Here is a 57,671-nt window from a genome sequence, read left to right as displayed (position 1 = left end):
TTGATGAACTCGGGTTTGAATGCCGAGCGCACCGCGGCCATCACCTGCTCTTCGGTCCCGCCTGAACCCAGGTTGGACGTCAGGATCAGGATCGTGTTGCGGAAGTCGACCGTGCGGCCCTGGCCGTCGGTCAGCCTGCCCTCGTCGAGTACCTGCAACAGCACGTCGAACACGTCGGGATGGGCCTTTTCGATCTCGTCGAACAGGATCACCGTGTACGGCCGCCGTCGCACCGCTTCGGTCAGCTGACCGCCCTGGTCGTAGCCGATGTAGCCGGGAGGCGCACCGACGAGTCGGGCGACGGAGTGCTTTTCGCCGTACTCGCTCATGTCGATGCGGACCATGGCGCGTTCGTCGTCGAACAGGAACTCCGCCAGCGCCTTGGCCAGCTCGGTCTTACCGACGCCTGTCGGGCCGAGGAACATGAACGAGCCCGTCGGCCGGTTCGGATCGGCCACCCCGGCACGGCTGCGCCGCACCGCATCGGACACGGCCTGCACGGCCTTGCGCTGCCCGACGACGCGCTTGCCCAGCTCGTCTTCCATCCGCAGCAGCTTGGCGGTTTCGCCCTCGAGCATCCGGCCGGCCGGAATGCCGGTCCACGCCGACACCACGTCCGCGATGTCGTCGGGCCCGACCTCTTCCTTGAGCATGACGTCCTCGCGGGCCTCGGCGTGCGGCAGCGCCGCGTCGAGCTTCTTCTCGACCTCGGGGATGCGGCCATACCGCAGTTCCGACGCCTTGGCCAGATCGCCGTCGCGTTCTGCCCTGTCGGCCTCGCCGCGCAACGTCTCCAGCTGTTCCTTGAGCTCGCGGACCACGTCGATGGCGCTCTTCTCGTTCTGCCAGCGGGTGGTCAGCTCGGCCAGCTTCTCCTTCTGGTCGGCCAGTTCGGCGCGCAGCTTCTCGAGCCGTTCCTTCGATGCCGCGTCCTCCTCCTTGGCCAGCGCCATCTCCTCGATCTCGAGGCGACGGACCAGCCGCTCGACCTCGTCGATCTCGACGGGCCGGGAGTCGATCTCCATGCGGAGCCGGGAGGCGGCCTCGTCGACCAGGTCGATCGCCTTGTCCGGCAGGAACCGCGCGGTGATGTAGCGATCGGACAGCGTGGCCGCCGCGACCAGCGCCGAGTCGGTGATGCGCACGCCGTGGTGCACCTCGTAGCGGTCCTTGAGCCCGCGCAGGATGCCGACGGTGTCTTCCACCGACGGCTCGCCGACGAACACCTGCTGGAAGCGGCGTTCGAGCGCTGCGTCCTTTTCGATGTACTTGCGGTACTCGTCGAGCGTGGTCGCACCGACCAGGCGCAGCTCACCGCGGGCCAGCATCGGCTTGATCATGTTGCCCGCGTCCATCGCGCCCTCGCCGGTCGCTCCCGCGCCGACGATGGTGTGCAGCTCGTCGATGAACGTGATGATCTGCCCCGCGGAGTTCTTGATGTCGTCGAGCACGGCCTTGAGCCGTTCCTCGAACTCACCGCGGTACTTCGCGCCTGCGACCATCGAGCCGAGGTCCAGTGAGACGACGGACTTGTCGCGCAGGCTCTCCGGGACGTCGCCCGCGACGATGCGCTGGGCCAGGCCCTCGACGATCGCGGTCTTGCCGACGCCGGGCTCGCCGATCAGCACCGGGTTGTTCTTGGTGCGCCTCGAGAGCACCTGCACGACGCGACGAATCTCGTTGTCGCGCCCGATAACCGGGTCGAGCTTGCCTTCCCTGGCGCGCTCAGTCAGGTTCGTGGAGTACTTCTCCAACGCCTGGTAGCTGCCCTCGGGGTCGGGGCTGGTGACGCGGGCGCTGCCGCGGACCTTGACGAACGCCTCACGCAGCGCTTGCGGTGAGGCGCCGTGGCCGGTCAGCAGCTTGGCGACGTCGGATTCGCCAGCGGCGGCCGAGCCGCCCAAGCCTCCGGCCAGGCCGACCATCAAGTGCTCGGTCGAGACGTACTCGTCGTCCATCTCGGTGGCGAGATGCTGGGCCGCGGTGATCGCGGCCAGCGACTGCGGGCTCAGCTGCGGCTGCGAGGCAGCGCCGCTGGCGCTGGGCAGCCGGTCGAGGAGCCGTTGCGTCTCGGCACGGATAGTCGCGGGTTCGACGCCGACGGCCTCCAACAGCGGCGCGGCAATGCCATCGTTCTGGGTGAGCAGTGCCATCAATAAGTGGGCGGGCGTGATCTGCGGGTTGCCTGCGGCGGTGGCCGCCTGCAACGCCGCGGTCAGCGCCGCCTGGGTCTTGGTCGTCGGGTTGAACGAGTCCACGACACCTCCATTCGTCTAGAAAATGCTTCTCGCGAAGTTCAACGTCGTCAAGGTTGAGTCTGTTCCGCTCAAGTCTGACTTTTTTCGGCGTGCCGCCCCAGTGCTCCGCAAGTAATGGGTCAGGCTTGGTCGGTGCGTCGCGTAGTTCTGCCAGCGGTCGTCGCCGGCTTGGCCCTGCTCTCGCCCGCGCCTGCCCAAGCAAACACCGACGAGGACCAGGTCCGCGCGGTCCTCGACGGCATGAATGGCTCTTACAACCGGACCGACTTCACCGGGTTCGCCGCACATCTGTGTGACGACATGCGCAAGGCCGCAGGCTTCGAGTCGGGTTGGTATGCGAGTCGCAAATCCGACGGGCCCACGCAGATCACCATCAATTCGGTTCGGGTGACCGGTGTGGACGCGGTGGCCAACGTTCGCTTCCAGGCCGCCAACCGTGCGGACGCCAAGACCTTCGACGTGGAATTCCGTCGCGACGGCGCCGATTGGAAGGCCTGCCGCTACCAGGCCGGTCAATACATATAGTGCTCACCGAACTCATCCCGCTGGCGTTGGTCGTCGCACTCTCGCCGCTATCGATCATTCCCGCGGTGTTGGTGTTGCACACCCCGCGGCCGCGACCGACGGCGCTGTCCTTCTTGGCCGGCTGGCTCATCGGCCTGGCCGCGCTTACCGTGGTGTTCCTCGAGATCTCAAGTCTGCTAACCGATCTCAACAAGCCACCCGCATGGGCGTCGTGGGTGCGCGTGGTGGTCGGCGCCGCGCTGATCGTGTTCGGCGGCTACCGCTGGCTGACCCGCAAACAGGCCGCGCATACGCCGGGCTGGATGCAGAGCCTAGGCAAGCTGAACCCGCTGCGGGCAGGACTCGCCGCGGCAGCACTGACCGTCGTCAACCCCAAGGTGTTATTCATGTGCGCCGCAGCGGGTTTCGCGATCGGCACGGCGGGGCTCGGTAGCACGCACGTGTGGGCCGGCGTCGTGTGGTACGTGGTGATAGCCGGGTCGACGGTGGCGATTCCGATCCTTGCCTACGCGGTGTCCGGTGACCGGCTCGACGAGCCGCTGCGCCGCCTCAAGGACTGGATGGAACAGCAGCATGCCGCACTCGTCGCCGCCATCTTGGTCGTGATCGGTCTTCTGGTGCTGTACAAGGGAATTCACGGGTTATAGCTCGGGGAGCTTGAGCTCGGCGGCGTCGGCCGTCAAGTACCGCGTCACCGTCGGCGCGATCAGCGCCACCACCTCGTCGGCCGACAGCGTCGACAGCGGCGGCACCTCGATGATGTAGCGCAGCATGGCCGTTCCGACCAGTTGACTGGCCGCCAGCATTGCCCGCAGCTTGGCATGCTCGTCGCCGCCCAATACCCCCGACACCGACGTCAGCACGTAGTCCTGCACGAAGCCCCGGAACGCGTCGTGTGCGTCGGAGTTCGACGTCGCCGACTGCAACATCGCCCGCATGCTTGCCGCGCTGTCCGGCGTCTCCCAGATCCGCAGATATGTGCGCACCATCCGGGTGCCGATATCGGGGTCGTCGTCTCCGGTGAGTGCGGCCACCAGCGCGTCGGGGTCGAGGATCAAGCGCAGCGACTCGCGAAACAGCGCCTCCTTCGACCCGAACAGATACAGCACCATCGACGGGTCGACCTTGGCGTCCTGGGCGATGGCGCGCAGGGTGGTTCTTTCGAAACCTTCGCTGGCGAAACGCTGCTTCGCCGCCGCCAGCACCGCGTCGCGGGACACCGGTTCGCCCTGGCGCCGGCCCCTGCGCTTCGTCGTCTTCGCTGGTAGCGGCATGTCTCGACAGTAGCATTTCAATGGCTGTTGAAATTCATCCACTACAGAGCTACCCTCACACACAGCGATTAATTCAACGTCGGATGAAAAGGACTCACCATGACTGGGACACCGCTGGGCACGCCCGTACAGCACACCCACCACGCGTCACCCGTTCACGAGCCGCCGGCCGCGATTCGTGCCACCGGGATCCTCGCCGCGCTCATCGTCGCGCTGGCGATCCTCGCGATCGCGTTCGCGTTGCCTGCCGCCCGCTCCAAGCCGCACCACATCCCGATCGGTGCGGCGGGCCCTCAAGCCGCCAGCGGCCAAGTGGCCGACATGCTCGAGCAACACGCTCCCGGTGCATTCGCCATCACCTACTACCCCGGTGAGGCGGCGCTGCGCGACGCAATCCGCAATCGCGATGTGTACGGCGGCATTTCGTTCGGCCCGGACGGTCGGAGTCTGTTGATCGCCACGGGCGGCAGCCCGGTGGTCGCGCAGCTGCTGACGCAGATGGGCAACGGCATCGCGCAACAAGCGCGCGTGCCACTGCGCACCGAGGACCTCGCGCCGCCGACCGCGAATGACCCGCGCGGCGCAGGCCTGGCCGCCTCGGCGCTGCCGATCACATTGGGCGGCCTGCTACCCGCCGTCGCGCTGGTGCTGTTCCTCAAGCGTGAGGTGTGGACCCGCTTCGTCGCCGCCGTGGTGTTCGCCGCAGGGGCAGGTGTCACGATCGCGGCGCTGCTGCGGTATGTATTCGGCTCGATCAACCAGAGCATCTGGGGTGTCGCGGCCGGCCTCACGCTGGGCCTGCTGGCTGCGGGGCTGTCGATGCTGGGCCTGGGCTCGGTGTTCGGCCGCGTCGGCCTTGCCGTCGGCGCACTGTTGGCGCTGCTGTTGGGCAACCCGCTGTCGGGGCTGACCAGTGCGCCCGAAATGCTGCCGAGCGGGTGGGGCACCCTCGGCCAGTGGTTACCGCAGGGTGCGACGGCTACGTTGCTGCGGTCGACCGCCTTCTTCGACGGCGCAGGCGCGACCACCGCGATCGCGGTGCTGACCTGCTGGACCGTTGCCGGTATCGGGCTGATCGTGCTCGCCGCCGTTCGCCAGCGCTCCTCGGAGCGCGCCTAAACTCGGGCGGCGTGGGACTCGAGGACCGTGACGCGCTGCTGCTGCTGCGCAACGCCGTCGATCCTGCGCTGGGGTCCGATCCACTGATCCGGCGGTTCTACACCCGCTGGTTCGCGATCGACACCTCGGCGCGCGACCTCTTCCCACCCGATATGGCCGCACAGCGCGCAGCGTTCGCCACGGCGATCACGTGGTTGTTCTCCGAGTTGATCGCCCAGCGCGCCGAGGAGCCGGTGGCCTTCCTCGCGCAGCTGGGCCGCGACCACCGCAAATACGGTGTCTCGCAACGGCATTACGACAGCATGCAGGACGCGCTGTTGACGACGTTGCGCAGTCACTTGATCGAGAGTTGGGACGACAGGCTCGCAGGCGCCGCCCAAGACGCCGTCACGCTGATCACCGGGGTGATGCGCGGCGCGGCCGACGCCGAGAAGGGACCACCCTTCCGCGACGGCACCGTCATCGAGCACCTGCGGATCACCCGTGACGTGTCGGTGGTCCGGTTGCAGCTGGATCAGCCGCTGTACTACCACCCCGGCCAGTACGTCACGGTCCAAGTGCCGCAGTGGCCGCGACGCTGGCGCTACCTCAGCCCGGCGATCCCGGCAGACCGCGGCGGCGCCATCGAGTTCCACATCCGCTCGGTCACCGGTGGCATGGTGAGCACCGCGATCGTCGGCGAGACCAAACCGGGCGACCGCTGGCGGTTGTCCAACCCGCACGGGGGCATGCACATCGACAGGGACGGCGGTGATGTGCTGATGGTCGCGGGCAGCACGGGCCTTGCGCCGTTGCGCGCGCTGATCATGGACCTGACCCGCTACGGCGAGAACCCGCGGGTGCACCTGTTCTTCGGCGCCCGCTATCCCAGCGAGCTCTACGACCTGCGCACGCTGTGGCAGATCGCGTCGACGAACCCGTGGCTGTCGGTGACGCCGGTGTCGGAGTTCAACACCGATCCGCCGTGGGCCGCCGACTATCCCGACGTCGAGCCGCCGCGGGGTCTGCATGTGCGACAGGCCGGTCTGCTGCCGGATGTGGTGACGCGCTACGGCGGCTGGGGCGACCGGCAGATCCTGATCTGCGGTGGGCCCGCGATGGTGGAGGCCACCAAGGCTGCACTGGTCGCCAAGGGCGCACCGGTTGAGCGCATACAACACGATCCACTCGCCAGCTAGGCGTGGCAGGATCGGCAACCATGCCGGAGTTCGAGACCGTCACACTGCGTGACCCGTCGTCGTCGTTGTCTGCGACCTACGTGCCCGGCGCAGGCATGATCGGCACGTCGCTGAAGGACGACGGCGTCGAACTGCTCGGCCAGCGCCGCGGACTGGACGCCTATGTGTCGGCGGGCAAGACGATGGGCATTCCGCTGTTGTATCCGTGGGCAAACCGGTTGAGCGCCAGGGCATACGACGTCAACGGCGAGACGGTGACGCTCGCGCCGGACGCCTACGGTGTGCGCGTCGACAACAATGGCTTACCGATTCACGGTCTGCTTGCGGCGTATCCCGGATGGCGGACACAAGAGGTCTCCGAGCAGAAGCTCACGGCTGTATTGGATTTCGGTGCGCACGACGAACTGCTTGCCAGCTTCCCGTTCCCGCATCTGCTCGAGGTGGCCGTTGAGCTGTCTGCACGGACGCTGACGGTCAGCACGACGGTGACGCCTACCGCGGACAAGGCCGTGCCGCTGGCCTACGGGTATCACCCATACCTGCAACTGGCCGATGTGCCGAGAGCCGAGTGGCAGGTCGAGATGCCCACGATGCGTCACCTGATACTCGACGACACCGGCATTCCCAACGGCGCGGTGTCCGAAAGCCCAGCTGTTGCAGAGCCGTTGGGCGACAAGCTGTTTGACGACGGTTTCGATCAGGTGTCCGAGGGCGCAGTGTTCGCGGTCTCCGGCGGCGCGCGTCGGCTCGAGGTGTGCTTTGAGCGGGGTTACCCGGCGGCACAGGTGTTCGCGCCGGCGGGCGAGACGGTCATCTGCTTCGAGCCGATGACCGCGCCGACGGATGCTTTGCGAAGCGGCGGCTACCGCAGCGCGCAGCCGAATGAGCCGGACACCACGGTGTTCTCGATCAAAGTGGACTGAAGGCCCGGCCGGGATGCGAGTTGCCCGGCTCGTAGCGACAATGGCGTTTGCGCAGTTCAGCGTGTTATCGGCGTGAGTCGAATCAGCGACAAATTCCGAGCGAACCGCAGGTCAGCGGGTTGTCGCTACGAGGCGGGCACATCGGTAGTCACCGAGAACCGTGTGCCGCCCTAGCGTTTGTTGCGCGGCTGCCAGACGACGACCGCTGTGCTCTTCGGCACCACCGCGACATCGCGACGCTGGCGCGCCCGCAATTCCTCTAGCTCCTGGGACATTTCGCGAATCCGCGACTGCAGCGCCTCGACCTGGTTCGTCAGCTCGATGATGCGCTTGATACCGGCCAGGTTCACGCCCTCGTCCTGCGACAGCCGCTGCACCTCGCGCAGTAAATCGACGTCGTGCTGGGAGTAGCGGCGCCCGCCTCCCGAACTGCGTTGCGGGCTGACCAGGCCGAGCCGGTCGTACGTGCGCAGCGTTTGCGCATGCATGCCGGCCAGCTCGGCGGCCACCGAAATCAGAAACGTACGGGCTTCGTCGCTGCGTTTGGATGCCATCACGCACCTGCCCATCCGGCGCGCGGATCAAATCCACTGGCGCGCTCGGCTTTCGCGTAGGCCTCCAGCGCCTCGGCCGCTTCCCCTTCGAGGTTCGGCGGCACCGCGACCTTGACTGTGACGAGCAAGTCGCCGTGCCCACCGGAGCGCTTCGGCACCCCACGTCCACGCACCCGAAGGATGCGCCCGTCGGATGTGCCCTTGGGCACCCGAACACCGACTTTGCCTTCCAGTGTCGGCACCGAAAGCGTTGTACCAAGCGCCAACTCATGGAATGCGACGGGAACGGAAACCGTCAGGTCATCACCGTCACGACCAAACACCTTGTCCGGCCTGACATGAACGGTCACATACAGGTCGCCCGATGGCGCTCCGCGCAGACCAGCCTCGCCCTGCCCCGCCAACCGGATCCGTTGGCCGTCCTCGACGCCCGGCGGAATCCGCACGTTGATGGTGCGGGTACGGGTGGTCACCCCGGTGCCTTGGCACTCCGAGCAGGGGTGCTCGATGATCGACCCACTGCCCCGGCATTCGGTGCACGGTTCGGAGAAGCCGAACGCGCCCTGGTTGCGGCTGACGACGCCGGACCCGTTGCAGTTCGGGCACACCTTCGGGCTGGTGCCCGGACGCGCCCCGCTGCCATGGCAATTCGTGCACGGCGCCGGGCTGGTGAGCCGCAGCGGCATCGCCACACCCTTGGTGGCCTCCATGAACGACAGCTCGGTCTCGGTCTCCAGATCGTTGCCGCGCCGCGGCCGACTGGGCCGAGGCTGAGCGCCGCGACCGAACAGTCCGCCGAACAGGTCACCGATGTTCGCGCCGCCGGTCTGCCCGGCCGCGTCGAACAAGTCGTTCAGGTTGAACTCGGCGCCGTCGCCGCCGAATCCGCCGAAGTTCCCGCCGGAGAAGCGGCCCCGGCCGAATCCGCCGCCTGCGAACAGCCGTCGGGTTTCGTCGTACTCCTTGCGCTTGGCCGGATCCGACAGCACGCTGTGGGCCTCGGACACCGCCTTGAATCTCTCTGCGGCGCTCGGATCGGAGTTGGTGTCGGGATGTAGATCGCGGGCCAACTTCCGGTACGCCCGCTTGATCTCGTCGGCGCTGGCCTCAGAGGAGACGCCGAGCTCCTTGTAGAAGTCCTTCTCGACCCATTCTCGTTGGGCCATACCGCGTCACCTCCTTACCTGTTCTCAGTAGTAATTGTTCTTACGATTCTGCGGCCTGATCGGTCGGCTCGTCGCCGTTATCGGGCGTGTCTTGGCCGCCGCCGGCTTCCTCGACGTCCGGAACCGTGTCGACCACACCGACGAGGGCATGGCGGACCACCTGGTCGCCGACCTTGTAACCGCGGCGCATCACCGAGCCGACGATGGGATGGGTCCCCTCGCCCTCGTGCTGAACGGCCTCATGCAGTGCCGGGTCGAATTCGTCGCCCTTGTCGCCGAAGCCGGAAAGCCCAAGCCCCTCAAGCGCGGTCGCGAGCTTGTCGGCGACCGACTTCAACGGGCCGGACTCGAGGTCCCCGTGGCTGCGGGCGCGATCGAGGTCGTCGAGCACCGGGAGCAGTTGGGTGACGACGGCGACCTTGGTCCGCTCGGCGGCCAACTGCTGATCACGCAACGCGCGCTTGCGGTAGTTGTCGTACTCCGCCTTCACCCGCTGCAGGGTGGATTTCAGCTCGGTGACTTCTTCGGACGTCGATCCCTCCGCCGCCGGCGCCGGCCCACTGGGGGCCGGGCCGGTAGCGGCTTCACGAATTTCGCCAGTCTCGGGATCGATACGCCGTTTGTCGGTGACAGTCACCGGCTCGTGCGAATCGTTCTGGCTCACTTGTTCTCCCGGTCATCTTCGACAACCTCGGCGTCCACGACGTCGTCCTGCGAAGGCCCGGCCGAACCGGCGTCAGACCCTGCGCCACCGGCGCCCTGGTCGGCTTGGGTGGCCTCGTAGATGGCCTGTCCCAGTGCCTGCGACTCGACACCCAACTTCTCCATCGCGGACTTGATCGCCGAGATGTCGGTGCCTTCGAGCGCTGACTTCGCTTCTGCGATGGCACTGTCCACCTTGGTCAAGGTGTCCTCGGGAACCTTGCTTCCGCCTTCGGCTTCGCGCTGCTCCTTGACGAACTTCTCCGTCTGGTAGACCAGCGACTCCGCCTGGTTGCGGACGTCGGCCTCCTCGCGACGCTTCCGATCCTCGTCGGCGTGCGCCTCGGCATCCTTGATCATCCGGTCGATCTCCTCCTTGGAAAGGCCGGAGCCCTCCTGGATTCGAATCGTGTTCTCCTTGCCGGTGCCCTTGTCCTTGGCCGTGACATGCACGATGCCATTGGCGTCGATGTCGAAGGTGACCTCGATCTGCGGCACACCGCGCGGAGCCGGCGGGATACCGGTCAGCTCGAAGCTGCCGAGCAGCTTGTTGTGCGAAGCGATTTCACGCTCACCCTGATAGACCTGGATCTGCACCGACGGCTGATTGTCGTCGGCCGTGGTGAAGGTCTCCGACCGCTTGGTCGGGATCGTGGTGTTGCGCTCGATCAGCTTGGTCATCACGCCGCCCTTGGTTTCGATACCGAGGGACAGCGGCGTGACGTCAAGCAGCAGAACGTCTTTCACCTCACCCTTGAGCACGCCGGCCTGCAGGGCGGCGCCCACCGCGACAACCTCATCCGGGTTGACGCCCTTGTTGGGCTCCTTGCCGCCGGTCATCTCCTTGACAAGGTCGGAGACAGCGGGCATACGCGTCGAACCGCCGACGAGCACGACATGGTCGATGTCGGCCACCGAGATTCCGGTGTCGGCGATCACCGACTGGAACGGCTTGCGCGTGCGGTCCAGCAGATCCTGTGTGATGCGCTGGAATTCGGCGCGCGTCAGCTGCTCGTCGAGGAACAACGGGTTCTTGTCCGCATCGACGGTGATGTAGGGCAGGTTGATCGACGTGCTCTGCGAGCTCGACAGTTCGATCTTCGCCTTCTCGGCGGCCTCACGCAGCCGCTGCATGGCCATCTTGTCCTTGGTCAGGTCAATGCCGCTGGTGCCCTTGAACTTTTCGACGAGCCAGTCGACGATGCGCTGATCCCAGTCGTCGCCGCCGAGGTGGTTGTCACCCGAGGTCGCGCGGACCTCGACGACACCCTCACCGATTTCGAGCAGCGAGACGTCGAAGGTACCGCCACCGAGGTCGAAGACCAGGATGGTCTGTTCCTTCTCGCCCTTGTCCAGCCCGTAGGCCAGCGCCGCGGCGGTCGGTTCGTTGACGATGCGCAGCACGTTGAGCCCGGCGATCTGCCCGGCCTCCTTGGTGGCCTGACGCTGGGCGTCGTTGAAGTACGCGGGGACGGTGATCACCGCGTCGGTGATGTCCTCACCGAGGTAACTCTCGGCGTCGCGCTTCAGCTTCATCAGCACGCGCGCGCTGATCTCCTGCGCGGTGTACTTCTTGCCGTCGATCTCAATGGACCAGTCGGTGCCCATTTCACGCTTGACCGACCGGATGGTGCGGTCGACGTTGGTCACCGCCTGGTTCTTGGCGGGTTGTCCGACCAGCACCTCGCCGTTGCGCGCGAACGCGACAACCGACGGAGTGGTGCGGGAGCCCTCCGAGTTGGCGATCACAACCGGGTCGCCGCCTTCAAGTACCGCGACGACGGAGTTGGTGGTCCCGAGGTCGATTCCGACCGCACGAGCCATGGTTTTGCCTCCTGAATAGTCCTGCTAGGGGTCTGAGTGCACCGCACTCAAGACTGCTCCGATCGACCCTACCGTGTCAACCCAGACTTGAGTCGAGTTCACTCAACTGTCGAAGTGGTCAACGGCAGGTCGGCAGCTTTTGTTCCCGGGGCCTTGGGTGCAGGAAGTCGCAGGCAGCACGTGTGCGATGGCCAAGCTGGTTTTGCCGACTGTCACGCCAGGATCGCTGTGGCAGGCGTCGGCCTGCACGGTACAAGTGCCTTCAGTGCAATAAGCGAGATTGGCGACGCATTTCGTCGCCCGCGGATCGATGTGATGTAGATCACGCTTTGAACAAGCTGTGAACCACACGGATCGCGTAGCCGTGACCGGAGGTAGTTCACTCGGGAAGGAAACCCTGCAATGGCGCATGCGGCGATGAAGATGACGACAGCCTTGGCGACCGGTTTACTCGCGGCAGCCGCCACCAGCCTGCCGAGCGACTCGCCACTTCGGGTGCACACACCGGAGGTGCATCCTCTCGCGCTGACGTCTGCGGCGGTCGACGCCACCACTGTCGCGACGCCGAACAACCTGATGGCCGCCTCGGCGGAACTGCCTGCGATCGGTGTCCGCACACTGTCGAACAGCTTCGTCGCCGCCGACGTCTCCGTGAAGCCGGAGGTGGCGCCTGCGCGAAATACGTTGTTCACCAGTCACTTTCACGCCACTATCAATGTCCCGGCCAGCAGCCGTGCGCTCCGGCCACTGATCGCGTCGGCGACGCCGGGAAGTCACGGCGGCATCGGCAAGTCGACAGCGGTGACGGCGTCCATTGCCGGCATTGATTCGATCGGCGCGCTGGTGGCCGTATTCGTCAGCAACGGCACCGCCGACCATCCGAACGCCGGCCTGTTGATCGGCAACGGTGCCGACGGCGCACCCGGACAGAACGGGGGCAACGGCGGGCTGTTGTTCGGCAATGGTGGCAGAGGCGGCGACGGCGTGAACGGCGGGCAAGGCGGCCGCGGCGGGAATGCCGGGCTGGTCGGCAATGGCGGCGACGGCGGCAACGGCAGCGACTTCACCACCAAGGACGGCGTGGCCGCCTTCGGTCGGGACGGCGGTGACGGTGGCAACGGTGGCCGGTTGTTGGGCAACGGCGGCAACGGTGGCACCGGCGGCAACGCGCAAAACCTCGATAAGGGCGGCACTGTCGGCGGAGTCGGTGGCAACGGCGGCAGGGCGGGCGCAATCGGCAACGGTGGCGACGGCGGCCACGGCGGAGTTGCGTTGAGCGGCTCGGGAACCGCGCGGGGCGGCCGGGGTGGTACCGGTGGCACTGCCGGTGTGGCAGGCAACGGCGGCAACGGTGGCGGCGGTGGCGGAACCAACAGCAACACCGGCAACGCCGTCGGCGGTAACGGCGGCACGGCCGGTGCAGGAGGGGCGACCTTCGGTCGCGGCGGCAACGGCGGCGACGCGGGCGGTGGTCGTGTCGGCGGCACCGGCACCGCCACCGGCGGCAACGGGGGCAACGGCGGTGACAGCCACGCCATCGGACAAGACGGCGGCGCAGGCGGTACCGGCGGCAACGCGTCGGCCCCCGCGGGCACCGGCGTCGGCGGCAACGGCGGCAACGCAGGGCATGGCGGAATCGGCGCCGGTGACGGGCCAGCCGGCATCGGTGGCACCGGAACGGGCAGCAACCCGGCCAACAGCCACAACGGTCAGAACGGCACTGGCGCGCCCTGACGAATCAGCGAATTAGCTGCGCGACAACCGGAGTCAGTCGTCCTTGGGGTCTTTGTCGTCCTTGTCGTCTTTGTCGCGCGGCAGCGGCCGGTTGGCGACAACGGGGAACTGGCCGGTGAAGCCTTGCCGTTCCCTCGCTACCTCCAGCACGCGCCCCCGAACCGCATACCACCCGACGATGAGCGCCGGAATGATGATGACCAGCGCGGCGACGGTCCAGGTGCCGATCGGCGGGTCGAATGCCATCAGCACGATGACGCCAACCAGGAACGCCAACGTGGCATAGCCGGTGTACGGGGTCCCCCACAACCGGAAGGACGGCCGCTCGAGGATGCCGCGTTTCGACCAGCGGTAGAGCTGGATCTGGCAGATGACGATGGTGCCCCAGGAGGCGATGATGCCGAGGGCCGCGATGTTGAGCACGATCTCGAATGCCTGGCCGGGCACCAGAAAGTTGAGAACTACGCCGAACAGCCCGACGGCCGCCGTCAAGAAGATTCCGCCGTACGGCACGCCGCGGCTGGACATCACCGCCGTGAATTTCGGTGCGCTGCCGTTCATTGCCATCGATCGCAAAATCCGGCCGGTCGAGTACAACCCGGCGTTGAGACTGGAGAATGCGGCGGTCAGCACGACGATGTTCATGACCGTGCCCGCGCCCTCGACGCCGATCTTGGAGAAGAACGTGACGAACGGGCTCTCGCCGGGCTTATAGGTGTTGTACGGGAGCAGCAGCGCGAGCAGGAACAGCGAGCCGACGTAGAAGACGGCGATACGTGCGATCACCGAGTTGATCGCACGCGGCATGATCTTGTGCGGGTGCGCGGTCTCACCGGCCGCGGTTCCGACGAGTTCGACTGCGGCGTAGGCAAATACGACGCCGGACATGACGATCACCAGCGGGAAGAGCCCGGCGGGGAAGAGCCCACCGTTGTTCGCGATCACGCTGAAACCGGTTGACTGCCCTTGGATGTGGTAGCGGCCCGCCAGGAAGATGGTGCCGGCGACCAGAAATGTCAGCAGCGCAAGCACTTTGATGGCGGCAGCCCAGAACTCGAGCTCGCCGAACAAGGTGACCGAGATGAGGTTGATGCTCACCACGGCCGCGAGCGCTAGCAATGCGAACAGCCACTGCGGGACAGCCTCCAGCGCCTTCCAGTAATGGAAGTAGGTGGCGATCGCCGTCGAGTCGACAATGGCCGTGAACGCCCAGTTCAACCAGTACATCCAACCGGCGACAAACGCTGCCTTCTCGCCGAGGAATTCGCGAGCATACGACACGAAGGATCCCGACGATGGCCTGTGCAGTACGAGTTCGCCCAGCGCGCGCAGGATCAGGAAGACGAAGATGCCACAGAAGGCGTAGCTCAGGAACAGACCGGGTCCGGCGTTGTGCAGTCGGCCGCCGGCACCGAGGAACAGACCCGTACCGATGGCACCGCCGATCGCAATCATCTGCAACTGCCGGGGTTTGAGGCCCTTGTGGTAACCCTCGTCCTCCGCCGTCAGCGCGGAGTTGTCGTACTCAGACTGCTTTGGTGCGGTTGTCATCGGCCGAGTCCTCGCTCTAGTCAGTTTTGGGGCGGCGCAGGATCAATCGGGTTACCACGGGGATCCCACTGCTCCGGGGGTCCCGGCGTATCGCTGACGTCACGAAACGTCATGACGAAACCGCACACGGCGACGACCGCGGCGATCGCGTAACCGATTATCGAATACCAACCGGCGTGCAGATATGCGGTCACCGCGACGATGAACATCGCCAAAAACACGAGGGTCATCCCGATCAACGGAATCTTTGCGAACAAATCAACGCGTGCCATCTGACCCACCTCGATAGACCGAACGACGGTGTACCAGTGATACACCTTCCAGTGGTGCGGCGCTCGCTAAATGGAATTACGTGCGTGCTCAGCCGGCATGAAGTCCGAGCGCGCGCTGCTCGAAGAGATCCGCTCCGCGGGCCAGACCGCCGGTAGCCGCAAAGCCCTCAGCAACGCGTTTTGCGCCCTCGGTCATCGTCATCGCCTCTCGCACCTTGGCGCGAAGGCGTTCCGCCGACAGCTTTTTCGCAGGCAACCGAGTCCCGCATCGGGCTACCTCGACGCGTCGCGCAACCTCGAACTGGTCACGGCCGAAGGGCACGACGCAGACGGGCACCCCGTGCAGCAAGGCTTTTTGAGTTGCGCCCATACCGCCGTGCGTCACCGCACACACCGAGCGGTCGAGCACAGGACCGTGTGGGACGAGCCGGCAGACTGTGGCATTAGGCGTCGCAGACAGCGCGTTTGGTTCTGCGGCGGGAAGGGTCGCAACCACGTGCACCGGTTCGTCGGCCAGGGCAGCCATCGCGGTCTGAACAAGGTTGTCGTCGCCCTGTTTTTCCGACGACGTCGTGACGAGGACGATCGGCCGGTCGATCGACGTCAGCCACGTCGGGGCAGTGTCTGCCGGATCAAGTGCGCACGGCCCGATCATCTGTACCGCGTCGCCATAGTCGGCATGCGGATATTCGAACGGTTTGCCGCTCGCGACCAGCATCAGCGGTGCGCGACGCCAGAACTCGTCCATCGAACGGACTCGCTGCAATCCGATACCTTCGCGAGCCGCGTTCAGAGCGGGCAACCCGCTGTTGACTGTGCCGCTCATCATGGTCCGCAGTAGGGTGTCGCGAACGCGCCCGACGACACTGGGCAACGGTTTCAGACCCGGGCCGAAGGGCGGCATCCCGTCTGCGCGCAGCAGGGGTGTGAAGGGTGAGAAGCAAGCCCATGGGATGGTGCCGGCTTCTGCGGCGGACAGCGCACCCCAGCACAACACGTCCACGAGCAGTGCATCCGGCTTGACGTGTTCGACTGCATCGGCGAGGTCGGCTATTTCGAGCGGAGCGCGCCTACCGAACACGGCGAACGCGCGTTTCAGCCCGTCGGGCGCCTTGTTGGCCTTCCAATCGTCGTGTTCAATCGCCGCGATCCGCGGGTCGATGGTGTCGGTGTTGAACCCGAGGTGTTGGCCGGTCTCTACAGCGGCGCGCAGCGTGCGTAGATGGATCTCATGGCCGCGGCGCGCCAACTCCGAGAGCAGCGCGCTGATCGGCAACGCGTGCCCCAATGCGGGCGATGTATACGCCAAGATCCGTGCCATCTATGTCTCCCTCCCTGTACCAGCCATTCGGCGTGCCTCGGCGAGCAGCCCACGGGCGTCAAGCTTTTCGCACAGCGCAAGGTAGTCCTTGCTCAGCTCGGCGCAGCTTTGGGAATCGCCCTCCGCCTCCGCCAACAAAGCGCTCGACTTGAGCCACCACAGATCTGCGACGGGAATGTCAGGCCGTCGGACCTGCCAGTCATCCAGCAGTGCGTGAACCTCTGCTAAGTCTTCGGCGCCCCCGCGATCGATCAACAACTTGACGAGTGCATCCCCGGCACAGCCGATTTCGGCGCGCAAGCCGCCATCCATGTGAAGCGCGACCACGTTGCGGAGCTCATCGATTGCTTCGTCTCGTCGCCCGTTGCGCGCGGCCTCCATACCCAGATCCGCGGCGATGGCCGGCATCAGATTCGTCGCCATCACGTCGTGCCTCGCTATATTGGCGCGCGCGCGTTCGAGCACCTCGATCGCCTCGTCGCGGGACGCCTCATCCGCGCGTAATAGGGCTGTACCGTAGGCGAATTGGGCGGTGATGATGCCGCAGATGTCACCGAACGATTCAGCGCGCCGCAAGGCGGCGCGCATCTCGTCGATCAGTTCTGCGGGTTCGTACATTCCGAGGACGACCGCGAGACTCAGAAACGACAACATGATCGCGTAGCTGACAGGAGCCAGATTGCTGGCGTATTCGATTCCGTTCCGGAGATTCCTTCTACCGTTTTCGTAATCGCCGCGGCACAATTCGATCACACCGCGAAATGCAAACGTTCCCGCAAAGTCGAGGGTGGGTTCGCCGTCGTGCGGGCGCGCCTCCATCGCATCGACCGTCGCCAGCGCCGCGTCGAATTCGCAGTTGGCATGATACGCACGAATGATCGCCACCAACATGATGTCGATCTCCGGCACCGCATCCCAATCCATCTGGCGCAACGTGCCTTCGAGTTCCCGGGCCAACGCGGCGGCTTCAGGAACGCGGGTTTCGTTGAACGTGAACGACATGATGCGTCCGGCCGTCGCGATGCCGAACGACCTCAGGTCGCCGACCTGTAATGCCAGTTCCCGTAGCTCGCGATATTGCTCATCGCCATCGGCGTCGATGCCGACGAAGGACTCCGTCGAGATCAACATGGTTCGTGGCGCGATCCGGATCTCGATGATGTCGTCGTAGTCATCGGGCAACTGGTCGGCAAGGCGACGTGCGCTCAACCACTGAGCACGCGCGGCTGGAAGGTCCCGCGACCGAAGCCACGCCGCCGCGCGCATGTGCCAGCGGTACGCGTCGACCAGTTCGCCTGCCGCTTCGAAATGTGTCGCGATCAACGCCGCATTCTCGTCGCCAGCAGTGGGATCGCGCGCCTCGATCGCCCTCGCCAGGCGCCGATGTGCCTGCGCACGGGTGGCGCTCAGCTGCGATTCGTAAGCCACCGTCCGCACCAGCGGGTGACGGAAGCAATACCGTTGCCGCGGAATGAATTCAGTCTGATCGATCATCTCGGCCGACACCAACTCAGCCATCGCAGAGGACATCGCATCCGGAAGCAGCGCGTGCAGAGTATCAACATCAAAACGGTTGCCGATCACCGCCGCGGCGTTCACTATCGCCTTGGCCTCTGCCGGCAGCCGGTCGATGCGCGCCGCCAGCACGGCTTGCACCGTCGCGGGCACGCCGATCTCATCCACCCCGCCGGCCAATCGATAGCCGCCACGGCTGCCCATGAGCACACCACGGTCGGCCAGATCTCGGACTATTTCTTCGACGAAGAACGGATTGCCAACTGCTGCAACGGCAATTCGGTCGACGAGAGGGGCGATCGAAGGGTCGCTGCCCAACAGCTGACAGACCAGCCGCATCGCCATCGCATCGGGTAGCGGCTGCAGAGTGACCGTCTCGGTCGCGTGCTGCTTCAGCCCACCTCGATACTCCGGACGATACGTCGTCACGAAAATCGACTGCGTCGCAGTGAGCGCAGCGGTGAAATCGGCGAGCACCTCGTCGCTGGGCGCGTCGATCCAATGCGCGTCCTCCAGCACGAACAGCAGGCGATCAGGTCTTGCCGACACCGCCTCCGACATCATCTCCACCAGCCGGCGACGACGACCGTCCACGCTCACCTGCAACGCCGGCGCGTCGGCATCGGCGATGCCCATCACGTCGAACAGAATCTGTGCGTCGGCCGAATCCGGTTCCAGAGATCCATTGCACTGGGCCAGTACGCGCGCTCGAGCGTCGGCATCACTGAAACCGTCCACCGTGAACAAAGCCCGCAGCAGGCGTGAGACGGCGCGGAACGCCACCGTGATGGTCGGCGCGTCGCAGCGGGCAAGGACGATCGCGGCGCCCGCACGTTCGGCCCACGCGCTGAATTCGGCGATCAGTCGGCTCTTACCCAGCCCGGCCGCGCCCTCCACACCCACCAGATGACTGCTGTTGGTTTCGAAGATGCGCTGCAGGCGATCCAAGTCGGCATCGCGCCCCACCATCGCACCTTCGTTGCGCCCCAACACCATTTGGCGCGAGCCGACTGCGAGAAGGCGACGGGCGGGCACCGGCGCGTCGGATCCTTTGATCACCACTTCCTCGACAGGCGCAAGGTGGGCGACGCCGTCGACCAGTCGCGCGGTCGACAACGAACACAACACCCCACTCGGAGGCGCGGCGGATTCCATCCGTTGCGCCATGCCGACCGGGTGGCCCACCGCCGTGTACTGACCGACACCAGAACCCATCGAACCGGTGATGACCTGACCGGAATTCAGGCCGGCGCGAACCTCCAACCGCACCCTGTCGAGGCGGAAAACCTCGACGGCGAACTGCTGAGTGACCGTCTGAATCTCCAACGCTGCGATACACGCCCGCAGCGCATGGTCTTCCAGCGCCACCGGAGCACCGAACAGCGCCATCAATCCGTCGCCGGTGAACTTGTCCAGCGTGCCCTGATAACGCTGCACCACCGCCGCGGCACGGTTGAACAACTCGTTCATGATTTCCCGCAGGCGCTCTGGGTGCAGCACCGCGGCCAGCTTCATCGATCCGACCACATCGACGAACAGCACCGTCACCTGTTTGTACTCGGTGACTACCGGCAAACCCACCGGCGAACCGCATACGTCGCAGAAGCGCGCCTTGACCCGCAGGTCGTTTCCGCACGACCCGCACCGACTCGTCGCCTCATCGACCGGACTGACCATCCCCCGCAACTCTCCGTCGCAACTGTCCCATGATCGCCTACCCCGACGCACCTCGATTAGCTTTCGCCGGGCGAACTCTCACGGAGAGCTTCATTACCGCGACAACATGGGCCTTCGGAGCGGACCATCGAACCATGCAAACGGAAGTTGTTGAGATCGCAACAGATATCTACCGGCTCTCCACCTATGTTGCGGACGTCCCGCCGAGGGGCTTCACCTTCAACCAGTTCCTGTTGACGGGCGACGAACCGTTCCTCTTTCACTGCGGGCACCGACACTTGTTCCCGGTGGTGTCCGACGCCATCAACCGGGTCGTCCCACTGGAGAAGCTGCGCTGGATCTCATTCGGTCACGTCGAAGCCGACGAATGCGGTGCGATCAATCTGCTGTTGGCCGCCGCGCCCAACGCCGAAGTCATCCATGGCGCGCTGGCCTGCGCGGTATCACTCAATGACCTGTGCGACCGCGTACCGGTGATCGCGCCCGACGGCGTACATGATGTCGGCGGTCACCGGCTGAGGTTCATCGCCACTCCGCACGTCCCGCACAACTGGGAGGCCGGCCTGTGGTTCGACGAGACGACGTCAACGCTGCTGGCCGGGGATATCTTCACGCAAGTCGGCCAGGGGCCGGCAGTCACCGAATCCGACTGTGTGGCACCGGCATTAGAGGCCGAAGAGGTGTTTCATGCGACAGGGCTGACGACGAATCTGGGTCCGACGCTTGAACAGCTCGCCCAGCTGAACCCGACTACGCTGGCCATCATGCACGGTTCGTCCTACACCGGTGACGGCGCCGCGCAACTGCGGGTGCTCGCCGGCGAATACGCCCGGATGGCGAGCACTGGATGACGCCACGGCAGACATTTGCTCTCGTCCTCGCCTTCGCCGTACTGACGGGCTGCCAGACCAGCACCTCCGGCACGCCCGTGATCAATCCAACGGAGCCCACCGAGCCGAGCTTTCCGACCAGTCGGCCCGCCAAGCCGACGGCCGCACCGCCGAAGACACTGACACCCGCGCCGAGCCGTACTCCGAATGCGCCAGGTGGGGAGGAGCTGACGCCGGAGAACGGCTATGTGTTCATCGAGACGAAGTCGGGCAAGACGCGCTGCCAGCTCAACAACGCCGAAGTCGGGTGCGAGGCGGAGTTCACCAACGCGCCCGTGCTCGACGGCACGAAGGCCAACGGGGTCCGCGTCAACTCGAACGGTGAACTCAGTTGGCTCGTGGGCAATCTGGGCGACATTCCCGTGGTCAGGCTCGACTACAAGACCTACTCGGCGGTCGGTTGGACCATCGAGGCCAGTGAAGAGGGCACCAGGTTCACCAAGGACGGCACCGGCCACGGCATGGTTATCGCTGTCGAAGGCGTGCAGGCGTTCTAGAGTTTCACCATGACTGCGGCTCAGCGCGAACGCGCCGCCCTCGTGGACACGATGCGCAACGTCGGCCCCAACGCACCGACGCTGTGCGGGGACTGGACCACCCGCGACCTGGCCGCACACCTTGTGGTTCGAGAAGGCAGGCTGGATGCGACGGCAGGAGTCGTCGTCCCGTTCCTCGCCGGTTACACCGGCAGGGTGCAGCGACAGGTCACGAAGACCACCGCATGGGACGACCTGCTTGCCAAGATCGCCTCCGGCCCGCCGCTGTATTCGCCGTTCAAGCTTCTCGATCCGGTTGCCAACCTCGGGGAGATGTTCATTCACCACGAGGACGTCCGCCGAGCCCAAACCGGTTGGGAGCCAAGGCGACTCGACGACGCACTGGTCAAGGCGCTGGGCCGCGGTCTTCCACTGATGGCCAGGCTGAGCCTGGGCAGGTCACCGGCGCGGGTGTCGCTTCGTACGCCGGACGGCAAGACGCTCGCCACCGTCGGGAACGGACCGGAGCTGATCGTCACAGGTGAACCCGAGGAACTGCTGCTGTTCCTGTCCGGACGTGACGAGGTACGGCTGACGTTCTCCGACGCGCAGGCGGCCCAGGCGGTCCGCACCGCCCGGCGCAGCCTGTAACTAGACCGAGGCGCCGAGCGCGTCGAGTCCGGCGTCGTAGCTGGGTTCGGAGGCGATCTCGGGAACCAGCTCGCTGTAGGCGACATTGCCGTCCGCGCCGATCACGACAACGGCGCGGGCGAGAAGACCGGCAAAGGGGCCGTCGGCGATCGTGATGCCGTAGTCCTCTCCGAAGCTTCCGCGGAACGCCGATGCCGTGGTGACGTTCTCGATGCCCTCTGCGCCGCAGAACCGCTTTTGAGCAAACGGCAGATCGTTCGACACACACAGCACGGTCATCCCGCTGGCCTGTGCCCGCTCATTGAATACCCGGACGCTGGTGGCGCAGACCGGCGTATCGATTGACGGAAAGATGTTGAGCAACAACGGCTTACCGCGGAACTGCTCGCTGCTCACCTCGCCGAGGTCGGTGCCGATCAGGGTGAATTGGGGAGCGGGAGATCCGACGGCGGGCAGTTCGCCGACGGTGTTGATCGCGTTTCCACGAAGCGTTATCTGTGCCATTCGTACAGTGTGCCAGCGGCGGGGCCGCGGCTCATGTCAGGGGTCGGCGATCAGGGCTGCGGTCGACGACCTCCATATGCCGCCCTAGGCTGGCGGTCGTGGATTTCCGCGTCTTCGTCGAGCCCCAGCAGGGCGCCACCTATTCCGACCAACTCGCCGTCGCCCGCGCCGCCGAGTCGCTGGGTTATTCGGCATTCTTCCGGTCCGACCACTACGTCGCGATGAGCGGCGACGGGCTGCCCGGCCCGACCGACTCCTGGGTGACGCTGGCCGGTATCGCGCGCGAAACGTCGACGATCCGGCTGGGCACGATGGTCACCTCGGCGACCTTCCGTCATCCGGGGCCGCTGGCGATCTCGGTAGCGCAGGTCGACGAAATGAGCGGTGGCCGTGTGGAATTGGGCATCGGCGCGGGTTGGTTCGAGGCCGAACACCAGGCCTATGCGATTCCGTTCCCGCCGCTCGGCGAGCGCTTCGACCGGCTGACCGAGCAGCTCGAGATCATCACCGGACTCTGGACGACGCCCGTCGGCGAGAAGTTCGACTACTCCGGCGGGCAGTACACGGTGGTGGAGTCGCCGGCGCTGCCCAAGCCGGCGCAGACCCCGCACCCGCCGATCATCATCGGTGGCGGTGGCGCCAAGCGCACCCCGGCACTGGCGGCCCGGTTCGCCGCCGAGTTCAACATCCCGTTCGCGCCGCTGGACACGGCCAAGACGCAATTCGAGCGGGTGGCCGCGGCGCTGGCCGAGGCGGGTCGGCCTGCGGACGCGCTGACGTACTCGGCGGCGTTCGTCGTGTGCGCAGGACGCGACGACGCCGAGATCGCCCGGCGCGCGGACGCCATCGGACGCGAGGTGGACGAACTGCGCAGCAACTCCCCGCTGGTGGGAACCCCTGCGGAGATCGCCGACAAGCTCGGGCCCTATGTAGATGCCGGCGTGCAGCGGTCTTACCTGCAGCTTCTCGATATGTCCGACCTCGACCACCTGGAGTTCTTCGCCTCCCAGGTCGTGCCGCAGTTCGCCTGACCCGGCCGCGGGGCCGAACCCGCGGCTACTATCACTGGCCATGGCAGGCGCGGACCCCGACGACTACGACGACGAGTCGTCGGAAACGCCGTGGTACAACCGCACGCCGAACGTCATCGGGGCGAGCGTTGCGGGCATCGCCGCGATCGGAATCATGATCGCGGCGGTGACTTTTGTGTCACGCCAATTCGACGAGCCCGAGCAGGCGCCGCTGAATTTCGTCGATCCGTCGTACTCGGCGACCGCCAGCCATTCGTCGACGACCACCACCACCGCGACGATCACCAGCACCAGTCCGCCCGTCACCACCGACATCGACGGGCCGTCATCCACCACGTCGTCGTCTGACACATCCAGCACGGACACGACGAGCACCACGCACACCGCATGGACGCAGCCGTACACGCCGCCGAGCGGCGAGGAGTCTTCGCCGTCGACGACGCGCCGCGGGCCGCGCACGAATGTGACGCGCACGCTCTATCCGCAGCCCTGACCGCCTACTATCAGAGCCCGTGGCGCGCTACGGACCTCCCGACGATCCGAACAATCCCGACAACCAGCCGACCGCATACCTCAACTACGGCGATGCCGGTGCCCCGTCGGCAGACGTTGAGCCCTGGTACCGCAAACCGGTAGCGCTGGTGGCGTTCGGTGCGGTCGGCGCTGTGGTGGTCGCGTTGATCATCTTTGGTCTGGTCAAGCTGCTCACCGGCGGCAGTTCGCCCGAGCCTGCGACCACGCTGACCCCGATCACCCGCACCACGACCTCGGCGACTGCACCAACGACGACCACGGCGACGACGACGGCGCCGACGACCACCGAGCAGACCACCACCACAACGACGACCGAGCCGACGACGACAACCACCACGACCACGACGACCACAACCACGACGACGACCGAACCGAGCGTCAGCACGAGCGTCAGCACCAGCACGAGCACCAGTACGGTCACTCAGACCGTTACTGTCCCACCCCCGCCGTGAGGTTTAGCGGGTTGATCACTCACGCCAGGCGTCAGTAATCAACCCGCTAAGCCCGAATCAGCGTCCGCGTGCGGCGTATTCGGCGACCAGCGCCTCGGCGCTACGCACCGCGGCGCGGCATGCGCGAGTGGTGAACGGATCGTTGAGTGGATGGTCGGCGCGGCGCCGCCACCGCTGGGCCGCCGCGAATGCCGCCCGCGGCCCGTCGTAGGGCGCATCGGGCTGCAGCCCCAGCCTGCTGGCCGCGTCGGTGCCGGAGCCGCCGATGATGCGCCGCAGTGAGGCGATCTCGTCCTCATTCAAAGTCGTTGCGCGCGAACGCAATGCACTCAACAGGCGAAGCTCTTCGAAGGCATGGGTGTCGGCGAGCAGCGGGTCGATGTCGGCGAGGATGTACGGCGTCGCATAGATCGGGTTGGTCTGGACGAACTGGCGCAGCGACAGCAGCGCGGTGTGTGCCTTGAGCAGATCCGACCGTTGCGCGAACTGTTGGTCGATGACGTCGCGCAGCGCCACCAGCCCGCTGCGTTCCAGTAGTTCGTCGGCAAGCGCCACCGAATCGCTGACTCCGGCGCGCAGCACCGCGATCGAAATCCTGATGCCGAACATGCCGAACCGGTCCAGCAAGGCTGCGCGGGTGGCGGCGTCGACAGGCAACGAACTGTCCTCGCGCACGAAGCGGTCCACCGAAAGCATGGCCTTGGTGAGCTCGACGGCATCCACCCCGGACAACTTCTCCAGCGCGACGAACTCGCTCTGCCGCAACGTGCGGGCGGTCAGCGCCAGCAGACCGGACACCGGCACCACGGCCTGACAGATGCCGGTCTTGTCCATCTCGGCGGTGAACCGCTTGGCGACGTCCTTGGCCGACAGCATCGCGTCGATCCGGCCCGCGCCGATCTCGTCGGCCCGCGACGCGACCCCGATCACGCCGAGCGCGCCTGCCGACCCGCCCACGAGTTCGCCGATCTGCTTGAGCAGCGCGATGTCCGCGGCGTTCAGTGTGCGCAGCAGGAAGACCACCGCGTCGACGCGCGGCACCCCGTCCTCGGGCACCAGCAACCGCAGCGTGCGTTGTGAGACATCCCGGTTCAGCGACGACGTGCCCGGGGTGTCGATGATCGTCGAGTCGATCAGCTCGGCCGCGGGCCACTCCACGTCCAGATCAGCGACATCCTCGGGATCAAGCCTTGCGAAGTCGAATGTCAGCCCACCGTCGCGGGCGATCGGGACGTTGGAGCGTCTGCCCCCGCGGTGGTTGGCGGTCACCTTCGGGATGGGACCGTGCCGGAACCAGGTGACGATGCGGGTGGCCTCGGTCGCGTCGGTCGGCGCGATGTCCTCGCCCACAAGCGCATTCACCAGCGTCGACTTACCCGCTTTCAGCGTGCCCGCCAGCGCGATTCGGATCGGCTGGTTGAGCCGGTAGCCGATGCGCTCCAACTCGTTGTGGACATCGGGCCGGTGCTGGTAGGCCGGATCGTTGCGGTAAGCCTGAATGGTCCCGCCCAGGATCGCGCGCACCTGATCGCTAGTGCTCATCTCGCGCTACTCACCAAAGTCCCCTGGCTGTCCTCCGCTCGGCAATGACCGGAGGTCCAGCTTAGAACGTGTCGAGGCTTACGACGTCCCCACCGGTTGACGGGGTGCTTCGGTGGCGCCCGGCGCCAAGCTGACTGCGTGCTCGGTCACCTGTTTGAGAATGTTGAGCTGACGCTCGAGTTCCCTGATGCGGGTATTGCGCTCGGCCTCCTCGAGCTGTGCCGAGGCGATGTTCGCCTGCAGCGACTCGTTCAGCGATCGGGTTGTCTGGTTGGCGATGCCGCGGTAATGGTCGCGAAGCTGACGCTGAATTCCCTTGAGCCGGTCGCGGGATTCCTTCGTCACCACGAACGAGACGTCGTCGATGAACTTTCGCATGTTCATCTTCGCCTCGCTACGCACCCGCATCATGCGGTTCTCCATGTCGTCCTTATAAGTCTTGCGGCCCAACAGAAGACCGGCGCCCAGCGACAGCGGGTTGAACATGCCCAGCCCGACGAACGAGCTCAGCATGCCGAACATCAGCACGCCGCCGTAGGAGCCGCGCATACCGGTGACGACCTTGTGGCCCGCCTTGATCGGCTTGGCCTCCAGCCTGGACAGCGATTTGATTTCCCCAAGGCTGGCGCCCATTTCGCGCGCATCGAGCTGCGGCATGTCGACTGCCTCCAGCCCTGCCTCGACGAACGTTCGCGCGACTTCCTGCGCGAGCACCTCGGCGCGCTGATAGGCCCAGACGAAGTTGTCGCCGACCGCGGTGGCGATGGCGTTCTCCAGCTCCGCGCCGATCTCGGCCCAGTGATGGGTCGGATCACACGTGTCGATGACGTGTTCGGTGTGCTGGGTGATGGCGCGGAACCTGCCACGCAGGTCATGGTCGACATCTGCTGTCAGATCGGCGATTCCGTCGTTGAGCACCTGCTGCCACAGCGCGGTCTGCTGCAACGCCTCCTGCGCTTCCTGCTTACGCCGCTCCAGCTCGGCCTTCTGCCGTTCACGCGTATCCGGATCGTTGAGTGCCGACAGTTCGGAATTGGCCGTGAGTGTCAAATGTTCAGCAGCAGAGCGGATCTCGGCGAGCACCTGGTCGCGGACCCTGTCGTTTTCCCTTGACAGCACCCTCTCGCTGAGGAACTTCACGATGGCGGGGAAGTTGGACTCCTCGTTGAGTTCCTTGTCGTTCAGCTGGATCGCATGGCTGCGAAGCAGCGACGACGCCGGGATCATCGGGATCGACAAGCCTGCGCGTTGCAGATGGCCCTTGTCAGCTTCGACGATCTGCCGCCAATGCGGGTACAGATCGATCTTCGTCGCGACAATCGTTGCGACGGGACAGATTTCGAACGCCTGCCGGATGAACGTCATCTCGGGTTCGGTGAACTCCTGGCTGGTGTCGCTGACCATCAGCATCGCGTCCGCGTCGGGCAGCAGTCCAAGGGTCGCCGACAGGTGTGGCTGGCCGTGGCCACCGACGCCGGGCGTGTCGACGAACACCAAACCGCCCTTGAGTAGCGGGCTGTTCGCAGTGACCGCGACGCGCAGCACCTGCCTGCCCCCTGCCGCGGGGTGGCGACGCAGATCGTTTTTGATATCGGCGATCGGAATCTCGATCGCCTCGGGTTCGCCATCATCGGAGGCCGCCACAATCAGCTTCGCGGTGGCCTGTTCGCCGTAGGACACCATCGTGGCGACCACCGTGGTTTCGTCATCACCGACGCGCGAAACCGGAACATTCAGCAGCGAATTGAGCAATTGACTCTTGCCCTGTTTGAGCTGGCCGGCGATCACGACGCGAATCTGCGGATCACTGATCCGATCTTTGGCCCTGACCATCCGCTGAGCCAGATCACCGCGACCCTGCGTCTCGGCGATCTTGGTCGTGTGGTCGATCAGTTCAACGATGACCTTGACCTTGCGGGGGTCATTCGGTTGCGTCATGGTGTCCCTTTTTGATTGCCGCCGTTTCGTCAACGGTAGGCGTGCCAACTGGCGGGGACCTGAGGTTGGTCCCCGCCAGTTGCGCTATTTGGTTGTCTCGATCAGAAGTGAATTCCGGTGTCCACGTGGGTGTCGATGTCCTGGTGCACGGAGTTGTCGGTGTGAACCGAGCTGTCGTTGTGGCTGTCGTGCGTGCTGTTGTCCGTGTGCACCGAGTTGTCGTCGTGGTGGCTGGCGTCGACGTTTCCGCCAACGTTGCCGCCGTGAGTGTCGACCGTGGTGACGTCGCCGCCTCCGGTGTTGGTGCTCGTGGTCTGCGTCGGCGAGATGATCACTGCGCCGCCGCCACCGGCGTTGGCGTTGCCACCATCGGCGCTGCCGCCACCGCTCAGGATGCCGCCGCCGCCGGCGTGGCCCCCGCTGCCGCCCGCGGCATTGCCACCGCTGGTGTCGATGTCGCCGGTCTTCACGACCGGGCCCTCGTTGCCGGAGATGACGTCGCCGCCACCGCTGTTGTGGATGCTGCCGGAGCTGTCGCTGGTGTTGCCGATGCCGCCGGACTGCACGGTCGAGCCCTCACCCGCGAGGATGTCGCCGGTGCTGTTGCCGACATTGCCGTCGCCGGTCACGTTGCCCTCACCGTGGACATTGGTGTTGTCGATGTCGCCTGCGGTGCCGGTGTTGATCACGCTGCCGTCGGACGCGGTGTTCGTGGTCTTGTCGCCGAAGGTGATGTCACCGAAGTCCAGGTTGACGCCGCCCTGCTGAACGTCGTGGCCGGCGTTCGGGCTCAGCACGTCGTTGTGGCTCAGCGTGTCGTTGTTGCTGAACGCCTGGTTGTGGCTGAGCGTGTCGTTGTTGCTCAGCGTCTCCGGGGCGAAGCTCGGCGCGTACTGCGGGGTGAAGGCGATGCCGTGAGTCTCGGCGACCGCCTGCTGCAGTCCGTGTACCGGGTTGCCACCGCCGTGGATGACCGCGGCGGGCGCCACCGTGGCGGCCACTGCGTTCACCTGTGCGGCGGTAACGCCCGAAACGCCGGCGTTGGCCATTGCGCGGTCGGGGTCGTTGACGAAGTTCTGGGCCGCAACCGGGTCGCGGAAGAGGTCGAGAATCCAGTCGATCACGTTGGTCATTTCTGTGGTCCTTTTCTGTGTGGGTTTTCTTGAAAGCTGGTCGCCGGGCTGTCCGGCGAACTGGTGACAACGTTATGGAGCCGACGGCGTTGAAGAAACGGGGTCGAATCCCCTCCCTGACCGTATTCACTCCGGGGTTGGGGTGGGGGCCCCGTTAGGGGATTAGGGGGTGGTTAGGGATCTAGTGGGGCGTTGTTTGAATCAGAAACATTTTCGCAGCTCAAACACACAAAATGCGCGGCCCGTGCGGACCGCGCATCGTGCGATGGAGCTGGTGTTTTACGTTTCGAAGATGTCGAACCCACCGTGGTCGGGCTCGACGTGGTGATCCTCGGGCGCGGAGTGGCTCCAGTCGTCCTCGGCATGCGCTTCGATGGCCGGCGCGTCGTCGATGACCGGGCCGTCGAAGTGCAGCGACGGATCGTCGGCACCAGCCAAGTCCGGCACCCCGGCGTCGGCGAGCATGTCGATGCCCGAATGCACGGCGGCATCGGGATCGGTGACCAGATTGTCGACCACGGTGTGAGCGTCGTCGACTGCGACCGTAGGCACATGATCGTCGAACGCATCGAACGCGGCCGTGGCAGCGCCACTTGCCCAAACATTGCTGGCATGATCGTCGATCACGGTGTCAGCACCCCCCGAGGGTGCTGACGGCACTGCCATCGACAGCGATTCCGAAACGACCGGAATCAAATTGTTGACGTCCACACTGGTCACATCGCTCAGATGCGCGTCGGCGATCGCCTGTCCCGGATCAGCAGCGTAGGCTGCGGCGGCGTCGGGGTCGCGCACCAACGACATCACGAAATCGAGTAGCGAGTTAGCCATGGAAACCCTCCTTCCCATTGCAGAGATATATGCGGCGTAGCCCAAAGGCTTGACTCGATGCTATCGACGGGGCCGCCCCCTTAGATCGGTGCGAAACCCAGCTCTGCCGCACGGGCATTAGGGGACTGACCGTTAGGGGTTCTCCCACCATTAGGGGGATTTGGCGGCTATCGTGTGGAACTGCCAAACACGAGGAGACCATGAACGACTCACTTGGGTTGTCCATTGGGATGACCAACTTGGTGGCAGCCCGAATCGGGCGCGCTCCGGTCATGCGCCGTTCCGTGCTCACCTTGTTCAACGACCGAGCACCCGAAGTCGGCGTGCCTTACGAATACGCGGCGAATCCGAACGACATATCCCCCGGTCTGGTGCTGACCGGTTTCGTCGAGCGGGTCGGCGATCCGGTTCCGCTGGTCGCTGCCGACGGCTCGCCGCACCTGGGTGAACGCGTGCTCGTGGAGGCTCTCGACGCGATGGCTCGCACGGTCGGTGGCGGCACACCCGTCGCGATCGCCGTGCCTGCGCACTGGGGTCCCGCGACCGTAGGCGCGCTGCGCGGCGCGCTGCGCGCCAAGCCGAGCCTCGCCCCCGATGGTGTGCCCGCTGCGCTCATCCCCGACTCGGCTGCGGCATTCGCCGCGTTGCAGGCCGCACCCGGATTACCGGCGAGCGGCGTCGTCGCGCTGGTGGACCTCGGCGGCAGCGGAACCAGTGTCACGCTGGCCGACGCGGGCACGAACTTCGGCCAGATCGGCCAGACCGTCCGCTACCCCGACTTCTCCGGCGACCAGATCGACCAGGTTCTGCTCAACCACGTCATGGCCGGCATCGCCGACGCCAACAATGCCGACCCGACCGGGACGCTGGGGCTCGGATCGTTGGCCCGGCTTCGCGAGGAGTCCCGGTTGGCCAAGGAGCGGCTTTCGGCCGAGACCGCGGCCGTGGTTCGCGCCGAGCTGCCGGGCTTCAACTCCGACGTGCGCGTCACCCGCAACGAACTCGAGAGCTTGATCGCCGCGCCGCTGGCCGGCCTGCTCGACACCATCGAAGAAACGTTGCAGCGCAACAACATTCCGCTGGCCAACGTGTCGGCAGTGGCGACCGTCGGTGGCGGAGCCAACATCCCGCGGGTCACTCAGCAGCTGTCCGAGCGCCTGCGCGCCCCCGTCATCACCACACCGCAGTCACAACTGAACGTCGCGGCGGGCGCCGCGTTGGTGGCCGACCGCGGGCTTGAGCCCGATGCGCCAACCGGCATGGCGCCGACGGGATTGGCTCCCGCAGCGGATGCGCCGACGGGCATGGCCGCAGCGGGCTGGGCCGCGGGTGCGGCAGGCCTGGCCGCCTCCGAATCGGCGTCCGACGGCGCCGCGTCTGCCACGTTCCGGGCGCTGGCGTGGTCGCAGGACGACGCACCAGGCGGGGAGCCGGTGCCGTATTCCGGTGAGGACTACACCTTCGATCAGGGCGGCACCGAAGCGCGCCCGCAGATGGCGTTCGCTCACGAGGAAGAGGGTTACGAGCCGGAGGCGGCCCCGCTGCCCTGGTACAAGCGTCCGCCCATTCTGTTCGGGGCCGCGGCCGCGGCCGTCCTGCTCGCCATTGGCGGGCTCGCGATCACCCTGACCAGCAGCAGCGAGAACAGCGGCCCGGTGACGCAGACGGCCACGCATGTCGAGACCGGCCCGTCGCCGACCGGACCCGCCACCGAGGGCGCCCCGGTGACGGTGACGGTGACCGGCCCCAACGGGGAGCCGAGCACGACGGTGGTGCCGTCGCCGACGACGACGAGCGAAACCACCACGTCGTCCACCACCACAACGACCACCACCACGACAACCACCACCACGACGACAACGACGACGACCACGACGCCGCCGACCACCACGACGACGAAGCCGACAACCACCCAACCGACGACCACGCAGCCGGTGACCACCACCACCGCCGCCGCGTTGTCACCGGCGACGTCCGTTACACCGTGACCCATGGCCACCCCGGCACCCGATCCGCTGTCCGACATCCCGCCGGCCGCGCGCGACGCGGTGGCCCAGGTCCTCGCCGCGCCGACCGACCCGGTCAAGATCCTGGTCTCCGGAGGTATCGGCACCGGTAAGAGTTCGGTTCTCGCCGCGATCCGGTCGGCGCTGCGCGCGGCCGACGTGCCGGTGCTGACCCGCCCACCCAAGAAGGGTGACGCGGCGGCGGTCGTCATCGACGATGCGCATCTGCTCGACGATGCGGAGCTCGCCCGACTCGGTGAGCTGGTCGCCGATCCCGCAACAATCGTCGTGGCGGCCGCGGAACCGCTCGCACACCACCCGGCGCTGCGTTCGCTCACCACCGCGATCGAGCGCGAGAACCCGATCGTCTCGCTCGGCGCGTTCAGTCCGGCCGAAGTGCACCGCCTGGTCACCGAAACACTAAGCACCCCACCGACTTCCGAGATCATCCGGTCACTGATGGTGGCAACGGCGGGCCTGCCGTTTCTGCTCGCGCCCGCAATCGCCGCTGCGGGCTCACCCGACGGCGAAACACCCGCTACAGCGATCATGCAGGCAGCCAAGTTCGCGTTGATCGAGCGGCTGCGCCGCCTTGACGAACCGGTGCTCGACACGCTGCTGGTGTCGTCGCTGAGCCCCGAACTCGGACCCGACGACGTCGCGGCGGCGTTGAAGGTCGGCGCAGACGGTGCGCAGGCCTTGGTCGACCGCGCCCGGGCAAGCGGCCTGATCGAGCCATCTCACAGCCACACCTTCCTGCGCTCGGTGCACCGTTGCATTGCCGGCATCATCGGCACCGCGCGCCACCACGACACTGAGATCTCCCTACTTGTTTCTCAGCTCGAATCATCCACGCTCTCAACGGATCTCGCGCTGCGGCTGGCTGAACACGGGCTGCGCGACGACCGACTGGCCACCGCGCTGGCCGACCTGGCCTCGCGTGCCCACGGCCAACCGACGCGCGCGGCGCGGCTGTACCGGGCGGCCGCCGAAGCGGGAGCGACCGCGCTGTCCACTCGACTGGCCGATGCGCTCGCACTGACCGGTGACTGCACCACCGCGGGCCGGTTGGCCGACGAACTGCTCGGCTCCGAGGACGCGGCCGAGCGCGCTGCCGCGGTCCGGATCGCCGCCAGCGTCGCCGTGCACGACGGCGGCGCCGCGCAGGCGGCCGACCTATTCCGTTGGCTGGGGCCCTATCCCGATGCATTCGTCAGCGCGGCAGGCGCGATCGTATTGGTCGGCGCCGGCGACGCAGACGCGGCGCGGTCCACCCTGACCGCCGAGAGCGCCGGACCCCCGACGTCGACCGCCCGCGCCGCGCGCAGTCTGGCCGAGGGCCTGCTGTTGTCACTTGATCAACCCTTCCCGATTGCCGTTGCGCGCCTTGGTCAATCGATCATCGCCGAACAACAGTCCGCTGGCGTCGCACCCGACACCCCGGCCGCACTCGTGACCCTGGCTGCCCTGCACGGCGGTGATCCGGTGCGCGCCCGCAGCGTGATCGGGCGTGCGGTGCGATCCGGTGGCCAGCTGGACACGACAGATGAATCCTTCAATTCGCACCGGCACCGGCTGTTATTCGGCTGGGTGCACATGCAGGACGGGCAGCTATCGGCGGCCGCCGCCGACGTCGCTGCGACGGCCGCGACCACCCTGCACCGCCGCGACGCGCTGTGGGCCGCCGCGCTGCAGACGGCGATCGCCAGGCGCAGCGGCGACAGCGGTGCGGTCCAAAAGCATTGGTACGCAGCGATGGAAGTGCTCGCCGAATACTCGGTCGATCTCTTTTCGCTCTTGCCGCTCGGCGAGCTGTGGGTGGCCGCGGCCAGGATGCGTCAAGTCGACCGTTTGCAACACACACTGACCGAGGCGTTCTCGTTGCTCGAGTCGCTCGGCGATCCGCCACTGTGGTCGGTGCCGTTGCACTGGGCCGGTGTGCACGCAGGCATCCTGGCCAACTCGCCGGCCGCGGTGGCGCCGCACGGTCAGGCGTTGACCGCCGCGGCAGCCGACAGCGCGTTGGCCAAGGCGCTGGCGACCGCGGGCCGGACGTGGCTGCGGGTGCTGGCCAATCACGTCGATATCGACGAGGTGACCGTGGCGGCGCGTGGCCTTTCTCAGTTCGGCCTGACCTGGGATGCCACCCGACTGGCGAGTCAGGCCGCCCTGCAGACGCCCGACGGCCGCGTCTCCGGCGCGATGCTGCAGTTGGCCCGTGACCTCAAGCAGACGGCCGCGGTCGATGAGGCTCCCGGCCTCGAGCCGGTGACCGCGACTGCCGACGCTGCCCGCTCCGGCCCGTCGAGGCCGACCTCGTCGCGACTGTCGGACCGCGAGCGCGAAGTCGCCGAACTGCTGCTGCTCGGCATGCCGTACAAGGACATCGGCAGCCAGCTGTTCATCTCCGCCAAGACCGTCGAGCACCACGTCGCGCGGATCCGCCGCAGGCTCGGCGCCGACTCGCGATCGGAGATGCTGTCGATGCTGCGCGCCATGCTGGCCCCTCAGGGCTGAGCCCCCAACGCCGCCGATTCCCCTAATCGAAATCCCCTATCGGGGTCATTTCGGCACGGGCGTGGCACCGGATTTGCTGTGGCAGCGATCACCCTACCGTCGTTCCCATGTTCAATTCCCCAGGCAACCAAGGCCGTTCGATCGGCCTGTCGGTCGGCGCGACGAACCTCGCCGGCACCCGCGACGGGCAGACGGCAGTCATCCGTCCCGCCGAGATGGTGCTGCGCGGCCAGCGCCTGACCGGGTTCGTCGACCGCGTCGGGGATCCGGTGCCGCTGATCGCGCCCGATGGTGCGACGTATCGGTCCGAAGAACTGCTCGCAGACGCTCTCGGCGCGATGGCGCACGCGGTGACCGACGGTATGCCGATGGCGGACGCAACCGTGACTGTGCCGGCGCACTGGCGGCCGTCGGTGGTCGACACGCTGCGCAGGAACCTGCGCGGCAAGCTGCCTGTGGTCTCCGATGCGACCGCGGCCCTGACGGCGCTGCGGGCCAAGCCTGGGTTGCCCACACACGGCGTGATCGTGCTGTGCGATTTCGGCGGCAGTGGCACCAGCATCACCCTCGCCAACGCCGCGAGGGATTTCTCGACGTTCGGTGAGACCGTCCGCTTCGCCGACTTCTCGGGCGACCAGATCGATCAGGCGCTGCTGAGCCACGTCGTGACCGGACTGGCCGACGTCGATCCGTCGGGCACCGCGATGGTCGGCTCATTGGTGCGGCTTCGCGACGAATGCCGTCGCGCCAAGGAACGGCTGTCGGCGGAGACGGCGGCCGCCGTCGTCGCGGATCTGCCAGGGCATCGAGCCGACATCCGCGTCACGCGCACCGAGCTCGAGGACCTGATGCGGGCCCCGCTGTCGGAATTCCTTGCGACACTTGATGAAACGCTCGAGCGCTACGGCGTCCCGAAGGCGAGTGTTGCGGCGGTCGCCACCATCGGCGGCGGTGCCCGCATCCCGTTGGTCACCCAACGGCTGTCCGAGCACCTGCGCGCGCCCGTCGTGACGACGCCACACCCGCAGCTGACGGCCGCAGAGGGCGCGGCGCTGATCGCACAACGTGCCCGCGTCGTCGACACCGCCACGGTGATGACGCCAACCGCTCCTGCCGCTGCCGCATCGGCCGTGGCCCTGGCGGCCAGCGAGCAAGCACTGGCCTGGTCCCAGGACGACCAGATCGAGGACGTGCTGCCCTACAGCGACGTCACCGACTCCCGGCCCGAGGTGGTTTTCCGCCCTCAACAGTGGCAGGAAGATCCCGCACCGCCGCGGCGCAGCCCCCTGGTGCTGTTCGGCCTGTCGGCGGTTGCCGCGACGATCGCGGCCGCGGTGTTCGGCTTCACGCTTCTGCAGGACACCACCACGACTCCGGTGGAGGCGGCGACCACGTCGACGTCGACCACCTCTCCAACGCCTGCGGCGCCGGCCACTCTCCCAGCAACCCCGGCGCCGCAGGCCCCCCAAATCACCACAGTCGTGGTGCAGCAGCCCGCGCCCCGCTATCAAGCACCGCGGCAGGCACCCGTCACACACCAGCCGTACGTGCCGCCGGCAACGCCTCCGACGACCACGTCCGAGACGCCGCCGACCACTGACCCCACTCCGCCGACGCCACCCACACCGACCCCGCCGACGTCATCGTCGCCGAAGCCACCGCCGATCGATCCCGGACCCGGCGGCGGAACGGGAACCGGTGGCACCGGAACCGGCGGCACCGGGACGGGCACAGGTACCGGTGGAACCGGCACTGGCACCGGAACGGGAACCGGCGGAACTGGAACCGGGACCGGCACAAGCGGAACCGGGACGGGCACCGGAACCACCAGCGGCACAAGCGGAACGGGCTCGGGCACCGGCAGTACCGGCAGTACCGGCACCGGCGCTGGAGGGACGTCGACGACCCCGCAGACCTAGTTAGGGCAGCCTTCGTAGCGGTGTTTCCCCGCCGGATGCAACTATGAGCAGGCATCTAGCGAAAGTTACTGGCCAGTAACCAGCGATAAGTTACTCATGGGTAACTTAGAATCGGGAGGCACGCGGTGGAATCGCAGACGCTGATCAGGCTCATTGTCGGGCTACTGCTGACGGCTGTCGTGGCGGCGTTCGCCCTCAAGCGCGTGCTCTGGCTGGCCAGCCTGGTGCGTGCGGGCCAACCGGTCGGCGAGCAGAACAGCCGCACCGACCACATGGGTGAGCGCATCGGCACTCAGCTCAAAGAGGTGCTCGCGCAAACCCGCATGCTGCGGTGGTCGATCCCCGGTCTCGCCCACTTCTTCACCATGTGGGGCTTCTTCATCCTCATCACGGTGTACATCGAGGCCTACGGCGTGTTGTTCGACCCCAAGTTCCATATCCCCGTGGTCGGCCGCTGGGCGGTGCTGGGCTTCCTGCAAGACTTCATCGCGCTGGCTGTGCTCGCAGGCATCATCACCTTCGCGATCATCCGGTTACGCACCGAGCCGAAGGAGCACGGCCGGTCGTCGAGGTTCTACGGCTCCCACACCGGCGGCGCGTGGCTCATCCTGTTCATGATCTTCCTGGTCATCTTCAGCTATGCGTTCTTCCGCGGTGCCGCGGTGAACACGGGCAACTTCCCCTACGGCTGGGGAGCGTTCTTCAGCCACGGCATGGGGCAGCTGCTCGCGCCTCTGGGGCACACGGCCAACGAGTGGATCGAAACGATCGCGTTGCTGGCGCACATCGCAGTGGCGCTGATCTTCCTGCTGATCGTGCTGCACTCCAAGCACCTGCACATCTTCCTGGCACCGATCAACATCACGTTCAAGCGGCTGCCCAACGGTCTCGGCCCGCTGCTTCCGGTCGAGCACAAGGGCAAGCCGGTCGACTTCGAGGATCCCGCGGAAGATGCCGTGCTGGGTCGCGGCAAGATCGAAGACTTCACCTGGAAGGGCTACCTCGACTTCACCACCTGTACGGAGTGCGGCCGCTGCCAGTCGCAATGCCCAGCCTGGAATACCGGCAAGCCGCTGTCTCCCAAGCTCGTGATCATGAACCTGCGCGACCACATGTTCGCCAAGGCGCCGTACATCCTCGGCGACAAGGAGACGCCGCTGGAGAACACGCCCGAAGGCGGACTCGGCGAGGAACTCGGCGGCGAAAAGCACGACGAGGTGCACCACGTGCCCGAGTCGGGCTTCGAGCGCATCCTTGGCTCCGGTCCCGACCAGGCCACACGCCCCCTGGTTGGCACACTCGAACAGGGCGGCGTCATCGACCCCGATGTGTTGTGGTCGTGCACGACGTGCGGTGCGTGCGTGGAGCAGTGCCCGGTGGACATCGAGCACATCGACCACATCGTCGACATGCGCCGTTACCAGGTGATGATGGAGTCGGAGTTCCCGTCCGAGCTCGGTGTGCTGTTCAAAAACCTTGAGACCAAAGGCAATCCGTGGGGTCAGAACGCCAAGGATCGCACCAACTGGATCGACGAGGTCGACTTCGACGTGCCGGTGTACGGCAAGGACGTCGAATCCTTCGAGGGCTATGAGTACCTGTTCTGGGTAGGCTGCGCAGGCGCCTACGAGGACCGCGCGAAGAAGACCACGAAGGCCGTCGCCGAACTGCTCGCGATCGCCGGGGTGAAGTACCTGGTGCTCGGCGAGGGCGAAACCTGCAACGGCGACTCCGCCCGCCGCTCCGGCAACGAGTTCCTGTTCCAGCAGCTGGCAGCGCAGAACGTCGAGACGCTCAACGAGATGTTCGAAGGCGTCGAGCGGGTGGACCGCAAGGTCGTCGTCACCTGCCCGCACTGCTTCAACACACTGGGCCGCGAGTACCCGCAGGTCGGCGGCAACTACACCGTGCTGCACCACACCCAGCTGCTGAACCGGCTGATCCGGGACAAGAAGTTGGTGCCCGTCAGCAGCCCCGACGGTGGGAAGGACATCACCTACCACGACCCGTGCTACTTGGGCCGGCACAACAAGGTCTACGAGGCGCCGCGTGAGCTGATCGGGGCCTCGGGCGCCAAGCTCACCGAGATGCCCCGGCATGCCGACCGCGGCCTGTGCTGCGGTGCCGGCGGCGCGCGGATGTGGATGGAAGAGCACATCGGCAAGCGCGTCAACCACGAGCGCGTCGAAGAGGCGCTCGACACGGGCGCTTCGGCGATCGCGACCGGCTGCCCGTTCTGCCGCGTGATGATCACCGACGGTGTCGACGACGTCGCAGCAGCCAACGACGTGCCGAAGGCCGAGGTGCTCGACGTGGCTCAGCTGCTGTTGGGCTCGCTCGACACAAGCAGCGTCAAGCTGCCCGAAAAGGGCACGGCCGCAAAGGAAGCCGAGGAGCGGGCGGCCCGCGAGCCTGAAGCACCGAAGGTGGAAGCCTCGACCACGGTGGCAGAACCGGAAGCCAAGCCGGAGCCTGCGGCGCAGACCGCAACCGAAACCGAGACCAAGCCCGTCACCGGCCTCGGCATTGCCGGCGGTGCCAAGCGACCGGGCGCCAAGAAGGCCGCAGCGCCCGCCGCCGAAGCAGCCCCGACCGAGGCTCCCGCAGCACCTGCCAAGGGCCTCGGCATCGCCGCAGGAGCCAAGCGTCCCGGTGCGAAGAAAGCCGCTCCGGCCGCCGCGGAGGCACCTGCTGCTGCAGAGGCGCCCGCCAAGCCCGAACCAGAGGTCAAGGGCCTCGGCATCGCCGCAGGAGCCAAGCGTCCGGGCGCCAAGAAGGCCGCGCCTGCCGCGGCTGAACCCGCGTCGACCGCGGCAGAACCCGCGTCCACGGCAACCGAGCCCGCATCGACCGCCGCCGAACCGGAGGTCAAAGGGCTCGGCATCGCGCCCGGCGCGCGTCGACCTGGCGCCAAGAAGACCGCGGCGGCACCGAAACCCGCTGCGCCGCAACCAGAACCGGCCACCGACGGCGAATCCCCCGCTGCGCCTGAGCCTTCCGCAGAGGACAACGGCGAGAAGCCACAGCCGCCGGTGAAGGGACTTGGCATCGCCAAGGGCGCCCGCCCGCCCGGCAAGCGATAACCAGCGCTTTTACAAATTAATTGGACTGCGGTGCGATCATGGGAGACGTGACTACCCACCACGTGCCGTGGCAGGCGACCGGGCATCACCCGCGGCAGCGCACGTTCACGCAGTCGTCGAAGCTGCAGGACGTCCTGTATGAGATCCGCGGTCCGGTGCATGACCACGCGGCTCGACTGGAGGCCGAGGGTCACCGCATCCTGAAGTTGAACATCGGCAACCCGGCGCCGTTCGGCTTCGAGGCGCCCGACGTGATCATGCGCGACATCATTCAGGCGCTGCCCTACGCGCAGGGCTACTCGGATTCCAAGGGCATCATGCCGGCCCGTCGCGCGGTGTTCACCCGCTACGAACTCGTGGACGGCTTCCCGAAGTTCGACGTCGACGATGTCTATCTCGGCAACGGCGCCTCCGAGCTCATCCAGATGACGCTGCAGGCGCTGCTGGACAATGGCGACCAGGTGTTGATCCCCGCGCCGGACTATCCGCTGTGGACGGCCTGCACGTCGCTGGCCGGCGGCACCCCGGTGCACTACATGTGCGACGAGACACAGGGCTGGATGCCTGACGTCGCCGACCTGGAGTCGAAGATCACCGACCGCACCAAGGCGATCGTCGTGATCAACCCGAACAACCCGACCGGCGCGGTGTACACCCGCGAAACCCTCACGCAGATAGCCGATCTGGCGCGCAAGCATCAGCTGCTGCTGCTGTCCGACGAGATCTACGACAAAATCCTCTACGACGACGCCAAGCACATCGCGACGGCGTCGGTCGCGCCAGATGTGCTGACGCTGACCTTCAACGGGTTGTCGAAGGCCTACCGGGTGGCGGGCTACCGTTCCGGCTGGTTGGTCATCACCGGACCCAAGGAACACGCGAGCAGTTTCATCGAGGGCATCAGCCTGCTGGCCAACATGCGGCTGTGTCCGAATGTGCCTGCGCAGCATGCGATTCAGGTCGCGCTGGGCGGCCATCAAAGCATCGAGGATCTGGTGTTGCCCGGCGGGCGACTGCGTGAGCAGCGCGACGTGGCGTGGACCAAGCTCAACGAGATTCCGGGCGTCTCATGTGTGAAGCCCGAGGGCGCGCTCTACACATTCCCGCGGCTCGATCCCGAGGTGTACGACATCGCCGACGACGAGCAACTGGTCCTCGACCTGCTGCTGCAGGAGAAGATCCTGGTCACCCAGGGCACCGGCTTCAACTGGCCGACACCGGATCACCTGCGCATCGTGACGCTGCCGTGGTCTCGCGACCTCGCCAACGCAATCGAGCGGCTCGGCAACTTCCTGTCCTCTTATCGTCAGTGAAGCGGCGGGCAGTTCTAGCCGACGATGACGCGCACGCCCGCAACGCGCAACTCTCCTGGATCAACCGGACAGCCAACAGCCAGTTGGGCGGCCAGCTGCCCATCGTCCGCATAGACCTCGACCGCCGGTAGCCACACAACCTTCACATCTACCCTGTCCGGGTGGCGCATTCGCATTCGCACTCACTGAGCGGCCCAGCACCGTTGGGCCCGATGGCAGCCAAGGTCGTCGTCGGCGCCCTGATCGCCATCGGCGTCGCAGTGCTGGCAGGCGCGGTGTGGCTTTGGCCCAGCCACCAGAAGGTCGACATCCCACTGCCGTTCCAGAATGCCGCGGGCGGAGCGGTCACCACCGAGGCTGGGCACGTGCTGTCGAGCAAGACCGCACCGTGCGGCAGCCCGTCGAACGGTGCCGTGCTGACAGCCGAACCGGAGCAGGCCCCGCCGGGCGGTGGCCAGTGTGTACAGACGCTGATCAGCATCGACTCAGGCCCCAACAAGGACGCCAACACGATGCTCGAATTCAGCGGCGGACCGGGCCAGCCCCATCTCGCCGTCGGCGACCACATCCGGATCAGCCGTCAGGTCGACGCGGCCGGCACGACGAGTTACGCGTTCTACGACTTCGAGCGGACCTGGCCGCTGATCGCGTTCGCGGCCGTGTTCGCCGTTGTGATCGTCGCGGTGGCCCGCTGGCGCGGGTTGCGTGCGCTGATCGGCATCGTGGTGGCTTTCGTCGTGCTGGTCGTGTTCCTGCTGCCCGCATTGCGTGACGGCGCCTCGGCAATCCCGGTCGCGCTGGTCGCATCGGCGGCGATCCTGTACGCGGTGATCTACTTGGCGCATGGGGTGAGCCTGCGCACCAGCGCCGCACTGCTGGGCACCTTGGCAGCGCTGCTGCTCGCCGCACTGTTATCTTGGGGCGCAATCGAATTGGCCCATCTGACCGGCCTTTCGGAGGATCAGAACAACGAAGTCGCCGCATATCTCGGCAACGTTTCGATCACCGGACTGCTGCTCGCCGGGTTCATCATCGGCTCCCTCGGCGTCCTGAACGACGTCACTGTCACGCAGGCCTCGACGGTATTCGAGTTGGCCGAGACCGGCGCGAGCCGTAAGGCGATTTTCGTCGGCGCCATGCGGGTGGGCCGCGACCACATCGCAAGCACCGTGTACACGTTGGTGTTGGCATATGCCGGTAGCGCCCTACCGCTGCTGCTGTTGTTCAGCGTGGCGAACCGTTCGCTAGGAGACGTACTGACCAGTGAGAGCGTGGCCATCGAGATCGCGCGGTCGGCGGTCGGCGGTATCGCGCTCGCGCTGTCGGTGCCGTTGACTACGGCGATCGCGGCGGTGCTAGCAACGCCGCTGCTCAGCTCGCGTTCGCCGAATCGACAGTAGCGTCACCCTAATCCGAGAATCCGCAGCTTCACCAGCAACCCCACCTTTGTTTGCGGAATCGAACACCGCCACGGCCGAGTCGTGCGACGCTGGTTGCGTCACACCTGGGGAGAGGTGATCACGATGGGGTACGCGCGAAACATCGGTCGGGTCGGGGCACTTGCCGTGGCACTGGGGGTCGGATTCGGTATCGCAGGTCCGCCGGGCGTGGCCTTCGCCGACACCGGTTCGGAGACGACATCGTCGACATCGTCGACGTCCGATTCGACAACAGCAAAGACGCCGTCCAATCCGTTGTCGGACGCCGTGTCGGCCATCGTGCACAATGTGCTGTCAGGCATCGAGCACGCCACGGACTTCGCGAAAAGTGGTGTGAAATCCTCGAATTCGACGTCGAAGGATGATCCGCGCACCGGAATCGTGCAGAGTTCCGGCGGAGCACTCACCTCCTTCGGTAACGCCGGCGCCGACGATCCACCGAAGTCCGATTCGCATCCCTCTCTGAAGGCCGCGCTCGATGCGCCCGAGTCGTCGGTGAGCAGTTCGGACGTGGTGCGTGGCGGTCCGGCCACCGAACCGCAGGCCGATGCTGCGCCTCCGTCCATCACGCCGACCGCGCTCGCCTCGCCGCTGATCGCCAAGACACCCGAGCCGCCGAAGCCGACGACGGCGGTCACCGGGATTGTCTCGAGCGTGCTCTCCTGGGCCGGCCTGAGTCCCGACGCGAACAAGACACCGACGTCGCCGATGGACTCGCCGGGATTCTTGGCGGTCTTCGCGTGGGCGCGCCGCCAGTTCGGACAGGCGATGTCCGAGGGCGCGGCCCGTGTGATGGCGCCGGTCGAGACCAGCATGATGATTGCCGCGCTCACCGCGACGCCGACGTACACGCCAGAGGCGACCATCCCGATAGGTAAGGGTCCCACCGGGCTGGGAACGAGCCCCGACGGCACCAAGGTCTATGTCGCCGACCGGTTCACGGAGTCGGTGTACGTGATCGACACCAGCACCAACGACGTCGTCGCGACAATCCCGATGGGGGCCGGGCCCAATGCCGTCACTGTCAGCCCCGACGGCACGCGCGCCTACGTCGGCCTGCACGGGACCAATCAAGTTGCGACCATCGACACCGCCACCAATCAGGTGATCAAAACCGTCAAGGTGGGGCCGGGCGTGACGGAAGTCGCCGTGACCCCCGATGGATCGCGCGTCTACGCCAGCAACTCCAGCGGGAGCACCGTTTCGGTGATCGACACCGCGACCAACACCGAGATCACCCGCGTCAAGGTCGGTAGTGCGCCGTTCGGAATAGCCGCGAGCCCTGACGGAAGCAAGATCTATGTCGCCAACCGATCTTCCGGCACGGTTTCGGTGATCGACACCGCCACCAACACCGTCGTCAAAACGGTAAAGGTCGGCAGTTCGCCGCGCGCGCTCGCGATCACACCGGACGGGGCACATATCTATGTGACCAACTACGGTCCTGACACCGTGTCGGTGATCGACACCAGCACCAACACCGTCGTCAAGACGGTCGCAGTGGGCAAGGACCCCATCGGCGGGGCTCTGAGCCCGGACGGGGCCTACTTCTACACGGCCAACAGCAACGACACCGTCACGGTGATCGACACCGCCACGAACACCAAAGTCACGTCATTCTCGATAGATCCGAAGCCGGAGACCAACGTCCATCACATCGCGGTAGCGCCGGACGGCACGATCTACGTGACGGACTACTATGACAAAGCGGTCCGCGTCATCTCGGTGACCTAGCGTTCCAGAAGCTCCAAAAGGTAAGCGCCGTAACCTGATTTGAGCAGGGTGCGCGCCCTGGCGGCCAGCTGCTCGTCGTCGATGAATCCGACGCGCCACGCCACCTCCTCGGGCACGCTGATCTTCAGACCCTGTCTGCGTTCGATGGTGCGGACGTAGTCACCGGCGTCGAGTAGCGAATCGAATGTTCCGGTGTCCAACCACGCGGTGCCGCGAGCCAGCACCTCGACCGACAGCCGGCCCTGGTTGAGGTAGATCTGGTTGACCTCGGTGATCTCGTATTCGCCTCTCTCCGAGGGCTTCAGCGACCGCGCGATCTCGACGACGTCGTTGTCGTAGAAGTACAGCCCGGGCACCGCGTAATTCGACTTCGGGGTGGCGGGTTTTTCCTCGATGGACAGCGCGGTGCCGTCGGCGGCGAACTCGACGACGCCGTACGCCGACGGGTTGGCCACCCAATACGCGAAAATGGCTCCGCCGCTGACCTTTTGGAACCGGCTCAGGCTGGTTCCCAATCCGGGCCCGTAGAAGATGTTGTCGCCCAACACCAAGGCCACCGAATCACCGCCGATGTGCTCGGCCCCGATCACGAACGCCTGGGCAAGGCCGTTGGGTTGCGGCTGCTCGGCGTAGGTGATGTTGACGCCGAAATCCGAACCGTCGCCTAGTAATCGGTGAAACGCCGCGGCATCTTCGGGAGTGGTGATGATCAGGATGTCGCGGATGCGCGCCATCATCAACGTCGACAGCGGGTAGTAGATCATCGGCTTGTCGAACACCGGCATCAGCTGTTTGGACGCGCCCCTGGTGATCGGATACAGCCGCGTACCCGAACCGCCGGCAAGGATGATGCCGCGCATCAGCCTGCGAGGTCCTTCTCCGTGAGCTCGGTCGCGGCCAGCGCGGCGGCAAGGTCTGGATGCCGGAACACCGACGTGACGTGGTCGTGCACCACGCGGAAGGCCACCCCAGCGCCGTCCTGCTCCTCGGCGACCACCACCCCGTCGCGGACATACAACCGGCCCGGGTCGGCGGCTGTGACGGTCAGCGAATTCGCCCACTCCAGCAAGGCGTCCTGGCCCTGGCCCGCGCCGTTCGCGTCGCCGAATTCGATGTCGTCGCTGGACACCTGCGTCAAGGTTTCGAAGTCCTGCTCGTTGAGCGCGTCATGCCAGGCGAGGACGGTTGCGATCTCCGAAGTCGTCATGGTCGAGAAGTTACGCCTCTCAGAACGGTGTGTGGTCCAGCCAGCTGTTCCAGACCGCAATGTCGCCGAATACCTCGACGCCGAGTTCGGCCGCGGTGCGCCGACGCACGATGGCCAGCAGCAGATCCTTCGCCGGGCCGCGCAAGGCGACGTCGCCCTTGCCGTGGTCGTGGGACCATGCCACGCCGTCCACCTTGTCGCTGGTGATCGTCCATTCACCGGAGGGACCGAGGTCGTCGTCGGTGGCGTGCAGGTGCAACGTGCGGCCCTCCTCCAACGGCAGCGGATACGATCGGGACTGCACGCTGACGCGCTCGATCCACTCGCTGATCCCATCGGCGGCCAACTCCGGCGACAGCTCGAAGTCCAACCCCAGCGCGAACGCCGCGTCGGCGCGGTGCACCGTGGCCTCATGCAGCCTGCGGCGGATCCACCAGCCACACGGGCGCGCACCGATGAACGTCCAGACCCGCGTCTCGGGGCCCACTCGGTCGACAGCGTCGACGACGAGCCGGGCGCCGTTGTTCAACCAGTCGATCGCGGCGTCGGGCTCATCAGGCGGTCTGCCGTCGCGGACATCACGCGGGTCCAGCTCGTCGGTCCTGCGGTCGGCGATGATCTGTGCAGCCCAACGGTTTCCGCGACCGACATGGCGGAAAAGCTGCTTCAGCGCCCATCCAGGACACGTCGGTACTGGCGTCGACGGGTCTGCACTGCGGATCAGTTCCCCGAAGTCCCGGGTCTGGTCGAGCAGTGCCGCTCGGAAATCCACGGCTACGAACTTACCGCCGCGCGCGCCCTTCCAAGCCTGATCGGCAGTGACGACCATCCGCGCAGCACCCGGGTGTCGCGGCGACTGCCGTCACCGGCAAGCCGAGCGTCCGGGAAGCGCTCGAAGAACGTGCGCAGCCCGACCTCGCCCTCCTGACGGGCAAGTGCCGCACCGAGACAGAAGTGCCTGCCACCCGAAAACGACAGGTGCTTGCCCGCATTCGCACGCTCGATGTCGAAGCGGTGCGGATCGGTGAAGACCTTCGGATCGCGGTTGGCGCCTGCCACGTAAATCAACACGCCCTCGCCCGTACGCACCAGCGTCCCGGCGATCTCGGTGTCAACGGCGGCCACCCTGGCAGTCATCTGGACCGGCGATTCCAGCCGCAAGACCTCCTCGACCGCGGTCGGCCACAACTCCGGTCGCGCCTTGAGCGTCTCGAGATCTTCGGGCGCATCCAGCAACATGCGAATTCCGTTGCCCAGCAGGTTGACTGTCGTCTCGAAACCGGCGGCCAGTACCAGACCCGCAGTGGCCAGCAGTTCCTCATTGCTCAGTCGAGCATCTTCTGCACTGTTGTTGGAAGCCTGGATCAGTTGGCTCATCAGGTCGTCGCCAGGGTTGCGCCGCAACTGCTCCAGGTGGTCGGCCAGCCAATTGTTGAAGCCTTCGATGCCGCGGTACACCTGCTGGTACTGCTTCCAGGTCAGCCCCATGTCGAGGCTGGGCGCTCCCAACTCGCCGAATTCCAGGATGCGGGGCCGCGCGTCGTCGGGCACACCGAGGATGTCGCCGATCACCGTGACCGGAAGCTGCGAGCAATAGCGCTCCACGATATCAACGGTTCCAGCCCCCTCCAGCTCGTCGAGCAGTCGGTCGGCAGTCTGTTGGACGCGATCACGAAGCGCCGCAACGGCTCTGGTGGTGAACACCGACGAGACCAGCTTGCGGTAGCGGGTGTGGTCAGGCGGCTCGACCGAAAGCATCGACGGCGGCTCGATCGGATGCAGCAGGCCAGGGTCGGTCCGTCGGACGACCCATTGCAGCGGCTTCGGCAGCCCGGAGCCGAAGCCGAAGACGTGGAAATCGTCGGAGCGCAGCAAGTCGTTGGCGATCTTGTGGTCGACAGTGATGTGCATGAGCCGGCACTTGACGATCGGGCCCATCGCGCGCAGTTCTTCGATGAAGGGAACCGGGTTGCTCCGCACCTGCGGGTCGGTGATGAGCCGGCCCTGCGGGTCGCCCCGACGGGCGAGTAGGCGTGAAACTCCGCGTGCGGTGCCATGCATTGCCAGCCATCGAATGCGTTGCTTCGCGGTCATCAGACGCTCCGTCCAACCGAATCTGCGTTCGGTTACCTGGCCGGAGTTTACCGAATTACAATTCGGTATGGCAAGGACGCGGATTCCGGCAGCAGAACGACGGACCCGCATCCTCGACGCGGCAGTCGAGACGTTCGCCGAGTCCGGCTACGAGGCGAAAATGCAGGACATCGCGGCGCGCGCGGGTGTCGTGCCGTCCGTGCTCTACGACCATTTCGGCTCCAAGCGCGAACTCCACATCGCCCTGTTGGAGTTGCATGCCGAGCAGATCAGGAACCGCTCACTGCGGCGCGTCGAGGGCGCGTCGGCCGAGGAGTTGGTCCGCGCGAGCATCGAAAGCTATTTCGAACTCGTCGAGGAGGATCCGTTCATCTGGCGATTCCTGCACCGCGATCCGCCCGCCGATCCGGAGATCGCCGCGGTCTGTCAGGAGATCGCCGATCGTGGCACCGCTGCCATCGCCGATCTCATCCGGTTCGGGGCGGCCGATACCCAGTCGGTCAAGGGCATCACCGTCGACGATGCGGCATGGATCCTCGCCCGGGCCACGCAGTCGGCGTGCAGCGGCGTCGCCACCTGGTGGTACGAGAACCGCGATGTGCCACGCGAGCGCGTCGTCGAACTCGTCTTCATGCTGTTGTGGGACGGCTTCGGTGGAATGCTCAAGCAGGCGTCTGCTGGTTGACCCGGACCGCACTCCGGCCCAGGCAGTACATCCGCCAGCCTGCGCCGGTCCACCGGTCGGCGTCGAGGCAATTGCGGCCGTCGACAACGACTTTCGCGCGCACGGTGCCGGCAAGATCGTCGGGATCCAGCTCGACGAACTCACGCCATTCGGTGAGCACCAGCACGGCGTCGGCGCGCTCACAGGCCTCGGTCACCGACGTCGAATAGTTCAATGTCGGGAACAGTCGCTGTGAATTCTCCATCGCCTTCGGGTCATAGACGTTGACGGTGGCGCCGTTGAGTTGCAGCATGCCTGCGACGTTGAGCGCTGGTGAGTCGCGGACATCGTCGGACTCCGGCTTGAACGCGGCGCCGAGCACGGCGATGTTCGCACCCAACAGTGAACCGCCGCAGGCCTTTGTGGCCACTTCCACCATGTGGGTACGACGACGCATGTTGATGCTGTCCACTTCCCGTAGGAACGTCAGCGCCTGATTGGCCCCCAGTTCGCCGGCGCGAGCCATGAACGCGCGGATGTCCTTTGGCAGGCAACCACCGCCGAATCCGAGGCCGGCGTTGAGGAATCGGCGTCCGATCCGCGGGTCGTACCCAAGTGCGTCGGCCAGCAGCGTGACGTCGGCGTCGGCGGCCTCGCACACCTCGGAGATCGCGTTGATGAACGAGATCTTGGTGGCGAGAAAGGCGTTGGCCGACACCTTGACCAGTTCGGCGGTCTGCAGGTCGGTGACCAGGAACGGCACGGCCTCGTCCAGCAAAGGGGCGTAGAGTTCGCGGATCGCTGCCTCTGCTCGCGTCGAATCCCGTTGCACTCCAAGCACAATGCGATCGGGATGCAAGGTGTCGTGAACTGCGAAGCCCTCGCGCAGAAACTCCGGATTCCACGCGATCTCGACGTCGATACCTTCGGGCGCGATCCGGCGCGCACGGTCGGAGAGTTCGGCGGCCGTACCGACGGGAACCGTCGACTTGCCGACGATCACGGCGTGCCTACGCAACCGCGGCACCAACGAGTCGATCACCGCGTGCACATGGCGTAGATCGGCGCCGTATTCGCCCTTCTTCTGCGGGGTCCCGACGCCGAGGAAATGCACATCGGCGAAATCGGCCGCTTCGTCGTAGTCGGTGGTGAACCGCAGCCGGCCCGCGGCGATGTTGTCGCTCAACACCTTCCGCAAGCCGGGTTCGTAGAAGGGAATGTCGCCGGATGCGAGTTTGGCTACCTTGCCCTCATCGATGTCGACGCCGATGACGTCGTGTCCGAGCTCGGCCATTCCGGCGGCATGTGTCGCGCCGAGATAGCCCGTACCGAAGACGGTGCATCTCATACTGCCTCTATAGGCAGCCGCTATGAGCTAATTGCTACGGGACACCAAGCGCCAAGCCAACAGAAGGTTACGGCTAGCCGCGCTCGGAGCAGAAGATCAGGAAGCAGCTGGTGCCCCCGCGTCCGCCATGTCCGCCCGAGCCCGGGTAGTCCCCTGAGCCGCCCGAGCCGCCGGAGCCCGGATAGCCGCCCCCTCCGGAGCCCGAACCCGGGTAGTCCCCGGAACCACCGGAGCCCGGGTACCCACCACCGGAGCCGGGCGACTGCGGGTAGTCCGGCGGATCCTGCTGCGGCGGCTCCTGCGGGTGCTGCCACGGCGGCGTCCACGGCCTGGGCCGCGGGTAGTAACCCGGAGGCGGCAGGTACGGGTTGTAGACCGGCGGGTTGTACACCGGAGCCGGGATGTACGGAATGGGTGCAGGCGCGACCGGCGGCGGGGCCGGGGGCGCCTCGGGTGCAGGCGGCGGTGCCGCTGCGGGGGGAGGTGCCTGCGGGGCGGGCGCCTGCTCGACGAACACCTGACGCGGCGCCTGCTTCGGCGCGGGAGCCTCCTGCACGGCGACGGGCACCGGCGGCTTGATGGTCTCGGCCGGCGGCGGGGGCAGTGGCGCGACGGGCTGCTGCGCCTCCTGCACCGGAGCAGGCGCGGGCGCCACCGTGCTCGGCACTATCGCGTTCGGGCCGGGGTTGGGTCGCTGGTCGACCGTCGGGCGGATGCTCACCGCCAGCGAAATGACCAGTGCCACAACGCCAACCACGAAAATCGAAGTCAGCGCGCTGCCGACGAGCAGGAACGGCTTGCGGCCCTCGTCGGTCGGGATCGGCTCCATATCGGTCTGCGCCGAGTACTCGTCGACCAGCCCGACGCCCACCGGAGCCAGCTGTGTTTCGGCCGCGGCCAGGCCCACGTAGGCGTTGCCGGCTGTGGTGCCGTCGGGGTCCTGCGAATAGGCCAGGCCGACGGTGGTTGCCTCGAAAGCCGGTGCGTTCGCAGAAGCCAGCGCCGCGCCGCGGGCCAGCGCCAGCTCGGGCTCGTCGGGCGCGCTGACCGGCATGCTGACGAGAGTCTCGAGGTGTGCCTTCACCGCGCTGACGTCGACGCCGGAGCCGACGACGAACATGCCCTGCGGTGGCGAGTCCTGCGCGGCGACGGCCGCGGCCATGTCGGCGAGGACGGCCATCGCGTCACCGCTGTGCAGCGAGCGGCTCAACACCTTCACGACAGAGCCGTCATCGGTCTGCACCACCGACAAGGTGGCGCTGTCGCGGTCGATGAACAGCAGGGCGGTGGTCGCATATCCGATCACCCGGCCGGCGGCCTGCGCGAGGGCGCCTGCGGCGTGACCGTCGGAGACCAGCATCACGTCGTTGATGCCGCGCGCGGCCAGCATGTCTCGCAACGTGGAGGCCTCGGCGTGGTCGCTCCACGTGACGCCGATCGACTTGAGATGATGTCCGCCCGCATCGGCGCTTTCCTTGGTGCCGAGGATTGCGTCGACGACCTGTTCTGCCGCGCTCGAAGACGTTGCTGAGCCATCGGCGGCGGTGACGTCGAAGGCATCGTGATCGACGATCGGCCCGTCGGCCTTATCGCCTTCGACCAGCACCATGCGGACCGTCGTAGGTGTCATCGACACACCTAACACGATGTCCACTGACCCTCCAAAGTGTTTGCTGCGCTATCAAGATTTCCAGTAAGGTCGTGCCTCACACGAGTCGACGACCCGATGTTTCATCGTCGCGAGCAGCCTGGCCGTTACATTCGGCGGCGTTAGCTGAAAGCGGTCGCCGGCGCCGGTATCAAAACCCTACTCGGCTCAACGACAACCCGCCCTCGACGGTTCAAATTCCCTTACCGCCGTTAAGGGAATCAGCCTTCTTCGGCGGTCTCCGGGCGTGGCGCCGGTAGGTTCAGGTCGCCGAACACCGTCGGACGCCGCGACGGCTGATGCCCGTGCACCGCCTCCGCGTAGGCGGTCTCGGCGTGCTGGGTGAAGTCGACGCCGGTGGTCTCGTCCTCCGGACTGATGCGGAAGCCCATGACGCGGTCGATGATCTTGCCGAGTACGTAGGACACGACGAACGCATACGAGCCGACGACCACCGCGCCCAGCGCCTGCTTGCCGAGCTGAATAACGCCGCCGCCATAGAAGAGGCCTTGCGCGCCGCCGGTCATCACCGCGGTGGCCAGGAATCCGATCAGCAGCACCCCGACGACGCCGCCGACGAAGTGCACGCCGACGACGTCGAGTGAGTCGTCGTAGCCGAAGCGGAACTTCACGCCGACGGCGAACGAGCAGACGACGCCCGCCGCCAGCCCGACCACCGTCGCGCCCAAGGTGTTCACGGTTCCACAGGACGGTGTGATCGCGACCAGGCCGGCGATCACACCCGAGGCCGCACCGAACGTCGTCGGCTTGCCGTCGCGGATCTGTTCGACCGTGATCCAGCCCAGCATGCCCAGACACCCCGCCACCAAGGTGTTGAGGAAGACCGCTGATGCCATTCCGTTGGCCGCCAGCGCCGACCCGGCGTTGAACCCGAACCAGCCGAACCACAGCAGGCCGCAGCCAAGAAGCACGAAGGGCAGGTTGTGCGGACGCATGGCCTCCTTCTTGAAGCCGATGCGCGGGCCCAGCACCAGAGCCAGCGCGAGGGCTGACATGCCGGAGACGATCTCGACGACCATGCCGCCCGCGTAGTCCAGCGCGCCGAGGCGCATCAGCCAGCCGCCGGGAGCCCACACCCAGTGCGCGACGACCGCATATACCGCGATGGTCCACAGCGGGACGAACACCATCCACGCGGCGAACTTGGCGCGGTCGGCTATCGCACCGCTGACCAACGCGGCGGTGACGATCGCGAAGCCCAATTGGAATGTGGCGAACAACAATTCGGGCACGGGGCCGCGGGCGGTGTCCGGATTGATGCCGAGCATGCCGATGTGTTTGAGGCTGCCGACCACGCCGCCCGCGGTGTCGTCGGAGAACGCGAGCGTGTAGCCGACGAGCAGCCAGGCGACGGTCACCAGCGGGATCGAGATGAAGCTCATCATGATCATGTTGAGCACGCCGGTGGTGCGGACCATGCCGCCGTAGAAGATGGCGAGGCCTGGGGTCATCAGCAGGACGAGCGCGGTGCTCGCGAGCAGCCATGCGGTGGCGGCAGGATCGATCGCGTCCAATTCGGGCTCCCTCCAGATCGGAGAAGAGCATATGTTTCGTGTTTCGCCGGAGTTACCGAAACCTCACGGATCCTGCACCCGCGGCGGACCGTCAGGTGGACTTGATGAAGTTCTGATACGACCGCGACGGGGTCGGCCCGCGCTGGCCCTGGTACTTCGAGCCGGCCTTGGCGCTGCCGTAGGGGTGTTCGGCGGGGCTGGTCAGCCGCAGCAGGCACAGCTGGCCGATTTTCATGCCCGGCCACAGCGTGATCGGCAAATTGGCGACATTGGACAGTTCGAGGGTGATGTGGCCGGAGAAGCCGGGGTCGATGAAGCCCGCCGTGGAGTGGGTCAGCAGGCCGAGCCGGCCGAGCGACGACTTGCCCTCGAGTCGCCCCGCCAGATCCACGGGCAGGCTGCAGCGTTCAAGCGTCGACCCGAGCACGAACTCGCCAGGGTGAAGCACGAACGGCTCCCCCTCCTTGGGTTCGACCAGAGACGTGAGGTCGTCTTGCCGAGTGGAGGGATCGATGTGGGTGTACCGGGTGTTGTTGAAGACCCGAAACAAGTTGTCCAACCGAACGTCGACGCTCGAGGGCTGGACAAGGCTTTCCTCGAAAGGGTCGATGCCCAGTCGTCCTGCGGCGATTTCGGCCCGGATGTCGCGATCGGAGAGAAGCACGAGGCGAGCGTAGCCGCTCGAATGTTAGCCTTCGTGGTCTAACCGGCTAGTCCGGAATGCCGATGTAGTTCAATGGCAGAACATCAGCTTCCCAAGCTGAATACGCGGGTTCGATTCCCGTCATCGGCTCCACGTTGATCAGGTCAGATGCCGTTCGATCCGCAAGCCCGAGGCGGTCGCATGTCCGCAATAGGTCCGCAGTTTCATCAGGGCTAGGGGCGAGAACAGCATGAGATTGTTAGCTGAGGGGCGTGGGCTTCACCGCAAGGGCACCAGACCGCACGTCAACTTCCCGCTCAGGACGAGCGCGGCTGGCTCATAGTCCAGCGTGAAGCCAGGGCGTCGCAGATGGCGCGTTGCTCGATTTCATTCTGGTCATGCATGAGGAGCCCTTCGATGGTGAAAATGCCGATCATCACTTCGGCCTCCACAGTCGCAGGTGAGACTCCTGCGGTCTCTAATTCGTAACGGGCCAGGGCGCCGGTGATCAGATGGAAGTTGTGATGCCACTCGGCGATGGCGGCCGAATGTTCGACGCGGGCGTGCACCGTCGTCACGAGGCGGCTCAACTGGTGTAACTGGCGAACCACCCACAGCAGTCGGGCGGCGATCGGTTCGGTCGCAACTTGTTGGTACTGCGGCCAAACATCGGCCATGACGCTCTCGAGCACAGCGATCAGGACGTCGTCCTTATCCCCGAAGTACCAGTAGATGGTATTGGGCGCCACCCCGGATTCCTTGGCCAGGCGGCTCATCGAGGTGGGGTCGTAGCCAGCATCGATGAACAGCCGTCGTGCCGCTGCGACGATTTCTGCACGCTTCTCATCGGCTGCCTGCGGGCGCTTGTTCCGCGCCATCCCGTCCTCCCGACTGCCGTCTAGGTCACACTCTCTTGAATGCCGTTCAAGACACTGCTAGGTTCTTGAACAGCATTCAAGATACCGAATGGAGGCCAGGGCGATGAACCAGCCATTCAGTTACGTCCGACACGACGTGACCTTCACGTCCGACGGCACACCCTGCGCGGCGTGGCTCTACCGGCCCGAGAGCGTTGAGAATCCGCCGATCGTGGTGATGGCTCACGGGTTCGCCGCGTTCCGCGAGCTGCGCCTGGACGCCTACGCCGAACGGTTCGCCAAGGCCGGTTACGCCGTGCTGGTGTTCGACTACCGGTTCTGGGGTGCATCCGGCGGGCAGCCCCGCCGGATCTTGGACATCAAGGCCCAACAAGCGGACTGGCGGGCTGCGATCGCCTACGCCCGCAGCCTGGACGGTGTCGACAACACCCGCGTCGTCGCCTGGGGTTCCTCCTTCGGCGGCGGGCACGTCCTGGTTCTGTCCAGCCACGACCACGACCTCGCTGCGGCAATCGTGCAGGTGCCGCACGTTACCGGCCCAGCGTCGGCGTTCGCCCAATCCCCGAAGCTGGTATCGCGGTTGATTCTCGCGGGTGTGCGCGACCAAGTGGGTGACTGGTTGGGACGTCCGCCCTACCGGACCGCAGCTATTGGCTATCCGGGTGACGTCGCGATGATGACCTCCCCCGGGGCCGCCGAGCTCGTCGAACGGATGGCGGGGGACAAGCGCGAAGAACTGCTCGCCGAGAACGACGTCGCTGCGCGTATTGCCCTACGGGTGCCGCTGTACTCCCCGGGCCGTCACGCCGCCAAGATCACCGCACCCACATTGGTGCAGCTGGCCATCAAGGACGATGTCACCCCGTATGCGAAGGCTCGAAGAATCGTGTCTCGCATCCCCAACGGGGAGGTGAAGTCCTATGACTGCTCCCACTTTGAGCCGTACCTGGAACCTCACTTTGAGGGAATCATCACTGACCAGATCGACTTCTTGAACCGCCACGTCCCGCTGGTGCGACCGTAACGCCAGGCGGCCTCTCCACCCGGCAGACACCCGACCCCGCAGCGCACCACCGCGCGCCCACCCGATCCATCGGCCCGTGATGGCCGACGCCTACCAGTGAGGAACACCCACCCATGAACGCGACTCGACGACGTGCCGCCCTGGTCACCGGGGCATCTGCCGGCATCGGGGCGGCCTTCGCTCGCCACCTCGCCTCCGAAGGCTACGACGTGCTGCTGGTCGCCCGACGCGCCGAGCGCCTCGAAGAACTCGCCACCCAAATTCACCAACACCACGGTGTGCGTGCCGAAGTGTTCGCCACCGACCTCACCGACCCCGCTGCACCCGCTGCGATCATCAGCCGCGCAACCGAATTGGGTCTATCCATCGACGTGCTCATCAACAACGCAGGCCTTTCTGCGAGTACCAAATTTTCCGACACTCCATGGGACTCGGTCGCAGGCGAACTTCAACTGATGGTCACCGCCGTAACCGAATTGATCCACCGAGCCATCCCCGGCATGAAGCAACGCGGCTGGGGACGCATCATCAACCTGTCCTCACTGGCCGCGATGTCCCCGCCGGGAGAAGGGCTGCTGTACACCGGCATCAAGTCCTACGTGCTCAACATGTCGCAATCCCTCGACATGGAACTCAAACCCCACGGCATCCACGTCACCGCGCTCTGCCCCGGGTTCACTCGCAGCGAGTTCCACGACGTGATGGGCACCCGCGATGCCGCCGACCGCCTGCCGAGCGTCATGTGGCAACAGCCAGAATCCGTTGTGCGCGAGGGTTGGGCCGCCGTGACCCACGCTAAGCCCGTCTGCATACCGGGCACCGTCAACAAGCTCACCGCCGCCGCCATACGCCCAGTCCCACAGCGCATTCAGTACTTCCTGGGCCGCACCTTCAATCCCTTTAAGTAGACCAACTCCAAGTCGCTTGTCTCTACCTGCGCCAACGGGTTAGCTTGCGAGTCGCGTAAAACGCTTCCCAAGCTGAATACGCGGTTCGATTCCCGTCATCGGCTCCACTACGGCGTAGGCAGCAGGCCGAGCTGACGATAGATGTCGCGGCGCACCAGCGGCGCGGCGGAGTTGGTAGGCAGGCCTGCGAGAGGCCAGTCGTGAAACTGCCCCCGGCCCACCACCATCGAGATCGGCGCACCGATGTCCACTGCGCGCTGATAAAGCAGCAGGTTGGCGGGCAGCAAGATCTCTTCTGTCCCGACATACATCGTGGTCGGTGGCAGTGCCTGCAGGACCTCGGTCTCCATGCGCAACGGGCTTATCCGCGGATCCTTGTCGACGATGCCGTCGAAGGTGTGCACGCCTTGGGAGAAGTACTTGATGGTGACGGCGTTGAAGAACGGGTCGTCGATCCCTCCGCCGTCATTCTCTGCCGAATAGTCGGCTTGGGCAGACATCACGACCATGCGCGCAGGCACGTCGTCACCGCGCAGGATCAGCTCCCGGGCCGCGGCAAACGCGTAGGTGGCTCCCTCCGAGTCGGCGTAGATGCTGACATTCTGGGCACCGCGATCGTCGATCACATGCGAGATGTAATCCGCCATCCCGGGCGTGACGTTGAGCAACGAACCCGCCTCGGTCCTCGCCAGTGGGTACAACGGCACCAGCACCGTCGCCCCGGTGTCACGTGCCATCTGGGTGTAGTCGAACCAGTGCAACAAGTTCGGTTGGTAGATCGCCCCGCCACCGTGGATCGCGACCACGGTGGCGCCGGTCGGATGAGCCGGTTCGAATTCCCATACCTTCCAGACGTTTCCCGGCGATACCTCGAACTCGGTCTGATGTGCGTTCAATCCCAGCGTCAGGAAGAACGGGGGATCTTCGCTAGTGATCAGCTGCGAGAGCACGGCGGTGTAGGGAATGCCGAAGAAGCCGGTGATGTCGCGCACCACGCGCAGGGTCGCGAGCGTCAACTGGTCGATGATCGTCGGTGGCGGTGTGTAAGTCAGCGAATTCTCGACCGCCCTCGTCTGAAGTCCTGCGACTGGGGTGTCGGCCGCTGGAACATCTGCCACCGACGCCGGAGGCTGTGCAGCCTCGAACTCGCGTCGCGCGAACGCCAACAGCGACCACACCGCTGGCGCACCGGGAGGCACTTCTGGCGCACTGCCAGCCGCCGACGGATGGAGCAAACCGCCGAGGAAATTCGACACCACGCCGGCTATCGCCTCGACATGCTCGGCGGGAACGGCCACAGCCGTGTCCTGCGACGAATCGGTCCTTGGCACAATCGGTTCCGCCGAAACGCCGGTGAGGGAAACATCATTGACCGTCGACGTCATCGGTGATGTTGCAACGCTGGGCATTTGTGCTTTCCGCACAGCCGTCGACTCGCTCGGCGTGGCGGGCGAAGTCTTTGCCGAGTTCCGCCTCAGATGCGTCGCAACGTTTGTGTCGGAATGCGATTTGCGGCTGGAATGCTGCGGCGCCGTCTCAGGAGAGCTCGGCGACGTCGGGTCCTTCGAAGGCATCGGCTCCGAATTGGCAGGACTCACAGCAGTGCTCGTAGCCTCCGACGTTGTCTGGGCGCCGGTGGATGCCGAGGACTCCGACGGGGAGTCGGTCGAGGCTGCTTTCGGCGAGTCAGACGACGTTCCCGACGAGGGATCAGACGGTTCAGCTCGCGCAAGCCCATGCCCGGAAAGCACAGCCACCCCGACACCCAGCGTGATAATCAGACCAGCAAACCGGCCCATATCTCGCACCGCCTTGTTGACTAGGGATATCTGGCACGATAACAACCGGAGCGGCAAAAGAAAATAAGCAGGCGACTTCCGAAAAGGTGAGGCGTTGTTCATCGGCTCCACGATGAGTTTTCGTCCGCATTAGGGTCATCACCCACATGACAGACGAACTCTTCACCGGACTCCACTGCGTCGCCGTGCCGGTTCGCGATCAGGATCGGTCGAAGGCTCTCTTCGAGGGCATGGGCTTCACCACCACGATGGACGCGAATCTGCAGCCGGGCTTCCGCTGGATCGAACTGACTCCGTCATCGGGTGGCCCGTCGCTCGCGCTCGTCGCTACCGGGGA

General features: G+C 66.0%; 49 protein-coding genes and 2 tRNA genes (2 of these 51 running past the window's edge). 24 read left to right on the top strand and 27 right to left on the bottom strand.

From position 1 onward, the window contains the following. Window positions 1–2,258: the 5' portion of an ATP-dependent chaperone ClpB gene (clpB, locus tag J3E61_RS11920; protein ID WP_210083683.1), read on the bottom strand. Its footprint begins 313 nt before the window's first position; only the first 2,258 of its 2,571 coding nucleotides appear in the window; it begins with the start codon at window positions 2,256–2,258; the stop codon falls past the left edge of the window. Window positions 2,259–2,372: 114 nt separating this feature from the next. Here clpB and J3E61_RS11915 point away from each other — a divergent pair, with 114 nt between their 5' ends. After that, entirely contained in the window at window positions 2,373–2,783 is a 411-nt protein-coding gene (locus J3E61_RS11915; protein WP_192725686.1) for a transcriptional regulator, read from the top strand. After that, window positions 2,783–3,430 (top strand): GAP family protein, encoded by a 648-nt coding sequence (locus J3E61_RS11910; protein ID WP_210083682.1) that lies wholly within the window; start codon window positions 2,783–2,785, stop codon window positions 3,428–3,430. Before J3E61_RS11915 ends, J3E61_RS11910 begins: the two co-directional genes overlap by 1 nt. Here J3E61_RS11910 and J3E61_RS11905 read toward each other — a convergent pair. Beyond that, window positions 3,425–4,057: a TetR family transcriptional regulator gene (locus J3E61_RS11905; protein ID WP_210083681.1), complete on the bottom strand. Its 633-nt coding sequence runs from the start codon at window positions 4,055–4,057 to the stop codon at window positions 3,425–3,427. The two genes, J3E61_RS11910 and J3E61_RS11905, sit on opposite strands and share 6 nt — an antisense overlap. Before the next feature lie 99 nt (window positions 4,058–4,156). Between J3E61_RS11905 and J3E61_RS11900 the strand changes: the two genes are divergently transcribed. From J3E61_RS11900 to J3E61_RS11890, 3 genes are read left to right on the top strand one after another with little or no spacing between them, the layout of a single operon-like run. Then, a complete protein-coding gene (locus J3E61_RS11900) occupies window positions 4,157–5,176 on the top strand; it encodes an ABC transporter permease (RefSeq protein ID WP_210083680.1) in 1,020 nt (339 codons plus the stop codon). An 11-nt stretch (window positions 5,177–5,187) separates the two neighbouring features. After that, a complete protein-coding gene (locus tag J3E61_RS11895; protein ID WP_210083679.1) occupies window positions 5,188–6,354 on the top strand; it encodes a 2-polyprenylphenol hydroxylase in 1,167 nt (388 codons plus the stop codon). Window positions 6,355–6,374: 20 nt separating this feature from the next. Continuing rightward, on the top strand, window positions 6,375–7,277 hold the full coding sequence (locus J3E61_RS11890; RefSeq protein WP_210083678.1) for an aldose 1-epimerase: 903 nt from the start codon (window positions 6,375–6,377) through the stop codon (window positions 7,275–7,277). A gap of 170 nt (window positions 7,278–7,447) precedes the next feature. Here J3E61_RS11890 and J3E61_RS11885 read toward each other — a convergent pair whose 3' ends face one another. The 4 genes from J3E61_RS11885 to dnaK are packed head-to-tail and all read right to left on the bottom strand — an operon-like array spanning window position 7,448 to window position 11,523. After that, window positions 7,448–7,831, bottom strand: coding sequence for a MerR family transcriptional regulator (locus J3E61_RS11885; protein ID WP_192725692.1), 384 nt, complete (start codon window positions 7,829–7,831; stop codon window positions 7,448–7,450). Beyond that, window positions 7,831–8,997, bottom strand: a complete 1,167-nt coding sequence (gene dnaJ, locus J3E61_RS11880; RefSeq protein ID WP_192725693.1) for a molecular chaperone DnaJ — start codon at window positions 8,995–8,997, stop codon at window positions 7,831–7,833. The genes J3E61_RS11885 and dnaJ overlap by 1 nt, the downstream gene beginning before the upstream one ends. A gap of 40 nt (window positions 8,998–9,037) precedes the next feature. Then, on the bottom strand, window positions 9,038–9,661 hold the full coding sequence (grpE, locus tag J3E61_RS11875) for a nucleotide exchange factor GrpE (RefSeq protein WP_210083677.1): 624 nt from the start codon (window positions 9,659–9,661) through the stop codon (window positions 9,038–9,040). Then, window positions 9,658–11,523, bottom strand: a complete 1,866-nt coding sequence (gene dnaK, locus J3E61_RS11870) for a molecular chaperone DnaK (RefSeq protein ID WP_192725695.1) — start codon at window positions 11,521–11,523, stop codon at window positions 9,658–9,660. Before dnaK ends, grpE begins: the two co-directional genes overlap by 4 nt. A gap of 402 nt (window positions 11,524–11,925) precedes the next feature. On the opposite strand from dnaK, the gene J3E61_RS11865 reads away from it, so the two are divergent. Next, entirely contained in the window at window positions 11,926–13,257 is a 1,332-nt protein-coding gene (locus tag J3E61_RS11865; RefSeq protein WP_210083676.1) for a hypothetical protein, read from the top strand. A gap of 33 nt (window positions 13,258–13,290) precedes the next feature. Here J3E61_RS11865 and J3E61_RS11860 read toward each other — a convergent pair whose 3' ends face one another. The 4 genes from J3E61_RS11860 to J3E61_RS11845 form a co-directional block, all read right to left on the bottom strand. Then, complete coding sequence (locus J3E61_RS11860; protein ID WP_192725697.1) at window positions 13,291–14,808, bottom strand: amino acid permease; 1,518 nt, start codon at window positions 14,806–14,808, stop codon at window positions 13,291–13,293. Between the two features lie 20 nt (window positions 14,809–14,828). After that, on the bottom strand, window positions 14,829–15,080 hold the full coding sequence (locus J3E61_RS11855) for a hypothetical protein (RefSeq protein WP_210083675.1): 252 nt from the start codon (window positions 15,078–15,080) through the stop codon (window positions 14,829–14,831). An 88-nt stretch (window positions 15,081–15,168) separates the two neighbouring features. Further along, window positions 15,169–16,401 (bottom strand): glycosyltransferase, encoded by a 1,233-nt coding sequence (locus tag J3E61_RS11850; RefSeq protein WP_210083674.1) that lies wholly within the window; start codon window positions 16,399–16,401, stop codon window positions 15,169–15,171. Then, the gene (locus tag J3E61_RS11845) at window positions 16,402–19,593 is read right to left on the bottom strand and encodes an AAA family ATPase (RefSeq protein WP_210083673.1); all 3,192 of its coding nucleotides are present in this window, start codon (window positions 19,591–19,593) and stop codon (window positions 16,402–16,404) included. Between the two features lie 134 nt (window positions 19,594–19,727). Here J3E61_RS11845 and J3E61_RS11840 point away from each other — a divergent pair, with 134 nt between their 5' ends. The 3 genes from J3E61_RS11840 to J3E61_RS11830 are packed head-to-tail and all read left to right on the top strand — an operon-like array spanning window position 19,728 to window position 21,610. Continuing rightward, the gene (locus J3E61_RS11840) at window positions 19,728–20,444 is read left to right on the top strand and encodes an MBL fold metallo-hydrolase (protein WP_210083672.1); all 717 of its coding nucleotides are present in this window, start codon (window positions 19,728–19,730) and stop codon (window positions 20,442–20,444) included. Further along, a complete protein-coding gene (locus J3E61_RS11835; protein ID WP_210083671.1) occupies window positions 20,441–20,980 on the top strand; it encodes a hypothetical protein in 540 nt (179 codons plus the stop codon). The genes J3E61_RS11840 and J3E61_RS11835 overlap by 4 nt, the downstream gene beginning before the upstream one ends. A 9-nt stretch (window positions 20,981–20,989) precedes the next feature. Next, the gene (locus J3E61_RS11830; protein WP_192725703.1) at window positions 20,990–21,610 is read left to right on the top strand and encodes a TIGR03085 family protein; all 621 of its coding nucleotides are present in this window, start codon (window positions 20,990–20,992) and stop codon (window positions 21,608–21,610) included. Here J3E61_RS11830 and tpx read toward each other — a convergent pair whose 3' ends face one another. Then, on the bottom strand, window positions 21,611–22,114 hold the full coding sequence (tpx, locus tag J3E61_RS11825; protein WP_192725704.1) for a thiol peroxidase: 504 nt from the start codon (window positions 22,112–22,114) through the stop codon (window positions 21,611–21,613). Window positions 22,115–22,203: 89 nt separating this feature from the next. Here tpx and J3E61_RS11820 point away from each other — a divergent pair, with 89 nt between their 5' ends. After that, window positions 22,204–23,145 carry an LLM class F420-dependent oxidoreductase gene (locus tag J3E61_RS11820; protein WP_210085520.1) on the top strand — a complete coding sequence of 314 codons (942 nt, stop codon included), beginning with the start codon at window positions 22,204–22,206 and terminating at the stop codon, window positions 23,143–23,145. Between the two features lie 63 nt (window positions 23,146–23,208). Here the strand turns inward: J3E61_RS11820 and J3E61_RS11815 are convergent, their stop codons facing one another. From J3E61_RS11815 to J3E61_RS11790, 6 genes are all read right to left on the bottom strand, one after another. Next, entirely contained in the window at window positions 23,209–23,619 is a 411-nt protein-coding gene (locus tag J3E61_RS11815) for a hypothetical protein (protein ID WP_210083670.1), read from the bottom strand. A 103-nt stretch (window positions 23,620–23,722) separates the two neighbouring features. Beyond that, a complete protein-coding gene (locus tag J3E61_RS11810) occupies window positions 23,723–24,100 on the bottom strand; it encodes a hypothetical protein (RefSeq protein ID WP_210083669.1) in 378 nt (125 codons plus the stop codon). 88 nt (window positions 24,101–24,188) lie between these two features. After that, a complete protein-coding gene (locus J3E61_RS11805; protein ID WP_192725707.1) occupies window positions 24,189–25,673 on the bottom strand; it encodes a dynamin family protein in 1,485 nt (494 codons plus the stop codon). Window positions 25,674–25,751: 78 nt separating this feature from the next. Then, entirely contained in the window at window positions 25,752–27,611 is a 1,860-nt protein-coding gene (locus J3E61_RS11800) for a dynamin-like GTPase family protein (RefSeq protein WP_210083668.1), read from the bottom strand. A 101-nt stretch (window positions 27,612–27,712) separates the two neighbouring features. Continuing rightward, window positions 27,713–28,744, bottom strand: a complete 1,032-nt coding sequence (locus J3E61_RS11795) for an IniB N-terminal domain-containing protein (protein ID WP_210083667.1) — start codon at window positions 28,742–28,744, stop codon at window positions 27,713–27,715. A gap of 279 nt (window positions 28,745–29,023) precedes the next feature. Further along, a complete protein-coding gene (locus J3E61_RS11790) occupies window positions 29,024–29,575 on the bottom strand; it encodes an Rv0340 family protein (RefSeq protein WP_210083666.1) in 552 nt (183 codons plus the stop codon). A 200-nt stretch (window positions 29,576–29,775) separates the two neighbouring features. Here J3E61_RS11790 and J3E61_RS11785 point away from each other — a divergent pair, with 200 nt between their 5' ends. The 7 genes from J3E61_RS11785 to J3E61_RS11755 all read left to right on the top strand — a co-directional run bounded on the left by J3E61_RS11785 (window position 29,776) and on the right by J3E61_RS11755 (window position 43,586). Then, window positions 29,776–31,563, top strand: coding sequence for an Hsp70 family protein (locus J3E61_RS11785; protein WP_210083665.1), 1,788 nt, complete (start codon window positions 29,776–29,778; stop codon window positions 31,561–31,563). 3 nt (window positions 31,564–31,566) lie between these two features. Continuing rightward, window positions 31,567–34,098, top strand: coding sequence for an isoniazid response ATPase/transcriptional regulator IniR (iniR, locus tag J3E61_RS11780; protein WP_210083664.1), 2,532 nt, complete (start codon window positions 31,567–31,569; stop codon window positions 34,096–34,098). Between the two features lie 107 nt (window positions 34,099–34,205). Beyond that, window positions 34,206–36,017 (top strand): Hsp70 family protein, encoded by a 1,812-nt coding sequence (locus J3E61_RS11775; protein WP_210083663.1) that lies wholly within the window; start codon window positions 34,206–34,208, stop codon window positions 36,015–36,017. A 125-nt stretch (window positions 36,018–36,142) separates the two neighbouring features. After that, entirely contained in the window at window positions 36,143–39,100 is a 2,958-nt protein-coding gene (locus tag J3E61_RS11770; protein ID WP_210083662.1) for a 4Fe-4S dicluster domain-containing protein, read from the top strand. Window positions 39,101–39,138: 38 nt separating this feature from the next. After that, window positions 39,139–40,413 (top strand): pyridoxal phosphate-dependent aminotransferase, encoded by a 1,275-nt coding sequence (locus J3E61_RS11765; RefSeq protein ID WP_210083661.1) that lies wholly within the window; start codon window positions 39,139–39,141, stop codon window positions 40,411–40,413. Window positions 40,414–40,625: 212 nt separating this feature from the next. Further along, window positions 40,626–41,813, top strand: a complete 1,188-nt coding sequence (locus J3E61_RS11760) for a YibE/F family protein (RefSeq protein ID WP_210085519.1) — start codon at window positions 40,626–40,628, stop codon at window positions 41,811–41,813. 123 nt (window positions 41,814–41,936) lie between these two features. After that, on the top strand, window positions 41,937–43,586 hold the full coding sequence (locus tag J3E61_RS11755) for a beta-propeller fold lactonase family protein (protein ID WP_192725716.1): 1,650 nt from the start codon (window positions 41,937–41,939) through the stop codon (window positions 43,584–43,586). Here the strand turns inward: J3E61_RS11755 and rfbA are convergent. The 4 genes from rfbA to J3E61_RS11735 are packed head-to-tail and all read right to left on the bottom strand — an operon-like array spanning window position 43,583 to window position 46,887. After that, a complete protein-coding gene (gene rfbA, locus J3E61_RS11750) occupies window positions 43,583–44,446 on the bottom strand; it encodes a glucose-1-phosphate thymidylyltransferase RfbA (RefSeq protein ID WP_192725717.1) in 864 nt (287 codons plus the stop codon). The two genes, J3E61_RS11755 and rfbA, sit on opposite strands and share 4 nt — an antisense overlap. Further along, window positions 44,446–44,793, bottom strand: coding sequence for a nuclear transport factor 2 family protein (locus tag J3E61_RS11745; RefSeq protein WP_192725718.1), 348 nt, complete (start codon window positions 44,791–44,793; stop codon window positions 44,446–44,448). The genes rfbA and J3E61_RS11745 overlap by 1 nt, the downstream gene beginning before the upstream one ends. A gap of 19 nt (window positions 44,794–44,812) precedes the next feature. Beyond that, window positions 44,813–45,565 carry a maleylpyruvate isomerase family mycothiol-dependent enzyme gene (locus tag J3E61_RS11740; protein WP_210083660.1) on the bottom strand — a complete coding sequence of 251 codons (753 nt, stop codon included), beginning with the start codon at window positions 45,563–45,565 and terminating at the stop codon, window positions 44,813–44,815. A gap of 2 nt (window positions 45,566–45,567) precedes the next feature. Beyond that, complete coding sequence (locus tag J3E61_RS11735; protein ID WP_210083659.1) at window positions 45,568–46,887, bottom strand: cytochrome P450; 1,320 nt, start codon at window positions 46,885–46,887, stop codon at window positions 45,568–45,570. Window positions 46,888–46,954: 67 nt separating this feature from the next. On the opposite strand from J3E61_RS11735, the gene J3E61_RS11730 reads away from it, so the two are divergent. Further along, window positions 46,955–47,572: a TetR family transcriptional regulator gene (locus J3E61_RS11730; RefSeq protein WP_192725721.1), complete on the top strand. Its 618-nt coding sequence runs from the start codon at window positions 46,955–46,957 to the stop codon at window positions 47,570–47,572. Here the strand turns inward: J3E61_RS11730 and J3E61_RS11725 are convergent. The 4 genes from J3E61_RS11725 to J3E61_RS11710 all read right to left on the bottom strand — a co-directional run bounded on the left by J3E61_RS11725 (window position 47,550) and on the right by J3E61_RS11710 (window position 52,746). Beyond that, entirely contained in the window at window positions 47,550–48,899 is a 1,350-nt protein-coding gene (locus J3E61_RS11725) for a UDP-glucose/GDP-mannose dehydrogenase family protein (RefSeq protein WP_210083658.1), read from the bottom strand. The genes J3E61_RS11730 and J3E61_RS11725 overlap by 23 nt on opposite strands. A gap of 73 nt (window positions 48,900–48,972) precedes the next feature. After that, window positions 48,973–50,553, bottom strand: a complete 1,581-nt coding sequence (locus tag J3E61_RS11720) for a hypothetical protein (RefSeq protein WP_192725723.1) — start codon at window positions 50,551–50,553, stop codon at window positions 48,973–48,975. A gap of 215 nt (window positions 50,554–50,768) precedes the next feature. After that, window positions 50,769–52,082 (bottom strand): ammonium transporter, encoded by a 1,314-nt coding sequence (locus J3E61_RS11715; protein ID WP_210083657.1) that lies wholly within the window; start codon window positions 52,080–52,082, stop codon window positions 50,769–50,771. Window positions 52,083–52,173: 91 nt separating this feature from the next. Next, window positions 52,174–52,746 (bottom strand): dCTP deaminase, encoded by a 573-nt coding sequence (locus tag J3E61_RS11710; RefSeq protein WP_192725725.1) that lies wholly within the window; start codon window positions 52,744–52,746, stop codon window positions 52,174–52,176. Between the two features lie 58 nt (window positions 52,747–52,804). Here J3E61_RS11710 and J3E61_RS11705 point away from each other — a divergent pair. Then, window positions 52,805–52,878: transfer RNA gene (locus tag J3E61_RS11705), tRNA-Gly, on the top strand. 164 nt (window positions 52,879–53,042) lie between these two features. Here J3E61_RS11705 and J3E61_RS11700 read toward each other — a convergent pair. Continuing rightward, window positions 53,043–53,603 (bottom strand): TetR family transcriptional regulator, encoded by a 561-nt coding sequence (locus tag J3E61_RS11700; RefSeq protein ID WP_192725732.1) that lies wholly within the window; start codon window positions 53,601–53,603, stop codon window positions 53,043–53,045. A gap of 103 nt (window positions 53,604–53,706) precedes the next feature. On the opposite strand from J3E61_RS11700, the gene J3E61_RS11695 reads away from it, so the two are divergent. The 3 genes from J3E61_RS11695 (at window position 53,707) to J3E61_RS11685 (ending at window position 55,642) form a co-directional block, all read left to right on the top strand. Continuing rightward, window positions 53,707–54,627: an alpha/beta fold hydrolase gene (locus J3E61_RS11695; protein ID WP_192725733.1), complete on the top strand. Its 921-nt coding sequence runs from the start codon at window positions 53,707–53,709 to the stop codon at window positions 54,625–54,627. A gap of 113 nt (window positions 54,628–54,740) precedes the next feature. Beyond that, a complete protein-coding gene (locus J3E61_RS11690; RefSeq protein WP_192725734.1) occupies window positions 54,741–55,535 on the top strand; it encodes an SDR family NAD(P)-dependent oxidoreductase in 795 nt (264 codons plus the stop codon). A gap of 30 nt (window positions 55,536–55,565) precedes the next feature. Beyond that, a tRNA-Gly gene (locus J3E61_RS11685) sits at window positions 55,566–55,642 on the top strand. On the opposite strand, the gene J3E61_RS11680 is transcribed toward J3E61_RS11685, so the two are convergent. Continuing rightward, window positions 55,643–56,866, bottom strand: coding sequence for an alpha/beta hydrolase (locus tag J3E61_RS11680; RefSeq protein WP_210083656.1), 1,224 nt, complete (start codon window positions 56,864–56,866; stop codon window positions 55,643–55,645). Window positions 56,867–56,903: 37 nt separating this feature from the next. Here J3E61_RS11680 and J3E61_RS11675 point away from each other — a divergent pair, with 37 nt between their 5' ends. Both J3E61_RS11675 and J3E61_RS11670 read left to right on the top strand, forming a co-directional pair. Beyond that, on the top strand, window positions 56,904–57,401 hold the full coding sequence (locus J3E61_RS11675) for a hypothetical protein (protein WP_210083655.1): 498 nt from the start codon (window positions 56,904–56,906) through the stop codon (window positions 57,399–57,401). Window positions 57,402–57,480: 79 nt separating this feature from the next. Continuing rightward, window positions 57,481–57,671: the 5' portion of a glyoxalase gene (locus J3E61_RS11670; protein ID WP_210083654.1), read on the top strand. Its footprint extends 184 nt past the window's final position; 191 of the gene's 375 nt are visible here — the first part of the coding sequence; its start codon is at window positions 57,481–57,483; its stop codon lies off the right edge, out of view.

The sequence above is a fragment of the Mycobacterium sp. OAE908 genome, assembly GCF_017872775.1.
Lineage (GTDB): Bacteria > Actinomycetota > Actinomycetes > Mycobacteriales > Mycobacteriaceae > Mycobacterium.
Note: the sequence above shows the minus strand (reverse complement) of the source record. Positions and strands in the feature narration are given on the sequence as shown.

Excerpts from the sequence above, each read along its gene's own strand:
- J3E61_RS11915 (WP_192725686.1), top strand. The coding sequence starts at position 2,373 with ATGGGTCAGGCTTGGTCGGTGCGTCGCGTAGTTCTGCCAGCGGTCGTC.
- J3E61_RS11905 (WP_210083681.1), bottom strand. The coding sequence starts at position 4,057 with ATGCCGCTACCAGCGAAGACGACGAAGCGCAGGGGCCGGCGCCAGGGC.
- J3E61_RS11900 (WP_210083680.1), top strand. The coding sequence starts at position 4,157 with ATGACTGGGACACCGCTGGGCACGCCCGTACAGCACACCCACCACGCG.
- J3E61_RS11890 (WP_210083678.1), top strand. The coding sequence starts at position 6,375 with ATGCCGGAGTTCGAGACCGTCACACTGCGTGACCCGTCGTCGTCGTTG.
- J3E61_RS11885 (WP_192725692.1), bottom strand. The coding sequence starts at position 7,831 with ATGGCATCCAAACGCAGCGACGAAGCCCGTACGTTTCTGATTTCGGTG.
- dnaJ (WP_192725693.1), bottom strand. The coding sequence starts at position 8,997 with ATGGCCCAACGAGAATGGGTCGAGAAGGACTTCTACAAGGAGCTCGGC.
- dnaK (WP_192725695.1), bottom strand. The coding sequence starts at position 11,523 with ATGGCTCGTGCGGTCGGAATCGACCTCGGGACCACCAACTCCGTCGTC.
- J3E61_RS11865 (WP_210083676.1), top strand. The coding sequence starts at position 11,926 with ATGGCGCATGCGGCGATGAAGATGACGACAGCCTTGGCGACCGGTTTA.
- J3E61_RS11860 (WP_192725697.1), bottom strand. The coding sequence starts at position 14,808 with ATGACAACCGCACCAAAGCAGTCTGAGTACGACAACTCCGCGCTGACG.
- J3E61_RS11855 (WP_210083675.1), bottom strand. The coding sequence starts at position 15,080 with ATGGCACGCGTTGATTTGTTCGCAAAGATTCCGTTGATCGGGATGACC.
- J3E61_RS11850 (WP_210083674.1), bottom strand. The coding sequence starts at position 16,401 with ATGGCACGGATCTTGGCGTATACATCGCCCGCATTGGGGCACGCGTTG.
- J3E61_RS11845 (WP_210083673.1), bottom strand. The coding sequence starts at position 19,593 with ATGGTCAGTCCGGTCGATGAGGCGACGAGTCGGTGCGGGTCGTGCGGA.
- J3E61_RS11840 (WP_210083672.1), top strand. The coding sequence starts at position 19,728 with ATGCAAACGGAAGTTGTTGAGATCGCAACAGATATCTACCGGCTCTCC.
- J3E61_RS11835 (WP_210083671.1), top strand. The coding sequence starts at position 20,441 with ATGACGCCACGGCAGACATTTGCTCTCGTCCTCGCCTTCGCCGTACTG.
- J3E61_RS11830 (WP_192725703.1), top strand. The coding sequence starts at position 20,990 with ATGACTGCGGCTCAGCGCGAACGCGCCGCCCTCGTGGACACGATGCGC.
- tpx (WP_192725704.1), bottom strand. The coding sequence starts at position 22,114 with ATGGCACAGATAACGCTTCGTGGAAACGCGATCAACACCGTCGGCGAA.
- J3E61_RS11805 (WP_192725707.1), bottom strand. The coding sequence starts at position 25,673 with ATGAGCACTAGCGATCAGGTGCGCGCGATCCTGGGCGGGACCATTCAG.
- J3E61_RS11800 (WP_210083668.1), bottom strand. The coding sequence starts at position 27,611 with ATGACGCAACCGAATGACCCCCGCAAGGTCAAGGTCATCGTTGAACTG.
- J3E61_RS11795 (WP_210083667.1), bottom strand. The coding sequence starts at position 28,744 with ATGACCAACGTGATCGACTGGATTCTCGACCTCTTCCGCGACCCGGTT.
- J3E61_RS11790 (WP_210083666.1), bottom strand. The coding sequence starts at position 29,575 with ATGGCTAACTCGCTACTCGATTTCGTGATGTCGTTGGTGCGCGACCCC.
- J3E61_RS11785 (WP_210083665.1), top strand. The coding sequence starts at position 29,776 with ATGAACGACTCACTTGGGTTGTCCATTGGGATGACCAACTTGGTGGCA.
- iniR (WP_210083664.1), top strand. The coding sequence starts at position 31,567 with ATGGCCACCCCGGCACCCGATCCGCTGTCCGACATCCCGCCGGCCGCG.
- J3E61_RS11775 (WP_210083663.1), top strand. The coding sequence starts at position 34,206 with ATGTTCAATTCCCCAGGCAACCAAGGCCGTTCGATCGGCCTGTCGGTC.
- J3E61_RS11765 (WP_210083661.1), top strand. The coding sequence starts at position 39,139 with ATGGGAGACGTGACTACCCACCACGTGCCGTGGCAGGCGACCGGGCAT.
- J3E61_RS11760 (WP_210085519.1), top strand. The coding sequence starts at position 40,626 with ATGGCAGCCAAGGTCGTCGTCGGCGCCCTGATCGCCATCGGCGTCGCA.
- J3E61_RS11755 (WP_192725716.1), top strand. The coding sequence starts at position 41,937 with ATGGGGTACGCGCGAAACATCGGTCGGGTCGGGGCACTTGCCGTGGCA.
- rfbA (WP_192725717.1), bottom strand. The coding sequence starts at position 44,446 with ATGCGCGGCATCATCCTTGCCGGCGGTTCGGGTACGCGGCTGTATCCG.
- J3E61_RS11745 (WP_192725718.1), bottom strand. The coding sequence starts at position 44,793 with ATGACGACTTCGGAGATCGCAACCGTCCTCGCCTGGCATGACGCGCTC.
- J3E61_RS11735 (WP_210083659.1), bottom strand. The coding sequence starts at position 46,887 with ATGACCGCGAAGCAACGCATTCGATGGCTGGCAATGCATGGCACCGCA.
- J3E61_RS11730 (WP_192725721.1), top strand. The coding sequence starts at position 46,955 with ATGGCAAGGACGCGGATTCCGGCAGCAGAACGACGGACCCGCATCCTC.
- J3E61_RS11725 (WP_210083658.1), bottom strand. The coding sequence starts at position 48,899 with ATGAGATGCACCGTCTTCGGTACGGGCTATCTCGGCGCGACACATGCC.
- J3E61_RS11700 (WP_192725732.1), bottom strand. The coding sequence starts at position 53,603 with ATGGCGCGGAACAAGCGCCCGCAGGCAGCCGATGAGAAGCGTGCAGAA.
- J3E61_RS11695 (WP_192725733.1), top strand. The coding sequence starts at position 53,707 with ATGAACCAGCCATTCAGTTACGTCCGACACGACGTGACCTTCACGTCC.
- J3E61_RS11690 (WP_192725734.1), top strand. The coding sequence starts at position 54,741 with ATGAACGCGACTCGACGACGTGCCGCCCTGGTCACCGGGGCATCTGCC.